Below are 56,966 nucleotides of genomic sequence, written 5' to 3' on the forward strand. Positions count from 1 at the left end.
CGGAGGTCCGCTCCGTCTCCACCGTGGCGTTCACCTGTCGCGAGCCGGGCGCGACTCCCCACTGCCGGCGCTTTGGCGCTGCGGTAGATCGAGATGCCCAGCGCGAGCAGCCAATAGCTGAGAATCGCACCCATGAGAGCGGTGGTGCCCCAGCCGTTCGCCGCGTAGAAATTCGCGGGAGAGTTGCCGAAGAACAGGGACGGCACGAAAGCCAGATTGATCCCGGCCAGGACATAGGCCGACCTGCTGGTCCAGCGCGGCAGGAGTTCCGTGCGGGAGACGGCGAATCCCAGCGCGGTCAGAAAGAACGCGAGCATGAGCCGGGAGATCGACCCGTAGAGGATGTAGGTGCCGCTGACGTCGATCGTCGGGTCGATCGGATGGTCGGCGGCGATGACGGCACCGGCCTCCAGACCACTGGAGACCAGCGTGACCGTCGTGTAGACCAGCCCCGCGGTGAAGGCCATGGAACCGGCCCACTCGTACGCGGGATTCGCCCGTTTCACCAGTTCGCGGAACGCCGTCACGAATACCAGCAGGAACGCCAGCGCGACGATCCCGATGAGCAGCCGGGAGAGAACATTCGCGTCCGGCGGCGGTCCCGAATAGATGAAGTACAGCGGCACTTCGACGATGAGAGCGGCAGCGGTGGCGATTCCCGCACCGCCCGCAAGACGCCTGGCCGACATTTCGTTCATGGTGTCCCCCGGAATGTCCGTGTGGTGGATTCGGTACACCTTGAATCCTGCCGCCGACGGCACACACGGTCCCTGGGCCTGAGGACCGGATCGGGGGTGTTCCTACCGACACCCCCGATCCGTTCCTCGGCCGGATCGCCGCCATCTGCCGGATGCGGCTGGTCAGTTCGCCGTGTCCAGGGACCAGAGCGGAGTGCTGCCGGCGACGCGGCAGGTGAGGAAGTACAGGGGTATCGGCGGTGTGTAGGGCTGCCCGGTCTCGGGGGAATGGATCAGCCGGGGATGCTCCCGGCCCGGTTTCGGGCGGGTGCTCGTCCAGGAGGGGTCGGCCACCTGGGCGCCGATCGCATAGCTGATGGACGGCGGCCAGATGACGCCGATGTGCGAACCGGCCGGCACGATCCACCACCAGCGCCGGGCGTCGGCGAAGATGCAGCCGACGCGCTGAAGGCGGTCCAGGATGCGTTCCCCGTGTTCCCGGGGCATGCCCACGGCGTCGTAGCCGAGGCTCGCGCGTAACGGCGCGGGGATCACCAGGCGTCCGGGGCGGACACGGTCGCGGGTCGGCGGCTCGGCGGGGTTCGGGGGCGGAGCCGAGCTGTGAGCCGGCGGCTCGGCGGGGGACGGGAGCGGGTCGCGGCGGCGTGATCGGTACATGTGCGGGGGGTCCCTTCGGCCGGGTGGGGGATGGGCCGGGCGGGGAGGCGGGGTCGGCCCGGCGGGCGTCAGGGCGGGACGGGCTTGTCCTCGTCCGTGGTCAGTTCGGCCCAGACGATCCGCCCGGACCGGTGCGGGGCGTCCACCGTGCCCCAGTCGCTGCTGAGCGCCGTGACGAGCAGGAGACCGCGGCCGCCCTGGTCGTCGGGGCCGGGCCGACCGGGCACGGGGAGCGTGGAACCGCGGTTCTGGTCCTCGACCTCGATCCGGAGGACTCCGTCCGCGCTCCGCAGCTCACAGACGATCCAGTCGCTCGCGGAGTGCGTGAGCGCGTTGGTCATGAGTTCGGAGGTCACGACGACAGCGTTGTCCCGGACGGCTTCGCGGACGCCCCACGCGATGAGCAGTTCGTCCACGGTTCTGCGGGCCAGACCGACCGACGCCGGGGCCGCCGGCAGGCCGAACAGGTGGCTGTGGCGCGGGTGTTGGTTCCCGGAGGCGGGCCGGCCGGGGCCTTGCGGCCCAGGGAGTCGGCCAGGGCGCCCGCCTCCGGGAGGTCGATCCAACGGCTGGGGGACAGAGGGCGGAGCCATCGCCGTACGCCTTTCGTGTGCCTCGCACCCTCGGCGGTGCCGGTATCGCGCCGACCGGCCGCGCACGAGGCACGGACGGCGACCCTGCCGGGCCAACGCAGGTCACAGCCCATTCCCCCAACTGGGCTGCGCCGTCTCACTCTTGGACGAGCTGTGACGACATGCTTACTGTGGCACCTGCCAACAACGCATCGCAACCAGCAAGTTGAAAATTGCACATGGCGAAGTGCATGCTGCTTCCGCCAGGAAGTGATCGAAAGAGTCTGTGAAGAGCGAACCCTGGCAGACTGCCGCCCGGAGCTGGAGGCGCAAGGGAGGTAGACCGTGACCGCAGAGACCGACTGGGGTGGCGTCCCCTCCGTCCTGCGCATGATCCTCGGCCGCCAGCTGGAGGAACTGCGGACCCGCGCGGGGCTCACCTACGAGGAGGCGGGCGACGCCATCGGGGTCAGCCACTCCACGATCCGCCGGATGGAGGCCGCCAAGGTGGCCCGGCTGCGCCTGGCGGACGCCGAAAAGCTGCTGCAGGTCTACGGGGTGACGGACCGTCAGGAGATCGACACCTTCCTGAAGTCGGTCCGGGAGGCCAGCAAGCGCGGCTGGTGGCACACGTACCGCGATGTCATGCCGGACTGGTTCGCCGCGTATCTGAGCCTGGAGCAGGCGGCGTTGCAGGTCCGCGCCTACGAGAACGAGTTCGTCCACGGGCTGCTGCAGACCGAGGAGTACGCGCGGGCCCTGCTCGGCGCGGGCAACCCGCACGCCCCCACCGAGGCCACCGAACGCCGGGTCGCCCTGCGCATGCGCCGCCAGGAACTCCTGACCCGCGAGGCGCCGCCGCGGGTGTGGATCGTGATGGACGAGACGGTGCTGAGGTGGCCGGTCGGGGGTGCCGCGGTGATGCGTGCCCAGGTCGACCACCTGATCGAGGTCAACCGGCTGGCCCATGTGACCCTGCAGATCATGCCGTTCGCCAACGGCCCGCACCCGGCCATGCGTGCCGGGGCGTTCCACCTCTTCCGGTTCCGGGCACCCGAACTGCCCGACGTCGTCTATCTCAACGGTCTGGTGGGCGCTGTCTATCTGGACAAGAGCGACGACGTCGTGGTGTATCGCGAGGCCCTGGACCGGCTGGGTGCCCAGGCGGCGCCCGCCCGCAAGACCGAGGCCCTCCTCGGTGCGATTCGCAAGGAGCTCTGACGTGCACCACCCCATACGCAACGGCATACCGTCCCGGAACCTGGGCGCACGCGGCTGGACCAAGCCGTGGAGCGACGACGCGGGGGGCGCCTGCGTGGAAGTGAAGAAGCTCGCCGACGGACGCGTCGCCGTACGGCAGTCGACCGACCCCGACGGCCCCGCGCTGGTTTTCACACCCCACGAAATGACAAGCTTCGTCACGGGCGTCAAGGCGGGTGACGCCGACTTCCTTCTGTGAACCCCCTTGTTTTTACTGAGCGTTCATCCCGAACCCCGAACGTCCACAACTCGCATGGGAGACACGGCGTTGCCCGACAACGGATGGCCGGCCGACCGCATCGACACCGAACACGCGCACTCCGCGCGGATCTACGACTACATCATGGGCGGGAAGGACTACTACCCCGCGGACAAGGAGGCGGGCGACGCCATGTCCCGGGAGTGGCCCGCGCTCCCGATCCACATGCGCGCCAACCGGGACTGGATGAACCGGGCCGTGCGCTGGCTCGCCGAGGAGGCGGGCGTACGCCAGTTCCTGGACGTCGGCACCGGCATCCCCACCTCGCCGAACCTGCACGAGATCGCCCAGCAGGTGGCTCCCGAGTCACGAGTGGTCTACGTCGACAACGACCCCATCGTTCTCACCCTCTCCCAGGGTCTGCTCTCCAGCACGGCCGAGGGCAGGACCTCGTACATCGAGGCCGACTTCCGTGAACCGTCCACGATCCTCGACGCACCGGAGCTGCGCGAGACCCTGGACCTCTCGCAACCGGTGGCGCTGACGGTGATCGCCATCGTGCACTTCATGCTCGACGCGGACGACGCGGTGGGCGTCGTACGGCGCCTGCTGGAGCCTCTCCCCTCGGGCAGCTACCTCGCGATGTCGATCGGCACCGCCGAGTTCGCGCCGCAGGAGGTGGGCCGCGTCGCCCGCGAGTACGCGGCCCGCGACATGCCGATGCGACTGCGCACCATCGACGAGGCCCACGAGTTCTTCGACGGTCTTGAGCTGGTCGAACCCGGCATCGTCCAGGTCCACAAGTGGCACCCGGACGGCACGGGCGAGCAGAACATACGCGACGAGGACATCGCGATGTACGGGGCGGTCGCACGCAAGCCGTGACCACACGATCGAGGGGCGGTTTCGGATTCCTCCGAAACCGCCCCTCATCTGCGACTCCATAGAGTCGGGACGACAGGATTTGAACCTGCGACCCCTTGACCCCCAGTTGCGGAGTCACCGAGCGGCGTGCGCCGGGTCGTTCTTCGAGGTCAGTGTTCAGCGTACTCGGCCGCGTAAAGGAGTCTGTGCGCTCACGTTTCCGCCGGACAGCCTCGTCGCCTCGCACACCGCCGTCCACGGATCCCCGGCTCAGGTCTTCATTCTGCGAAGTCGGTCGGCCCGGCACGTACCACCAACTCGACGGCCATGGTGGTGGCTTCGGCCCACGGGTCCGCGCGCGTGGTCCCTCCCCAACACAGTTGGCGGGGCCCTCGTCGGACGACCCATAAGGTCAGCCGCCCTGCCGTACTCCGCCGACGGAGAGCAGGCTCGACGCCCGGCAAGGACAGCCGACAGAGCAACCGCCTTTTCAGCGCCCGGCCGAAGGCTCGAGTCGCGCCGGGGACGCCACGCAGAAGGCCCTGGCCGTCACGGCCTTCGAGGGCTCGGCAGCCCCGGACTTGGGCACGTCCTCACTGGCCGTCTACGCATATTCCATAATCGGGAGTTGGGGAGTTGCACTGAACGTCTTCCTGTCCCCTGCCCCGGTCGGGCGGAGCCGAGTCACTCCGCGTTGTCGGCCTGTTGCCGCTCATTTGCCGAAGCCGGCGGTGAGTCCGCCGATGAGCTGGCGGCGGCCCAGGACGTAGAGCACGAGGATGGGCAGCGTGGAGAGGACCACTGCGGCCAGGATCGCCGGGACGTTGATGGTGAACTCGCCCTGGAAGCTCCACACGAAAAGGGGCAGTGTCCTCTTGTCCGGGCTCTGGGTGAGGATCAGCGGGAAGAGGAAGCCGTTCCAGACGTTCAGGGCGTCGTAGATGACGACCGTGATCAGAGCGGGGCGGGACAGGGGAAGTGCGAGGCTCCACAGCATGCGCCAGTGGCCGGCGCCGTCGGCGCGCATCGACTCGTACAGTTCGTCGGGGATGTCACGCAGGAAGTTGACCAGGATGATCACGGTCAGCGGGATCGCGAACGCAGCCGAGGGGAGCACGATCGCGCCCAGGGTGTCGTACATCTGCGCCTTGGCGATCAGGTAGTAGACCGGGATGATCGTCGCCTGCAGCGGGATGGCGAGGCCCAGCAGGAAGACGCTGAACGCCCAGCGCAGGGCCCGGTTGGTGCCGCGCACGATCGCGTAGGCCGCCAGGAAGGAGACGACGACGGTCAGCAGCGTCGCGCCGACCGTGACCAGCGTGCTGTTGAGGAGGTAGTGCGTGAAGCCGTTGTCGAGGACCTGCCGGTAGTTGTCCAGGGTGGGGTGTGAGGGGACGGAGAGCGGGTTGGCGTCGAAGAAGCCCTCGCGGGTGCGCAGGCTGGTGACGAGGACCCAGTAGACCGGCACGAGGACGATCACCAGCCAGAGCAGTCCGCCCGCTGCGCCGAGCGGGTTGGCGCGGCGCAGGGTGCTGAGGGGGTTGCGCCGCGGGTGTGCCGGCGGCGGTTCGTCCCCGGGCGGTGTGCCGGGGGAACCGGTGGACGGGGCGTGGGAGAGCACGGACATCACATACCTGCCTGCTGGCTGCGCATCCGGTTGAAACCGGAGAACCGGGTGAGGGCGAGGGAGACGACGAGTCCTGCCACGACGAGCACCACGGAGATGGCGCTGGCGAGGCCCATCTCGTTGCTCTGGAAGCCCGTGATGTACATGTCGAGCGGCAGGATGCGGGTGGCGTAGCCGGGGCCGCCGCCGGTGAGGACGAAGACGAGGTCGAAGTAGGTGAGCGAGCCGACGACCATCAGCGTCGAGGACGTGACGATGGTGTAGCGCATCTGGGGCAGGGTGATGTGCCAGAACTGGGTGAGGCGGCCCGCGCCGTCGATCGACGCGGCCTCGTAGAGCGAGGCGGGGATCTGCCGGGCTCCGGCCTGGTAGAGCAGGGTGTGGAAGGGCACGAACTGCCAGGTGATGACGAACACCACGGCGTAGAAGGCCAGTTGGGGGTCGCCGAGCCAGTCCTGGCCGAGGATGGGCAGGTTCAGAGCCGCGCCGAGGCCGAAGTTGGGGTCGAGGAGGTTCTTGAAGATGACGGCGATCGCGGCCGTGGAGATCAGCAGCGGGACGAAGTAGAAGACGGCGAACAGGGCGCGGTAGCGCTGTTTCCCGGCGACGAGGACGCCCAGCAGGAGGCTGATCGGGGTCTGCACGATCCAGGAGAACACCATCATCTTGACGGTGAGCCACAGGGCGTGCCGGGTGACGTCACTGGTCAGTGCCTCGCGCCAGTTGTCTGCTCCTGCCCACGCGGGGCTGCCCAAGCCGTCCCATCGGGTGAAGCTCAGGTAGATCACGATCGCCATCGGCACGAGCGCGAACAGGGCGAACAGCAGCAGGGCGGGCAGGGCCATGAGGAACGGTGGGCCGCCGGCGCCGGCACGCGCCGACGGGGCCTTGGAGGCGGTGGAGGCGCTCACTTCTGCGCCGCCTTGTCCATCTGGGTGCAGAACTGCTGCGGGCTGATCTCGCCGAGGAAGAGCTGGTCGAGGTGGGTGAGCAGGTCGTTGCCGAGTTCGGGGGTGAGTGCCTGGTCCCAGGAGAGCTGGAAGCTCTTGGCGTCGCGGGCGAGGCCGTAGACGTACGTCGTCCAGTCCGCGTTGTCGGTGGTCTTGAGCTTGGCGTCGAGGTCCTTCACCGGCGGGACGTCGCCGTTCTTGAGGAGGCTGTCGATGTAGGTGGCGTTGTAGACGCCGTCCTTGAGGTAGGCCACCGCGGTCTTCTTCTCCTTGGCGCTCGCCTGAGCCGACACCGAGAAGAAGTTGGCCGTGTTGCCGACGATGTTGCTCGCGTCGCCCTTGCCGCCCGAGACGGCCGGGAAGCCGGACCAGCCGAGGTTGCCGGCGGAGACGAACTTCGGCGAGCCGGTGGCCATCGTGCCGTAGGCCCAGCTGCCCTGGAGGATCATCGCGGCTCTGCCGGTGTAGAGCTGGGCCTCGGCCTGGCCGGTGTCGGCGGAGACGGAGGTGAAGCCCTTGGCGAAGCCGCCGGCGTCCACGAGCTGCTTGATCATCTCCGCGGCCCTGAGGACGGCCGGGTCCGACCAGGCGCCCTTCTTGCCGGCGGCGATGTTCGCGAAGGTCTCGGGTCCGCCGACGCGGTCGACGAGGTACTCCAGCCACATCAGGTCGGGCCACTTGGAGGCGCCGCCCATGGAGATCGGCGCGATGCCCTTCGCCTTGAACTTCTTCACCAGGGCGAGAAGGTCGTCCCAGGTCTTCGGCGGCTCGGCGCCCACCTTCTCGAACAGCTGCTTGTTGAAATACAGGACCACCGGCTGCACGCCGTTGACCGGGACGCCGTAGGTCTTGCCGTCGAAGGTGGTGGACTTCAGCACCGAGGGGAAGATGCGGTTCTTCCACGCGGGGTCGGCGTTCAGATCGGCGGTGAGGTCGGCGACCTTGCCCGCGTCCACATAGGTCTTCAGGCCGCCGCCGCCCCAGTTCTCGAACAGGACCGGCCCGTTTCCGGCGCCCACGGCGGTGCGCAGCTTCTGCTTGTAGGGGTCGTTCTGGAAGTACTGGTAGTTGATCTTGCTGTCGGGGTGCTCCTTGTTCCACTCCGTGGCGGAGGCCCGGAACGTCGCTTCGGAGCCCTGGGTCAGCGCCCAGGCCAGCGCGCCGTCACCGGAGCTGCCGCCGGCGGTCCGCCCGCTGCTGCCGCAGGCGGTGAGGGTCAGGGCCAGGACCGCCGAGGCGGTGACCAGGACACGGGAGGGGATTCTCGCGGGCATGGGGAGCTCCTTCGGCTCTTCAGAGGTCCGAACGCGCTGGACGGCTCGTAGGGCTCGCCAGCAGCGCGATACGCGGCTCGAAACTTTTCGAAACCTCTGCGTTTTCTGGCCGACAAATTAGGGGCCGTTCTGTGGCGGGTCAAGATGCCAGTCGAAATTAATCTGTGCTCCAGGCCTGCTCTGGACCGCTCCGAAACCTTGCGCTACCTTCCCCGTAAACCTTCGAAAGGACGAGCATGGCGAAGAGAGCCGTCGAGCGGACGACCCTGACCGGCATCGCCGAGGCAGCCGGGGTCTCGGTGGCCACCGTGTCGAAGGTGGTCAACGGCCGCAGCGACGTCTCGCCCGAAACCCGGGCCCGCGTCGAGCAGTTGCTGGTCGAACGCGACTACGTGGCCCGTGGCCCGGGGGGCGCGCAGTCGCCGGTACGGACCATCGATCTGACCTTCGACCAGCTGGTCAACCCCAACAACCTGGTGATCACCCAGGGCGTGACGCAGGCCGCGGCCGAGGCCGGCGTCGACGTCGTCATCGGCACGGCGCCCGACGACCCCCTGGGCGCCGCCTGGGCCCGGAAGGTCACGAACGCGGGGCGGGAGGGCGTCATCCTGGTGACGTCCGAGCTGACCGCCCGCCAGCGCGCGCAGTTCGCGCAGCACGGCATCCCGCTGGTGCTGATCGACCCGATGAACGTGCCCGACGACACCGTGCCCAGCATCGGCGCGACGAACTTCAGCGGCGGCATGGCCGCGACCGAACACCTGCTGAAACTCGGCCACCGCCGGATCGCGATGATCGAGGGACGGCATGACTCCGTGTGCAACACCGCCCGCCTGCACGGTTACCAGGCCGCACTCAGCGGTGCCGGCCTCACACCTGATCCCCTCCTCATCAAGCGGGGAGCCTTCCGGTTCGAACCCGCCTACCAGGCCGCCCAGGAGCTCTTCGCCCTCGACGAGCCGCCCACGGCCGTCTTCGCCGGCAATGACCTGGAGGCGTTCGGTGTCATCGAGGCCGCCCGGATCCAGGGACTGCGCGTGCCGGAGGACGTCAGCGTCGTCGGCTTCGACGACACCGCCGCCGCCAGCACCTCGGCCCCGCCCCTGACCACCGTCCGACAGCCCTTCGCCGAGATCGGCCGCGCCGCGCTGCGCACCCTGCTCCGGCTCACCGCAGGCGAACCCCTGGACAGCCACCGGGTGGAACTGGCCACCCAGCTCGTCGTCCGGTCCTCCACCGCGCCACCGCCCACCCCTTCTCCTTCCTGAATCACACGCGCCGTCCTGCGCCACCACCCCGAGGAACGCACCATGACCACACCTTGGGCCGATCCGGCCTGCCCCCGTACCGACAGGGTCGAGGCCCTGCTCGCGGAGATGACCCTGGAGGAAAAGCTGGCCCAACTCGGCAGCGCCTGGCCCGGGGTCGAGCGCGTCAGCGGCAACGTGGCCCCGATGCAGGACGTCTTCGCCCGCCACACCGACTTCGAACAGGCCAGCAAGGACGGCCTGGGCCACATCACCCGACCGTTCGGCACCAAGCCGGTCGATCCCGCCCAAGGGGCGCGTGAACTCGCCGCCCTCCAGCGCGAGTTGATGGAGAGCACCCGGCTCGGCATCCCCGCCATCGCCCACGAGGAGTGCCTGACCGGCTTCACCGCCTACCACGCGAGCGTCTTCCCCACGCCCCTCGCCTGGGCCGCCGCCTTCAACCCCGACCTCGTCGAACGCATGGCCCACGCCATCGGGACGAGCATGCGCCAGGTCGGCGTCCACCAGGGCCTCTCACCCGTTCTGGACGTCGTACGCGACTACCGCTGGGGCCGCGTCGAGGAGACCCTCGGCGAGGACCCGTACCTGGTCGCCACCAGCGGCACCGCCTACGTACGCGGCCTGGAGAGTGCGGGGATCGTCGCCACGCTCAAGCACTTCGCCGGGTACTCCGCCTCCAAGGCCGCCCGTAACCACGCCCCCGTCTCCATGGGGCCCCGCGAGTTCGCCGACGTGATCCTGCCACCGTTCGAGACCGCGATACGCGAGGGCAGTGCCCGCTCGGTGATGAACTCCTACGCCGATGTCGACGGCATGCCCGCCGGCGCCGACACCGGGCTCCTGACCCGACTCCTGCGCGAGGACTGGCAATTCGAGGGCACGGTCGTCTCCGACTACTGGTCCATCGCGTTCCTGCGCACCATGCACCGCATCGCCGCCGACTACGGCGAGGCCGGCGCCCGCGCCCTGACGGCGGGCATCGACGTCGAACTGCCCGACACCCTCTGCTACGGCGAACCCCTCGCCGAACTCGTCCGCGCCGGAACCGTCTCCGAGGACCTCGTCGACCGGGCCGTGCGCCGCGTCCTGCACCAGAAGGTCGAACTGGGGCTGCTCGACGCCGGCTTCACCCCGGAGGGCGACATCCAGGGACCGATCGACCTGGACCCGCCCGCACACCGCGCCATCGCCCGCGAACTCGCCGAGCAGAGCATCATCCTGCTCGACAATCGGGAGAGCCTCCTCCCCCTCGCCGCGGACACGGCGTCCATCGCCCTGGTCGGCCCCTGCGCCAACGACGCCAACGCGTTCTTCGGCTGCTACTCCTTCCCCAACCACGTCCTGCCCCACCACCCCGGCCACGACAACGGCATCGAGACGCTCTCCCTGCTCGACGCCCTGGCCACGGAAGTGCCCCGCGCCCTGATCACCTACGAACAGGGTTGCCCCGTCAAGGACATCGACCGTGCCGGCTTCGACGCGGCGGTGGAGGCGGCCCGGCAGGCACAGGTGTGCGTCGCCGTCGTCGGCGACCGCGCCGGACTGTTCGGCCTCGGCACCTCCGGCGAGGGCTGCGACGCCGAGGACCTCTCGCTGCCGGGCGTCCAGGGCGAACTGGTCGAGGCCCTGCTCGCCACCGGCACCCCGGTCGTGCTCCTCGCCGTCTCCGGCCGCCCGTACGCGCTCGGCGCCTACGCCGACCGTGCGGCCGCCGTCGTCCAGGCCTTCTTCCCTGGCGAGGAGGGTGGCCCGGCCCTGGCCGGCGTGCTCTCCGGGCGGACCACACCTTCGGGGAAACTACCCGTCCAGATACCGCGCACCCCGGGCGGCCAGCCCGGCACCTACCTGCACGCCCCGCTCGGCGGCAACACCGAGGGCGTCAGCAACCTCGACCCCACCCCGGCCTACCCCTTCGGACACGGACTGTCGTACACGACGTTCGCGTACGACGGGTTCGAGCTGAGCGCCCAGGAGATCCGCACGGACGGCGAGGTCGAGATCAGCTGCCTGGTGCGCAACACGGGCGAGGTCCCCGGCTCCGAGGTGGTCCAGCTCTACACGGCCGACCCCATCGCCCAGCTCCCGCGCCCGCTGACCCAGCTGACCGGCTTCGCGCGCGTCCGGCTGGCCCCCGGTGAACAACGCAGGGTCACCTTCCGCCTGCACACCGACCGCCTCGCCTACACCGGACCCGACCTGCACCGCATCGTCGAACCCGGCGAGATCACCGTCATGATCGGAGCATCCAGCACCGACATCCGCCTCACCGGCACCATCCACCTGACCGGGCCGCTCCGCGAGCCCGGCAACGATCGAGTGCTGATCACACCGGCCGACGTCGGCTGAGCGCGAGATCTCCGGCCCGGTGCCCGGGTGGTCGGCGGTAGAGCCTTCCGGCATCAGCCGTACCGGGGATCCCCCTGTTTCTCCATGGGGATCCCCGTCTGACGTGTCCCATGCCGCTGGACGACACTGCGGTGATCGCCCGGCGCCCCGCGAACTCAACATCCCTGTGCACGCCGGCCCGTAGGCGCCTCGTCCTCTTGCCGTGCCACACGGCGAAGCAGGACAGCCGGGCCCGCTGGATGTGCGCGTGGAGCAGCTCGACGGCCCGAGCGACCTGCGGGGAGACCGCCTCCTCAGCAATTGCCGGGAACTCGCCCCTTGCTGAGCATGCGTCTCACACCGCGCTTCGCCCCAGTCGCCCGGCGATTGCAGCCGCGCTTCGGGAGCACGAGATGACCGGCTCAACAGCCTCGTCCCCCGGATCAAAACGAAGATCAAGGGCGAGGCCGTCGCCCTGGACCTCGAACACAAGGAGTCACCCAGCCACTTTGCCCCACGAGGGCTGACCCTCGCCGTCGGGGGCTCGGGGAAGGCGTAGCTGGAAGCATGCTCCGAGCGTGCGTGGGGTGAGGGTGAGGGTGCCTCGGTGGCGGTGGGCGAGGTCGCGGGCGATGGCGAGGCCCAGGCCGGTGCCGCCGTGGTCGCGGGAGCGGGCGTCGTCGAGCCGGACGAAGCGTTCGAAGATGCGCTCGGCGTCCTCGGTGGGTACGCCCGGTCCGTCGTCGTGCACGGTGAGGACGATCCAGTCGTCCTCGTTTCGGATGGTGATCTGGATGCGGTGTACGGCGTGGCGGGCGGCGTTGTCGACAAGGTTGCGCAGCAGTCGTTCGTATTCGTCGGGGTTTCCGTGTACGGGTGCGGGAACGGTGCTGTCGCAGGTGAGGGTCAACGGTCGTTCGGTGAGGGGGTATTGCTCGGTCAGCTGAGAGGCGAGGGCTGTCAGGTCGACGGTTTCGGGACGGGTCGTGGGGGTGCGGGTGTCGAGGCGGGCGAGGAGCAGCAGGTCTTCGGCGAGGGCCTGAAGGCGGCGAGTCTGTCGTGCGGCGGTGGTGGCCGCGGCGGGCCAGTCGGTGCGCTCTGGGTAGGCGAGCGCGACTTCCAGGCTGGCCAGCAGTGTGGTGAGGGGGCTGCGTAGTTCGTGGGCGGCGTCCGCGACGAAGCGGCGTTGTTGGGCGGCGGCGTTGTCGAGGCGTTGGAGGGTGGTGTTGATGGTGGTGGCCAGGGCGGTGATCTCGTGTCCCGTGGCGGGGACGGTGACGCGTTCGCGGGGATGGCTCGCGGTGACCGAGGCGGTGAGGACGCGGATGGCCTCGACCGGCCGCAGCGCGATGCGGACGGCGAAGTAGGTGACGGCGGCGATCAGTACGAGGCTGACGAGCCCGGCCCGCAGCAGCAGCAGGTCGGTGGTCTTGGCCATTGCCTCGGCCGTGTGCGGGAGCACCACCACATAGACCCGCAGGTCGGCGTCGGCGGCGACGCCCAGAGCGGCGGCTTTGCCACTGCTGAGTTGATCGGCGCCGATATCGGCGAACATGACCGTGTAGGTCCTGCCGGCCATATCGGATCTGTCCCCGGTGGGGTTGTCGCGCACCGGGATACGGCGGGGAACGATGGTCAGGAGTCCGGGCTCCCTGGCCTCCGACGGGGCGGGCAGCACATGGCGGGTGCCGGGATCGAGGGCTTCCATGCCTCCGCCGTAGGCGACAGCGGCACGTCGGCCGGTCGCGACGACCTCGTACGGCACCGCGTTTCTGTGAACGGGAACCACGCCCCCGTTCAGCTGATCCACGAGAGCCCAGAGCTGTTCCTCGGCCTGTCCTTCGGTGATCTGCGTGCCCTGGTGGTAGACGTCACCGTGCATCCACCAACCGATGCCGACCAGGACGACGGCGGCGGTCGAGGCGGCGGCCAGGGCCGCGCGGGCTCGTACCGAACGCGGCCACCAGCGGCGCCGTGGCTCAGTCGCGTTCACGGTCGTCCACCAGCCGGTATCCGGTACCCCGTACGGTCTGCAGGGACTGCCGGCCGAACGCGGCGTCCACCTTTTTGCGCAGTGCGCTCACGCGCGCCTCCACCAGGTTGGGATCCAGCGCCTCGTCGGGCCACGCGTGGTAGAGCAGGTCCGATTTGGAGACCGCCTGGCCCGCCCGGCGGGCCAGCAGCTCAAGGACGGCGAACTCCCGGGGGGTGAGGTCCACCCGGGCCCCGGCCCGGCGGCAGACCCGGCCGGCGACGTCCAACGAGAGGTCGCCCACGGCAAGGACGGGTGGGGCGACCGCGGCGGCTCGTCTGACCAGGGCCCGCAGCCGTGCGACGAGCACCATGTAGGAGAAGGGTTTGGCCAGGTAGTCGTCGGCCCCCGTGTCCAGGGCCTCGGCCTGGTCCCAGTCCCCGTCCTTGGCGGTGAGTACCAGGATGGGCGTCGCGTTGCCCTCCCGGCGCAACTGGGCGCAGACCTTGTAGCCGTTGAGTCCGGGCAGCATCAAGTCCAGTACCACCAGGGCGTATTCACCGGTCCGGGCCATCCACAGCCCCTGCCGGCCGTCATGGGCGAGGTCGACGCTGTAGCCCTCGGCGGTCAGACCGGTGTGCAGGGTGTGGGCAAGGTCGACCTCGTCTTCGACCACCAGGATGCGCATGCGGTGCAGCCTCGCACAGCGTCGGCCCGCCTTCCTGATCGGCCGGTCAGGTTGGATCAGCATCCGGTCAACGAGGTCCGGGCACGCTGGCGGAGCTTCTTCGCCGCTGCTGAAAGGCCTTGTCGCCGATGTCCGTTGATGAACGTACCCCCGCCGTGGCCAGGACGGTTGCCCCTCCCGTACCGGCCCGTCGACAGTCACCGGGCCCGGCCAAATCCGTTGTCGTCGTCGCGCCCTTGGCGCTGAGCATCGCTCTGGGGCTCTGGGGTATCCGCAGGAAGAACACCATGTGGGGGGACGAGGCCGTCACCTGTCAGCTCGCGCACCGCGATCTTTCGCAGATATGGCTCACCGCCCAGCACGTCGATCTGGTCCATGCCCTCTACTACGCCGTGATGCATGAGATCTTCGGCCTCTTCGGCGGAGGGCTGCTGACGTTACGGCTGCCATCCGTGCTGGCAATGTCCCTGACGGCGAGCGGAGTCGGGCTTCTGGGGCTACGCCTGGCGGGACCCCGCGCCGGACTGCTGGCCGGGCTGGTCTTCGCGCTCCTTCCCCAGGTACAGAAGTACGCGCAGGAAGGCCGCTCCTATGCCATGGTCTGTGCCCTGGTCACCTGGGCCACCTATGCGCTCGTGGCCGGCGTCCCGCATCGCGCCCGGTGGCGGTGGGCGGTCTACGGCTCCACCATGCTGCTGGCCTGCCTGCTCCACGAGTTCGCGGTCCTCGCCCTGGTCGCACACGGCGTCACACTGGCCGTCTCCCGTGCTCCACGACCGGTACTGAGGGCGTGGAGTGCGACCGCCGCGTGCGTCGTTGCCGGGCTGTTGCCGCTGGCGATCCGCAGCGCGGGGCAGTCGGGACAGCTGTCCTGGATCGACGGACCTGTGCGGCTTCCCGGATTCCTGGCCACGGCGGTCGTGGGCGTGGCGTGTGCCCTGGCACCCCTGGGGGCCAGAGGGCCCGTGCGGCTCTCCGCGCTGGCTGTACCGCTGGTCGTGCTCCCGGGCCTTCTGCTGCTGATCGCCTCACTGGTCAAGCCCGTTTTCGTCGACCGGTATGTGCTCTACAGCAGTACCGGAATCGCCTTGCTGCTGGGTGCCTGGGTGGACTCCTTCCACCGGCGCCGGCGGTCTTCCCGCTACGTGTGGATCGCGGCGGTTGCCGTACTGGCCGCGCTCGTCCCGACGAGCATTTCGCTGAGGACGCCCCAGAGCCGGAGCAATGACGTCACCGCCATCGGCGCCGCCGTACGCAAGGACGGCCGTCCCGGCGACGGGCTGCTCTATCTCTCCGACCAGTACCGGGCCTGGACCGCGGCCGACCCCGCAGACACCCGTTTCCTGACAGATCTCGCCCTGGCACAGGACCCCGTTTCGTCGGACACGCTTGCAGGTGTCGAGCTTCCCGCCCAGGAAATAGCGGCACGCATGCTGGAATTCGACCGGATCATCGCGGTCCGCGATCCGGCGGGTGCGCACTCTCCGACCGACCCGCGGGAGGAAGCGAAAACAAGCACCCTGCGACGCCACTTCCGCGAGTACGGAACAAGCCACGTCAACGGGGCCCGAGTCACCGTCTACGTCCGAGACCACGCCCCGTCTCCAAAGGCGGACCTCGGCCCAACAGCCCGGGAGCGAACGGTGGGGCGATGAGGTGACCGCTGCTGGTGCCGGCCGACACCCGCCTCCTCACGCGGGTGGCAGCGTCGTCCTGACCGACGGATCGTTGACGCCCGCCCAGCGCCGCACCGGCCACCCGATGAGACGTCACTGGCCGGCCAAGCACGAACGGCACGGGCTGCCCGTCATCGCCCTGGCCGATGCCAGGGGCGGCTGACGCGGACGTAGAAGATCGGCGCCAGCAGCACGGCGGACCACCTGCGCATCAGCAACGGTGCGGTCGGCCAGGAGGGCCCGGCCCACTCGCCCGACAGCAAGCGACCGTGGCTCGGCCAGGCAGGCGGCTGCACCAAGTCCACCGTCAATGCCGACGGCACCCTCGCGAGCCCCACCGCCGTCCCGATCGCGGCCGACAGCGCCCAAGCAGGCAATGGTGGGCACGGCCGTCTTCTCCGCCGACGGCTCCATCGTGCACTCCGCGGTCAGCGGCCAGAACAAGGTGGTCGCCATCAACACGGCGACCGGAACCATCAAGCAGACATGGGCAGTTGGCACCGCCCCGCGCGGAATCGCCCTGGTCGGCGGCACGTTGTACGTCAGCAACGAGGGCGGCCGCCCGGCGAGGCCCGGCGACACCCCATCAACTCCTGGGGCACCGAGGTCCCGGCCAACCCCAAGACGGGCGCCAGCACCACCGGGACGGTCAGCGTCATCGACACCGCCGACAACAGCGTGTCGGTCATCGACACCCGCAAGGGCAAGGTCGTCCAGACCACCGCCACCCAGCCGTGGCCCGAGGCGTCCGTCGGCTACGAGCCGAACGCGGTGACGCTCACCGACGACGGCCGACTGCTCGTCACGCTCGGTCGCGCCAACGCGGTCACCGTCTACCGCCGCAACCCCCCACAGCAGCACGCCCGTTACGTCGGCCGGATCGGCGATCCCCTGGGCCGGGCACTGCAACACGCCTGGCAGTACGGGGTTCTGGCCGCCCGCCGGGGCGTCGTCAGCGCGCTGTCGGGAGCGGGCGTACCACCCTCTACCGGTGCTTTGCCACCCACTCCAGCGCGCTGGGGGACGCCGTCCGCCGACACCGCCTCGCCCACAACCCCGCCAGCCCACCGGCCCTGCGCAGGCCGCCCGCACCGGAACGCCGGATCTGGACCGCAAACGAGGCAGCCCGGTTCCTGCAGTACAGCCACGAAGCCGACCCCGACATGGCCGACCTGTTCGAGTTCCTCATCGGCACCGGCCTGCGCAAGGGCGAGGCCCTCGGCCTGCACTGGGACGACATCCACCTGAGCGAACGCGTCCTCTACGTACGCTGCACACTCTCCGCCATCGACAACAACCAGCCCGTCATCACCACACCCAAGACCCGCTCCAGCACAAACTGGGTGGCCATCTCACCCCGCGTCGCCGCCGCCCTCCAACACCGGGCCCGCTCAACGGCCCGCGCCCACAGCAACCCGAGTGCCCCCTTCACGGGACTGGTCTTCTGCAGGCCCGACGGACGGCCGCTGCGGCCCAGCGCTGTTCTGGCCCGGCTCCGGCAACTCTCCGAGGTAGCCGGTGTTCCCCGGGTGACCGTTCCCGACCTGCGGCACCTGGCCGCCACCCTCACCATCGCCGCCGGCGTCCCCCTCACCGTCGTCTCCAAGACTCTGCGCCACTCCACCCTGTCCACCACGGCCAACATCTACAGCCCCCTCACCCGGCAGGCAGCCCGCGAAGCCGTCGACACCATCGAGCACACCCTCACCCGGGCCGAGCAGAAGAACCACCGGCAGGCCCGGCTGAAGGCACCGCGATCACCGCGCGACCCCCACATCCAACGACTCCGCGAATCCCTCAAGCGGCTCCGCTTCCCCGCCCCGCCCGGCTCCCGAACCACCGCGAACCGGCCCGGAACCCGGCCTGCGACCACACTGCGACCACCAGCCCTCCAGGAACGCGAAAAGCCGCCCTCCCCCAAAGGAGAGAACGGCCTCCGACCTGCGTCAACGCTGGTCGGGACGACAGGATTTGAACCTGCGACCCCTTGACCCCCAGTCAAGTGCGCTACCAAGCTGCGCCACGTCCCGGTGCGCTTTCCTGCGGTGAACCGCGTGATCGCGCGAACAGCAGCCTACCCCACGCCCGGGGGTGCGCCGAAGCGGTGCCGGGCGCGGGACAATCGTCGTATGAGCGACACATCCTCGGCCGGTGCGGACGGTACGAACGACCTGCGGGACCGGGACGGTACGGGGCGGGCGCGCAACGCCCGGCCCCGGGACGGGCTCGGGCGGCCGCTGCCGTACGGCGCGGACGGTGTGGCACGGCAGCCCGAGGGCGTGGTGCGGACGCCGGAGGAGACCGTCGTCGAGGCGCAGGCGCTGCTCGACGAGGGGAAGCCGTTCCACGCGCACGAGGTGTTCGAGGACGCCTGGAAGTCGGGGCCGAACGAGGAGCGTGCCCTGTGGCGCGGGCTCGCCCAGCTCGCGGTGGGGCTCACGCACGCGGCCCGGGGGAACATCACCGGCGGCGCCCGGCTACTGCGGCGAGGGGCCGGCGGCGTGGCGGAGTGGGCGTCCCTGACCGGGCGGCGACGGCCGTACGGGATGGATCTCGCGGGGGTCGCCGCGTGGGCTCGGGGGCTCGCGGACGACGTGGAGCGGGGCGGCGGGAACGTGGACGCGCGGGCTCGGGCGCCCCGGCTGCGGGGAGCGTCGTAGCCGGTCGGTGCCGGTGCTGCGCGGGACGTCGTAGCCGGTCGGTGCAGGTGCGGTGCACGGACTGTCAGTGGCGTGGGGCAGACTCGGAGGCGTGCGAAAGATTCATGTCATCGGTATCGGCGCGGGCGACCCCGAGCAGCTGACCCTGCAAGCGGTCAGGGCGCTGCGGAGCACGGACGTGTTCTTCCTTCTCGACAAGGGCGAGGTGAAGTCCGATCTCACGGGGCTTCGCCGGGACATGCTCGACGCACACATACCGGAGGGGACGTACCGCCTGGTCGAGGCGCGCGACCCGGAGCGGGACCGGAAGGCCGGAGGTGCCGCGTACTCCCCGGCGGTCGGGGACTGGCGCAGCGCCCGCGCGGACATCTACGAGCGGCTGATCACCGAGGAGTTGGGCGAGGACGAGAGCGGCGCGTTCCTGGTGTGGGGGGATCCCTCGCTGTACGACAGCACGCTCGGCATCCTGGAGGAGATTCTGGAGCGGGGCGCGGTGGCGTTCGAGTACGACGTGGTGCCCGGCATCAGCAGTGTCTCGGCACTCGTGGCGCGGCACCGCACGGGGCTGAACCGGGTGGCCCGGCCGGTGCAGATCACCACGGGCCGGCGGCTGTCCGAGGGGTTCCCGGAGGGGGTGGACGACGTGGTCGTGATGCTCGACGCGCACCAGACCTTCCGGCAGTACGCCGACCAGGACATCGACATCTACTGGGGCGCCTACATCGGCACTCCGGACGAGATCCTCGCCTCCGGGCCGATAGCCGAGGCCGCCCCGCGTATCGAGCGGCTGCGCGCGGAGGCCCGTGAGCGCAAGGGCTGGATCATGGACACGTATCTGCTGCGCCGGCACCCGGCGGCGGAGTAGCGCGCGGGCAGCACCCGAGCGGACTCGCCCACTGTGCAGGGAGGGTCCATCGGTGTGAAGGTGACCTCGTGACAGTCGCCGAGGAAACCGCGCTGCCCTCCGCACAGCAGCCCCCTGTACTGGACTCGCGCCGCCGCAACGTCGTCTTCGTGACGATCGTGCTCGGCATGCTGCTCGCGGCCCTCGACCAGACCATCGTGGGCACGGCCCTGCCGACGATCGTGTCGGACCTGGGCGGTGCCGCGCACATGTCGTGGGTGGTCACCGCCTATCTGCTGGCGGAGACCGTGGCGACCGTGCTGGTCGGCAAGTTCGGCGACCTGTTCGGCCGCAAGGTGGTCTTCCAGGTCTCGGCGATCGTGTTCATCACGGGCTCGTTCCTGTGCGGTCTCGCCACCAACATGACGCTGCTGATCGCCTGGCGGGCCGTGCAGGGCATCGGCGCGGGCGGGCTGATGGTGACGGCGATGGCGCTGATCGCCGATGTCATCCCGCTGCGGGAACGCGGCAAGTACCAGGGCGCGATCGGCGCGGTGTTCGGCGTGGCCACGGTCATCGGACCGCTGCTGGGCGGTCTGTTCACCGACCATCTGACCTGGCGCTGGGCGTTCTACGTCAACGTGCCGATCGCGATCGTCGTCGTCATCGCGGCGGCCCGCACCATTCCGGTGGTCAAGTCGGCGGTGCGGCCCGTCATCGACTATCTGGGCATCGCGCTGGTCGCGGTCGGCGCGAGCTCCCTGATCCTGGCCACGAGTTGGGGCGGCAACGAGTACGCGTGGGGTTCGGCGACCATCATCGGCCTGTTCGTCGGCGGCGCGATCGCGCTCGGCCTGTTCTGCTGGGTGGAGACGCGGGCCGAGCAACCCATGCTGCCCATGCGGCTGTTCGGCAACCCGGTGTTCGCGGTCTGTTCGATCCTCAGCTTCATCGTCGGCTTCGCGATGCTCGGCGCGCTCACGTATCTGCCGACCTATCTCCAGTACGTCGACGGCGACTCGGCCACGATCTCCGGTGTGCGGACGCTGCCCATGGTGATCGGGCTGCTGATCGCGTCCGTCTTCAGCGGCAACGTGGTGAGCAAGACCGGCCAGTACCGGCTGTTCCCGATCATCGGCTCCGCGGTGATGGGCGTCGGGCTGTATCTGATGTCCCTCATGGGCCCGGGCACCGGTGCGTTCCTGGAATCGGTGTACATGTTCGTGCTCGGCACCGGCATCGGGCTGTGCATGCAGGTGCTGACGATCGCCGTGCAGAACACCGTCGAGTACACCGACCTGGGCACCGCGACCTCCGGCGTCACCTTCTTCCGTACGCTGGGCAGTTCCTTCGGCACCGCCGTCTTCGGCACGATCTACGCCAACACCCTGGGGCCCAGCCTCAAGGACGGGATCGTCTCCGCCACGAAGGCGAGTGCGCTGAACCCGGCCGTCATCACCAAGGCGGCGACCAGTCCCGAGGGCCTGCACAGGCTGCCGCACGCCGCCGCCGCGCCGATCATCAACGCGTACGCCGACACCATCCAGACGGTGTTCCGGTGGACGGTCCCGGTCGCGGTGATCGGTTTCGTCGTGGCCCTGTTCCTCAAGCAGGTCGAGCTGCGCGACAGCGCCCGGATGGGCTCCACAGACATGGGCGAGGGCTTCGCGTCACCGCACGGCGCGGACTCGCAACGGCTCCTCGAAGCGGCCGTCGGCAAGGTCATCGGCAGCACGGACCTCGACACCGCCCGGCGGATCATCACGGACTCCGACACCCGGCTGGACATCGCCGGCGCCTGGGCCGTGATGCAGGTGGAACTGTTCGGCCGGATGGTCGGCCACGCGAGCCTCGGCCTGATCGCCGCCCGCCGGCACTTGCCCCCGGAGGTGCTCCTCCCGGTCTTCGACCGCATGGTCGAGGAGGGCTATCTAACCCGCACCGGCTCCCTCCTCTCCCACACCCCGGCGGGAGAACGCGAGGCCGAGATCATCGGCAGGGCATGGGGCAACTGGCTGGAGGCCCGGGTCCAGCAGGACATCGGCCGCCCCTCCAACGCCGACCTGCGCGCCGCCGTCGACACCATCGCCAAGCGCCTCCTGGTGGAGGACCTGAGCTCCGGACTCCCGCAGCGCCCGGCGGAGTTGGCGGAGAGTTCCACCTCCTGAAAACCGGGTGCCGGACGAGCGGGACGGTGGTCATACTCTCGGCATGTCCCCGGCTCCCGTGCGCTTCCGCGACCCGCGAGCCACGCTCGCCGACTTCGCGTCGTCGATGCTGGTCGGGTGCCCGCGCTGCGAACGGAGCGCCCACTTCGAGTGGCGCCCGTGCACCCCGCCGGACGCCAAAGGGAAGAGGTATCCGCACGCCCGCCTGGTCTGCCGGTCCTGCGGCCTGTGCCGGATCGACACGGGTCCCTCCGACCGCCCCCGGCCGGCCCTGTGGCTGCGGACCGGGACCAGGCACGGGGAGCTGTGGGCGTACAACCTCCGGCATCTGGACCTGATCAGGCGGTTCGTCGCCGCCGACCTGCGCGAACGCGCGCCCTGGTACGACACCGGGCAGAAGATGACGCTGGTCGCCCGACTCCCCGCCTGGATGAAGAGCGCCAAGAACCGGGACGAGGTGTTGCGCGCGGTGGACCGTCTCCGGGCCACGGTCATCACCCCGGGCTGAACTCCAGCCGCCCCAGCCACTCCAACCCCCCGGCGACATCGGGCACCGCTCGCACACCCTCCGGCAACGGCGGCCGTCGTACGACCACCACCGGGACGCCCGCCTCCCGCGCGGCCGTGAGTTTGGCCGCCGTCGCCGCTCCCCCGCTGTCCTTCGTCACGAGCACGTCGATCCGGTGCTCACGGAGCAGCGCCGCCTCGTCGGCCAGGGTGAAGGGTCCGCGTGCCAGCAGCACCTCGACGTCCGGCGGCATCGGGGGCTCGGGCGACTCCACCGACCGTACGACGAAGTGCAGTTGGGACAGGTGGGCGAAGGCGGCGAGGCCGAGACGGCCGGTGGTGAGGAGGATGCGGCGGCCGAGGCCGGGCAGCATGTCGGCGGCCTCGGGCAGTGAGGCGACCGGGTGCCAGCGGTCTCCGGGGAGCGGCCGCCAGCCGGGCCTGCGCAGGACCACGACGGGCAGCCCGGTGTCCGTCGCGGCCCGTGTCGCGTTCGCGGTGATCGACTCGGCGAAGGGGTGTGTGGCGTCGACAACCGCGTCCACGCGCTGCTCCCGCAGCCACTCGGCCAGCCCTTCGGCACCGCCGAACCCGCCGACCCGTACCTCCCCGGCCAGCGCCCCCGGCCGCGACACCCGCCCGGCGAGCGAAGTCGTCACCCGGACCTCGGGACGCCGTACCGCCAGCTCGGTGGCCAGCTCGCGTGCCTCGGTGGTGCCGCCGAGGATCAGGATGTGCGGGGGCATGGCGGCGAGCCTACGAGGCCGTGCCGCGGGTTCCGGGCACCGGGTGTCGCGCCGCAGGCAGGGGGCGGTGGAACTCGGTCGTCTATGGGCACGCCCATGGGCAGGTTCCGCCGTTGTCGGGCCAGTAAGCGGCAGTTGGGCCCGGAGGGTGCGGGAATGCGCTGGTATTGCCCGGATCACCGTCAGAATCCACGCGGTTGGGGCAGAGATGGACGACACGATCACGGCGGCGCCGACGAGCGGTCCGGAAGCGGTAGAGGAAAGGTTTCGGGCTCTGCTGGAGTCGGCGCCGGACGCGATGGTCATCGTGGACGACACCGGCACCATCAAACTCGTCAACGCCCAGACCGAGTCCCTCTTCGGCTACCGACGCGAAGAACTCCTCGAACGCCCCGTCGAAATACTCATCCCCGGCCGCTTCCGCGCCCACCACGCCGTCCACCGCAACGGATACATCAGCACCCAACAAGTCCGCCCCATGGGCGCAGGCCTCGAACTCCACGGCCTCCGCAAGGACGGCAGCGAATTCCCCGTCGAAATCAGCCTCAGCCCCCTGGAGACCACCGACGGCCTCCTCGTCTCCGCCGCCGTCCGCGACGTCAGCGAACGAAAGGCCGCCGAGGAGAGGTTCCGGAGTCTGCTGGAGTCGGCGCCGGACGCGATGGTCATCGTGGACGACACCGGCACCATCAAACTCGTCAACGCCCAGACCGAGTCCCTCTTCGGCTACCGACGCGAAGAACTCCTCGAACGCCCCGTCGAAATACTCATCCCCGGCCGCTTCCGCGCCCACCACGCCGTCCACCGCAACGGATACATCAGCACCCAACAAGTCCGCCCCATGGGCGCAGGCCTCGAACTCCACGGCCTCCGCAAGGACGGCAGCGAATTCCCCGTCGAAATCAGCCTCAGCCCCCTGGAGACCACCGACGGCCTCCTCGTCTCCGCCGCCGTCCGCGACGTCAGCGAACGAAAGGCCGCCGAGGCCCGCATCAACGAACTCGCCGCGCTGGTCGAGTCCTCGCAGGACGCGATCCTCGCCAAGACCCTGGACGGTCGCGTCACCTACTGGAACGCCGCCGCGCAGCGGCTCTACGAGTACACGGCCGAGGAAGTGATCGGCCGGCACGTGTCGATGCTGGCGTCGCCGGAGCGCGAGGAGGAGATCGCCCTGCTGATGAAGCGCCTGAGCCAGGGCGAGAAGATCGAGCACTTCGAGACCCTCCGGGTAACCAGGGCCGGCACGCTGCTCGACGTGGACGTCACGCTGTGGCCCACCCGCGACACCCGGGGCAGGGTGGTCGGTGCGTGTGCCATCGTCCGCGACATCAGTGACCGCAAACGTGCCGAGGCCGAGCTGAAGATCCTGTACGAGCAGCAGCGGCACATCGCCCTCACCCTGCAGCGCAGTCTGATGGGCACTCCGCCGGCCATTCCCGGTCTGGCCGCCGCCAGCCGCTACCTGCCCGCCACCCAGGGGGCGGGGGTGGGCGGCGACTGGTTCGACATCATCCCGCTCGGGGCGGGCCGGGTCGGCGTCCTCATCGGTGACGTCATGGGCCGTGGCCTCGAAGCGGCCGCCGTGATGGGGCAGTTGCGCTCCGCGGCCCACGCTCTGGCCAAGACCGGGATGCAGCCCCGTCAGCTCATGCAGGCACTGGACGCGGTCGTGGCCGACCTCGACCTGCCCGACCAACTGGTCACCTGCTGCTACGTCGTGATCGCGCCGGACGCGGGTTCCGTGACCACCTGCTCGGCAGGCCATCTACCCACCCTGGTCGCGGGCACCGACGGCCGCGCCCACCGACTGGACGCCCCGGTGAACGCGCCGCTCGGCGTGGGCGACGTCCTCTACCAGCAGTCCAGCACGGAGATCCCGCCCGGCGCGACACTGGTTCTGTACACCGACGGTCTGGTGGAGACTCCCGGCAGCGACATCGAGTACCAGATCGACGAGCTGGCCGAGGTCCTCGGCGCCGCCTTCACCGCCACCCCCGAGCTGGAGTCCGCCACCGACCGCGTGCTGACGGCCATGCTGCCCGACGCCGAGGGTCACAATGACGACGTCACCCTGCTGCTGGCCCGACTTCCCGGTGCGCCCCTGAAGACCGTCGGGCTGGAGCTGCCGGCCACGGCCCGCGCCGCGACCGAGGGCCGCTCCTTCGTCGTCGACACCCTCACCGCCTGGAACTGCGCCCACCGGGCGGACGACGCGCGACTCCTGGTCTCCGAGATTCTCACCAACGCGTTCCGGCATGCGCAGGGGCCTCTCGGCCTCCAACTGCGCCGTACCGCCGACGAGCTCGCCGTCGAGATCAGCGACTGCAGCCCGCACCTGCCGCAGCCACGGCCGGCGGCGGAGGACGACGAGTCCGGCCGGGGCCTCATCCTGGTCGACGCCCTCGCCGACGGCTGGGGTGTCCGCCCCACCGACCAGGGCAAGACGACCTGGTTCACCCTCCGGCTGTGACGCGCCCGCCGTCAGCGCAGGAGCAGTTGGAGTCCGCCGATGATCGTCGCCGCGATCACCAGTTGCTCGAACAGTCGCTGGTTGATGCGGTTCACGGCCCATCTGCCGATCAGCGCGCCCGGCACGACGAAGGCCGCGAGTGCCGCGTCGAGCAGCAGCGAGTGGCCGTCGATCAGGCCGAGGCCGACGCTGAAGGGCACCTTGGTCACGTTGACGATCAGGAAGAAGAAGGCCGAGGTGCCGAGGAAACCGAGCTTCCGGAACCCCGCGGAGAGCAGATACATCGACATGACCGGGCCGCCCGCGTTGGCGACCATCGTGGTGAAACCGCCGAGCACCCCGTAGGAGCGGGCCTTCACCCGCCCGGACCTGGTGGCCACCGAGTCCGGTTCGTCGTCGGCCTCCGTCTTGCGGCGGCGCCAGAGGGTGACCCCGGCCATGAGCAGCAGGATCGCGCCGATCGACGTCCGTACGACCGCGTCGTCGGCCCACACCAGGAACAGGGTCCCGATCACGACTCCCGCCGCGACCGCCGGGAACAGTCGCCACAGGGTGGGCCAGTGGGCGTGCCGACGGTAGGTGAGGACGGCGAGCACGTCCCCGACGATCAGGATCGGGAGCAGTACGCCGGTGGAGGCGCGGGCGGGCAGGACGGCCGCGAAGATCGCCAGGCTGACCGTGTTGGCCCCGCTCACGGCGGTCTTGGAGAAGCCGACGAGCAGGGCCGCGGCGGCGAGTGCGGCGAATTCCCAGCCGGATATGTGCCAGAGCGTCATCGTGTTCATGCGAGGACCGATCGTATGTCCTTACATCTGCCCGCGTAAGGAGTGTCTCGCCAGGTGGCCCCTGCCACTGCCGCGCACCGGCGGATCATGGCGTCCGCCCGGCGGTGCTAGTTTCTGGCTGTGGCCGACACCCGTGAGCATGTCCTCCCCGGTACCCGGAGCACGATCACCGCACGCGAGTGGCCGCACGAGCGCCCGCGGTGCGTCGCCCTCGTCGCGCACGGCTACGGCGAACACATCGGCCGGTACGCCGGGTTGGCCGCCGTACTGGTGGCGCACGGCGCCGCCGTCCTCGGGCCCGACCACCAGGGTCACGGTGAGTCGGGCGGCGAGCGGGTGCTGATCGAGGACTTCGAGGACGTGGTCACGGACCTGCACTCCGTCGCCGACCTGGCCCGCGCCACCTACCCGGGCGTCCGCCTCGTCCTGATCGGCCACTCCATGGGCGGCCTGATCGCGTCCCGGTTCGCACAGCGCCACGGCGACGAGCTCTCCGCGCTGGTGCTGTCCGGGCCGGTGATCGGTGCCTGGGAGCTGCCGGGCCGGCTGCTCGCCCTCGACGAGATCCCGGACGTCCCGATCAACCCGGCCGCGCTCTCCCGTGACCCGGAGGTCGGTGCGGCCTACGCCGCGGATCCGCTGGTGTGGCACGGTCCAATGAAGCGGCCGACGCTGGAGGCATTCGCCCGCACCCTGAGGACCGTCGCCGACGCGGGCGACATCGGCCGACTGCCGCTGCTGTGGCTGCACGGCGGCGACGACCGGCTCGTACCGCTGCCCGGCAGTCGCGTGGGCGTCGAGCGGCTGAGCGGTGGGGAGTTGACCGAGCACGTCTATCCGGGCGCCCGGCACGAGGTGTTCCACGAGACGAACCGGGCCGAGGTCTTCGCGGACCTGATCCGTTTCCTGGACGGCCTGTCGATCGGCCGCACCGGGTCGGCATGACCGTGCCAAACTCCTCGGACACCCCGTCGGGTGTCGTCGTGAACCAGAGTCGAGCAGAGGAGCCTCGCGTGACCGGGACAGAACCAGCCGGCCGGCGGATCGACACGTCGAAGCCGCATCCGGCCCGGGTGTACGACTGGTTCCTCGGCGGCAAGGACAACTACCCGGTCGACGAGGAACTGGGCCGTCACATCACGGCACTTGACCCGGGCGCCCCGCGCACCGCGCGGGCCAACCGCTGGTTCATGCAGCGGGCGACGCGACTGCTGGTCCGGCAGTCGGGCATCCGGCAGTTCCTGGATGTCGGCACCGGCATACCGACCGCGCCCAACCTCCACCAAATCGCCCAGTCCACCGCGCCGGACGCGCGGATCGTGTACGTCGACAACGACCCGATCGTCCTCGCCCACGCGGCGGCGCTGCTGCGCGGCACGCCCGAGGGTGCGACGGAGTACCTCCAGGCCGACGCCCGCGAACCGCTCACGATCCTCGAACAGGCCGCCCGCGTCCTGGACTTCGACCGCCCCGTCGCCCTCTCGCTCATCGCCCTGCTGCACTTCGTCGCGGACAAGGACGGCGCCCACGAACTGGTCGACACCCTGATCGGCGCGCTGGCGCCGGGGAGTTGTCTGGTGCTGTCCGCGATGACCGCCGACTTCGAGCGGGAGAAGGTGGAACGAGGCATCGCCGCCTACGCGGCGGGCGGGGTGACCCTGGTGGCCCGCTCACACGCCGAAGTGAGCGGTTTCTTCAAGGGACTTGAGCCGCTCGAACCGGGGATCGTGTCCGTGGCCGACTGGCATCCGGAACTCGCGGAGGGCGAGACACCGCTCGGCGAGGGACCGATCTCGCTGTACGGAGGGATCGGTTTCAAGGTCTGACGAAGCGCCAGGAGGCAGGACCCCGGGCGGCTTGACGAAGCACCCGGAAGCCGGGCCCCGGCACATCACTGAACGGTCAGGCGGAGGCGGACACGTCCACATCCACGTCCACGGCCGCCTCCGCGTGCGTGACGAAGGCATCGACCAACCGGTTGAAAAGCGCGGCGAGTTGCCGCAGATCCTCCGAGGACCAGTCCGCCAGCGCCATCTCCATGCCCCAGCGGCTCATGTCCCGGATGCGGTTGACGGCGGCCAGTCCGCTGTCGGTGAGCTGGATGCGCTGGGCACGGCCGTCGTCGGGGTCCGGGACGCGGACCACATGGCCGAGTTGCTCCAACTGCCGTAGCTGGCGGGTGACATGGGAGGCCTCCACCGACATCCGGACCGCCAGGACCCCGGGGCGCAGCGGCTCGCTCTCGGCGATGTGGCGCAGGATCGCCACGGCGGCCCGGTCCAGGGGCAGCCCGACCAGCGCCATCAGACGCTCGTGCTGCCGGGCCCGCCCGGCCAGATGGGTGATCCGGGTCAGGACCCGCTCGATCTCGGCTACGTCCGCCGGGACGGACGCTGTTACGGGTGGCGGTGTGGACATGCGTCCACCGTAACAGGTACTTGCCTGAGTTAAGCAAGACCAAAGACGGTTGCTTGACTTAAGTAACGCATTTATGGTTGCCTAACTCAAGCAAGTCCAGAGCTGGGGTCACCGAAGCGGAGGTGTCCCCGTCGCGTCGTACGCCGTGGGGACGGAGTATGGCGCCGTCACCGGTCCCGGCGGTCGGAGCACTCCCCCCGTCCGCCGCCGGGGCCGGTGACACCCCTCACGCACATGGAAGGCGAGCCCCCATGGCCACGATGAAGTCCGTCCAGACCGGTACCGTAGACAAGATCGACGTGGTGGACGTCGAGCGTCCGGTACCCGGACCCAAGGACGCCCTCATGAAGATCCGTGCCTGTGGGATCTGCGGTACCGACACCTTCTTCCTGCACATCGGCGGCGGCCCGTTCGGCGCGGGCGGCGCCATGGTGCCGGTCCCCCTCGGGCACGAGCCGGCCGGCGAGATCGTCGAGGTCGGTGCCGAGGTCGACGGTCTGAAGGCCGGGGACCGGGTGGTCGTCAACCCGCAGGGCTCGCCCTCCGGGATCATCGGCTGCGGCGGCAAGCACGGCGCCATGAGCGACTACCTCCTGCTGGAGGAGTGCGAGGTCGGCAAGAGCGTCACCGTGTTCCCCGACACCGTGCCCTTCGACGTCGCGGCCCTCAACGAGCCGATGGCGGTGGCCCGGCACGCCGTCAACCGTTCCGAGGCGAAGCCCGGCGACAAGGTCGTCATCTTCGGCGCCGGGCCGATCGGCCTGGGCGCGGCGATCTGGCTGAAGCTCCGTGGGGTCGAGCACGTCGTCGTCGCCGACGTCATCGCCTCCCGTCTGGAGACCGCGCTCGCGGTCGGCGCCGACGCGGTCATCAACTCCGCCGAGGAGGACGTGACTTCACGCCTGACCGAACTGCACGGGCAGGCCGCCAACGCGCTCGGCCAGCCGCGCGCCGGCACCGACATCTACATCGACGCCGCCGGTGTCGCCGCCGTCGTCAACACCACCGTCGACTCCGCGAAGTGGGGCGCCAAGCTGGTCATGGTCGCCGTACAGAAGAAGGGCGCCGACATCGACCTCGGCGGGATGCTGCGCAGCGAGCTGACGCTGATCGCCTCGCAGGGCTACCCCACCGAGATCTTCGAGGTCACCCAGGAGATCGTCGAGCACCACGAGCGGTTCGCGAAGCTGATCAGTCACCGGGTGCCCTTCGGCGAGGTCGAGCACGCCTTCGAGCTCGCGCTGACGCCGGGCGCGGCGGAGAAGATCGTCGTCACCTTCGACGAGTAGACGAGCAGCGGACGGCGCGCCGGCCCCACCGCCCCCGACGGCCACCGGCGCCCGCCCGGCCGCCTCGGACAGGACCCCCACACCATGATCCACCGCCTGCAGCGGGTGCTGCGCTGCCGTCCACGCACCGTCGACCTGGTCCTCGCCGCCGCGCTCCTCGCCTGCGCCTTCCCCGGCAGCATGCTGACGATCCCGGGCCGCGACCTCGAAGTCCCTTGGTGGCCCGGCGTGTTGGTCTCGGGTCTCTCCTCGCTCGCCCTGCTGTGGCGGCGCACCCTGCCGCGCACCACCGTGGTGGTCACCCTCTGCTGCGCCATGGCGGTGGCCGCGCTCGGCTATGTCGTCACGGTCCTGGTGATCGGGCCGCTCATGGTCGCGCTGTACACGCTGGCCCGGCGCTCCGAGCGGACCACCGCGAACCTCTTCACCGCTTCCGGCATCACCCTGCTGGTGGGCACGGCCGTGCTCGTGGGCCCGGGCAGCGAACCGCTGATCCTGAAACTGCTCGGCCCGGCCTTCTGGCTGCTGCTGCCCACCTCGCTGGGCACCACGACCCGGCTCCGCGCGGCCTATCTGGAGGCGGTGCAGGCCCGCGCCGAGCACGCCGAACGCACCCGCGAGCAGGAGGCCCGGCACCGTGTCACCGAGGAACGGATGCGGATCGCCCGCGATCTGCACGACGTCGTCGCCCATCACCTGGTCCTGGCCAACCTCCAGGCCGGCACCGTCGTACGGCTGATGCGCAGCCGCCCCGAGGAGGCCGAGCGGATCGCCGCCGAGCTCGCGGGCACCACACTGTCGGCCGTCCGCGAACTCAAGGCCACCGTGGGCCTGTTGCGGCACGCGGACGACTCGGAGACGCCCTCGGGGCCCGCGCCTGGGCTGGCCCGACTCGCCGAGTTGGCCGCCTCGTTCGAGCCCGCGGGGCTCGTCGTCGGCGTCAGCACGGAGGGCAGGCCGCAGCCACTGTCCGCCGGTACGGATCTCACGGCGTACCGCATCGTGCAGGAGGCGCTCACCAACGTCACCAAGCACGCGGGCACCGGCTCGGCCGAGGTGCGGCTCAGCTACTCGCACGACCGGCTGGGTATCACCGTCACCGACCACGGGGGTACGGCACCGCCCTCCTCCCCCGCCGGCGGAGGCGGGTACGGCGTCATCGGCATGCGGGAGCGCGCGCTCTCCGCCGGTGGCCGACTCCGGGCGGGTCACCGGCCCGAGGGCGGCTTCGAGGTCGTCACCGAACTGCCGTTGCTCCCCCGTTCACCGGCCCACACCGAAAATGTACTTGCGTAACTCAATCAATCTCATTATGGTTGAGTGAGTCAAGCAAGTCCGCTTGTCCCTGATCGTCGCAGCTCGTTCCCGATGGAGGCTCCGCCATGTCCGACGCCCTTGCCCGACCCGCCGAGGCGGGTTCCTCCGCTCCGCCGAGGTCGAACGCCGTCGTCGCGGTGCTGGCCTTCGCGGGAATCGTCGTCTCGCTGATGCAGACGCTGGTCATCCCGATCATCCCGGAGCTGCCGAAGTACCTGAACGCCTCCGCGTCGAACACCGCGTGGGCGGTCACCGCCACCCTGCTGGCCGCCGCCGTGGCCACCCCGGTCGTGGGCCGGCTCGGCGACATGTTCGGCAAGCGCCGGATGCTGCTGACCAGCATCGTGCTGCTGGTGTCCGGCTCGATCGTGTGCGCCCTGGCCGACTCGCTGGTCCCGATGGTGATCGGCCGCGCGCTCCAGGGGCTGGCCGCGGCGGTCGTGCCGCTCGGCATCAGCATCATGCGGGACGTGCTGCCCAGCGACCGGCTGGCCGGATCCACCGCGCTGATGAGCGCCTCGCTCGGCGTCGGCGGCGCCCTGGGTCTGCCCTCGGCCGCCTTCATCGCGGACCACTACAACTGGCACTCCCTCTTCTGGATCTCCGCGGTCCTCGGTGTCCTGTCCTTCCTGTTGGTGCTGGTCCTGGTGCCCGAGTCCAGGGTCCGTACCGGGGGCCGCTTCGACCTGGTCGGCTCGCTCGGCCTGTCCGCCGGACTGGTCTCGCTGCTGCTGGCGATCTCCAAGGGTTCCGACTGGGGCTGGACCAGCGCGACCACCCTGGTCCTCGGTGCCGCCGCCGTCGTGATCCTGCTCTCCTGGGGCTGGTACGAGCTGCGCAGCCTGCAGCCGCTGGTCGACCTGCGGACGACCGCCAAGCCGCAGGTGCTGTTCACCAACCTGGCCTCGATCGCCCTCGGCTTCTCGATGTTCGCGATGTCCCTGGTCCTCCCCCAGCTGCTCCAGCTGCCCACGCAGACCGGCTACGGCCTGGGCAAGTCGATGCTGACGGTCGGCCTGGTGCTCGCCCCGCAGGGCCTGGTCATGATGGCCATGTCCGCGGTGTCGGCGGGCGTCACCAAGGCCAAGGGCCCCAAGGTCACCCTGATGATCGGCGCACTGATCGTGGCCTCCGGCTACGCCCTGAACATCCTGCTGATGTCCGAGGTCTGGCACCTCATCCTGGTGTCCTGCATCATCGGCGCCGGTGTCGGCTTCACCTACGGCGCCCTGCCCGCCCTGATCATGGGCGCGGTCGACCCGTCCCAGACCGGTGCCGCCAACAGCCTCAACACCCTGATGCGGTCCCTGGGCACGAGCTTCGCCAGCGCCATAGCCGGAGTGATCCTGGCCCAGATGACCACCGACTTCGGCGGCTACGCCCTTCCGTCGGAGAACGGCTTCAAGGTGGTCATGGCGATCGGTGCGGGCGCCGCGCTGCTGGCCTTCTTCCTCGCGAGCCTGATCCCCAAGGCCCGTGCCGCCGTCGAGGCACCGGCCGACGAGGCACCGACCCCGGCTCCGGAGGTCTCCGAGGCCAAGGCCTGAGGCATTCTGGTTCATCGAGCACACGGCGGTCGCCGCTCCGCGCCCAGCGGAACGGCGACCGCCCTCGGCTTGCCCGCGCACCCCGTCGTTCCCCAGCGAGGAGTCCACGATGACGATCCCCAACTCCCGTGACAAGGCTGCCGATTCGGCCGCCGCGCCCGTGGTGCGGCTCGCCGCCGGTGCGGTGCGCGGACGACTGGAGGACGGGCTCGCCGTCTTCCGTGGGATCCCGTTCGCCGAACCACCCGTCGGAGAGGCCCGCTTCCAGGCACCGCGCCCGGTGCGCGCCTGGGACGGCGTGCGCGACGCCCTCGACTTCGGGCCGCCGCCCCCGCAGGAGTCCGGCATCCAGGGCCGCCAGGGCGTTGTCACGGGACCGACGGGCGACGACTGGCTGACCGTCAACGTCTGGACGCCCGCACCCGATCCGGCGGCCCGCCGCCCGGTCATGGTGTGGATCTACGGCGGTGCCTACAAGCTGGGGCACGCGGGCAGCCCCGGCTACGACGCCCAGCACATCGCGCGCGACGGCGACGTCGTGGTCGTGACCCTCAACTACCGTGTCGGCATCGAGGGGTTCGCGCGGATCGAGGGGGCGCCCGCGAACCGGGGGCTGCTCGACCAGGTCGCCGCACTGGAGTGGGTGCGGGACAACATCACGGCGTTCGGCGGCGATCCGCAGCAGGTCACGGTCTTCGGCGAGTCGGCCGGTGGCGGGTCGGTGGCCTCGCTGCTGGTCATGCCGAGCGCGTCCGGACTGTTCCGGCGGGCGATCACGCAGAGCGTACCCGGCACCTTCTTCTCCGACCCGCTGGCCAAGGACATCGCCGCCGCGCTCGCCACCGAGGCGGGACTGCGCCCCACGGCCGCCGACCTGGCGACCGTGGATCCACGCCAACTACCCTCGGTGGGCGAGGCGTTGGGCCCCAAGATGCCGCAGTACGAGGACCGCTGGGGTTCGGTCGTCCACACGGTGACGCCGTTCTCGCCCGTCGTGGACGGCGAGGTGCTGCCCGTCACGCCCTGGGAGGGGCTGGCGGCCGGCGCGGCTCGGGACGTGGAGCTGATGGTCGGTCACAACCGGGAGGAGTATCGGCTGTTCGTCGTACTCTCCGGGCAGGCCGGGAAGCTCGGCCAGGCGGACGCGAGGACGGCGCTGCGGCGGTTCGGTCCCGGGCCGGACGCCGAATCGGCGTATCGCGACGCCTTCCCGGACTACTCGCCCGAGGAGTTGTACGAACGCGTCCAGACCGACTGGCTGTTCGCCATCCCCTCGCTGCACCTGGCCGAGGCACAGCTCGCCGGCGGCGGTCGCGCGCACGTCTACGAACTCACCTGGCCCGCCCCGGGGTTGGGCGGTGCGCTGGGCGCCTGCCACGGTCTGGACATCCCGCTGCTGTTCGGCACCTTCACCGCAGACCTGGGTAATCTGCTGTTCGCCGACGTCGAGCCCTCCCCCGAGGCCCTGGCGCTGTCGTCCCGATTCCGGTCGTCCTGGGCGGAGTTCGCGCGGACGGGCGACCCGGGCTGGCCCGCCTACGACACCGAGCGGCGGTCGGTGCAGATCCTCGACGCCGACCCCGTGGTCACCTCCTACCCCGAGGAGACCTCACGGCGACTGTGGGAGGGGTACACCTTCCGCGCGCTGCCACTGACCGCGTAGCCGGGGCCACCTGCCGTCACGAGTTCTCCCCCTTACCGGCGAGCAACCGCTCCAGCCGGTCGAAGCGTTCGTGCAGGGCGCGGGCGGTCTCCTCGCCCAACTCCTCGGCGCCGTGGGCGAGATGATGACGGCGGTGCTGTTCGCGGCCGACGAACCAGGTGGCCAGGGCCGCGGTGACCAGGCCGTAGGTGGTGATGCCGACGACCATCACCACCGAGCCGACGACGCGGCCCCACAGCGTGACCGGAAAGAAGTCGCCGTACCCCACCGTCGTCGCCGTCTCGATCGCCCACCACAGGGCCCTCGGGTAGGTCGTCAGGTTGGCGCCGCGGGCTCCGTGTTCGGCGGCGACCACGGCCCACGAGCCGACGAGCATCACCGCGCCGAGGAGCACCGTCGCCGCGCCCGCCGCCTTCAGATGGAGGGAGCGGCCCTCCCGGCCGAGCAGCAACTCGACCGCCCTGGTGAGGAATCCGGGCAGCATGGTCACTCCTTCGCGTCTCGGTGCCGGGGCCTGGGGCCAGTGTCGGGGCAGGCGCGGGTGCGGGCATGCCGGGCGGGGCGTTCGAGTTGCCGTACGACGTGCGGTGTTGTGCGCTGGAGAGCACTGCTGCCTGCTCCGACCGCCCGCCCCACCCGAGGGAGGACCGTGCCATGACGGCGGAACCCCGAGCCGTTCCGGAGACCTTCGCGTTCACCTGCGGTGACTGCGGCCACTTCTGGGAGGCGACCTTCCAGGTCATGTTCTTCACCGACCCGACCGACGCCTCCGGTCTGACCACGCAGGAGTACGTCGACGAGGAGGGCAGGGCCATGAGGTCGCCGCTCGCCGACGCGGTCTGCCCGAAGTGCGGCGGGCGCACGGTGCATGTGCTGGAGGCCGGGCTCGCCGAACGGGCTCGCCGCGCGGAGCACGAACCCCCACAGCCGCATGAGCACCATCTGCACCTCCCGCACCGGCATCACGGGCCGCCGGACGGCGCACCCTGACACCGCACCTGTCACCCGAACAGCCCCCTGCGCTGGAGGGCCGGGCGGCCCGATGGTGCCCTGAGGGGGACCGCCACTCCCCTGGAGGCCCCGCCATGCACCGTCGCCCGTCCTCCCGCCCCGTCCGTGTCCTCGCCGCAGCCCTGGCGGCGGGCACGCTGCTGACCTGCGCGGCCTGCTCCGGCGGCAGCGGTGGTGGTGGTGCGGGCGGTGACAGCGCCTCGGACATCGCCGCCTCCCCGCTCGCCGCGAAGTCACCGCTCGCCTCTCCCCGCACAGAGAAGTCCGCCGCCCCCGCCCTCACCGCGGCGGGAGCCAGGGCCGCGCTGATCACCGAGGCCGACCTGGAGGACAACTGGACGCAGGTCAAGGACGCCGCCACCTGGGGCGACAAGCTCGTCATCGGCACGGTGGACGTCGGCGCCCTCCTCACGGCGAAGACGAACGCCGCCGACTGCCAGAAGCTGCTCGACGCGCTCTACGGCGACGATCTCCTCGGCAAGCCCTCCGGCGCGTCCGCGCTCACCGGGTTCGAGCAGAGCGAGTCCCGGCTGCTGTACCAGGTCGCCGCCTACGACCGGGCCAAGCTCGGCGCCTCCCTGAACTGGCTGAAGACGCTGCCGGTGAAGTGCGACCAGTTCACCGCGACCGACTCCAAGGGCGGCCGGCGCACGGTCCAGGTCATCGAGGACCCGGTGCCTTCCGTGGGCGACGCCCGGCAGGGTCTCCAGGTGACCGTCACCAGCACGGGCGCCGCCCAACCCACCACGCTCACCCTCCAGTTGGCGGTCGTCCGGGTCGGCACCGACGCGATCACCGTCACGTCGGGCGGCCTCGGCGGCACGGAGTCGGGTACGACCAAGGCGGCTGTGGAGCAGGGCACCTCACGTCTGAAGGACGTCCTGGCCGGGAAGACACCGCCCGCCCAACCCGGCAACGTCGACTGACGGTTCGCCGCCCCCGAAGAACAAGTGCCCGATCGTCGCGAACCCTTGGGCCCGGTGATCAACTCGCGGCACAATGGCGGGGACGGCAACGCGGGCGACAAGGAGCCAGGACGTGAGTGACAGCGACACCCCGGCAGAGGGACCGACCCGGCTCAACACCGGTGTGGCGCACAACGCGCGCGTGTGGAACTACTGGATCGGCGGCAAGGACAACTACGAGATCGACCAGCGGGTCGGCGAGCACGTGGCCGGCATGTTCCCGGTCATCCGTGAAGTGGCCCGCGCCGACCGGGACTTCCTCGGCCGGGCGGTGCGGTTCCTGGCCGGCGAGCGCGGAGTACGGCAGTTCCTCGACATCGGCACCGGACTGCCGACGGTCGACAACACGCACGAGATCGCCCAGCGCGTCGCACCGGACGCGCGGATCGTGTACGTCGACAACGACCCGCTGGTGCTGATCCACGCCCGCACGCTGCTCACGAGCACCCCCGAGGGCGCCACCGACTACATCGACGCGGACGCGCACGACCCGGAGGCGATCGTCCAACGCGCCGCCGCCACACTGGACTTCGAGCGTCCCGTCGCGGTGATGATGCTGGGCATCCTGAACTTCGTCCTCGACACGGAGGCGGCCCGGGAGGTCGTGCGCAACATCATGGCCGCGGTCCCCTCGGGCAGCTTCCTGGTCCTCACGCACCCCACCTTCGACGCTGATCTCGGCGGCGAGGGCAACGTCCCGGCGATGGAGTTCTGGAACGAGAACGCCACTCCCCCGATCACCGCCCGCAGCCGCGCCGACGTCGCCGCCTTCTTCGAGGGCCTCGACCTCCTCGACCCCGGTCTGGTGCCCTGTTCGCAGTGGCGCCCGGACTCCGACTCCCCGGCCGTGGTACCGCAGTTCGGAGCGGTGGCCGTGAAACCCTGACGGAGCAGCCGACCGCACAGGACGCGACCGTGGAGGACGTATGACCACCTTTGCCGACCCGTTGCCCGGCGGACGCCCCGGCGAGGTCGAGCGCGCCACCGCACTGGCCACGGAGCTGACCGGACGGGGGGTGCACGGGATCGTCCTGGCCTACGTCGACACCGCGGGCGTGGGCCGGGTGAAGACGGTCCCGACCGCGAGGCTCGCCTCGGCCGCGGCCTGGGGCGTCGGCATGTCCCCGGTTTTCGACACCTTCCTGGCGAACGACTCCATCGTCACCACCGACGTGCTCGGCTCACCCGACGGCGACCTGCGTCTGTACCCCGACCTCGACCAGCTGGCCGTCCTGGCCGGTCAGCCCGGCTGGGCCTGGGCGCCGGTCGACCGGATCACCCAGGAGGGCGAGCAACACCCCGGCTGCAGCCGTACGTTCCTGCGCCGCGTCGTCACGGACGCGGAGCGGCGGCACGGGCTCACCTTCCGGGCGGGCATCGAGATCGAGTGGGCGCTCGGCCTGGACTCGGCACCCGCCGGCGAGTTCGTCCCCGCCACGACCGGCCCGGCCTACAGCGCCACCCGGCAGGTCGAACTGAGCGACTACGGCGCCGAGTTGCTGGCAGCGCTGGCGGCACAGGGCGTGGAGGTGGACCAGTTCCACCCCGAGTACGCCGCCGGGCAGTTCGAGCTGTCGGTCGGCGCGCTCGACCCGGTCGCGGCGGCCGACCGCAGTGTCCTCGTACGCCAGACCATCCGCGCGGTCTCCGGGCGGCACGGCCTGCGGGCCACGTTCACGCCGGCCGTCCTCGCCCAGGGCGTCGGCAACGGCGGGCACATCCACCTCTCGGCCTGGCGCGACGGCGCGAACCTGCACACCGGTGGCGACCGGCGTTACGGCATGACGGCCGAGGCCGAGTCGTTCGCGGCCGGTGTCCTCGCCCGCCTCCCGGCCCTCACCGCCGTGACCGCGCCGAGCCCGGCCAGCTACTTCCGCCTCCAACCCTCCCAGTGGGCAGGGGTGTTCACCGCCTGGGGCCGCGAGACCCGCGAGGCCGCGGTACGTGTCGTCACCGGTACGGCCGGGCTGCGCGCCCAGGCGGCGAACCTGGAGGTGAAGCCGGTCGACCTGGCCGCCAACCCCTATCTCGCCCTCGGCTGCCTGATCACCGCGGGACTCGACGGCCTCACCTCCTCGGCCGCCCTGCCCGAGGAGACCACCGGAGACCCCGTACATCTCGGCACGACCGAGGCAACGGCTCGCGGTGTACGACGGCTTCCGACCTCGCTGGCCGAGTCGGTCGCCGAGTTCCGCGGGGACGAGCTGCTGCGGGCCGCACTTGGACCGGTCCTGGCCGACGCGGTGATCGCCGTACGACAGGGCGAGATCGCGGCCGTGGCCGAGCTGGACGACGAGCGGATCGCTGCGGCCTACCGCTGGAAGTACTGACGATGGGCACTGGACCGGTCCACGAGGCGCTCGCAGCGCTGGAGTTGGTGGACCACCACTGCCACGGAGTCGTCACCGGGGACCTCGACCGGACGGCCTTCGAGTCGCTGCTCACCGAGGGGGGCGTCTGGCCCGGCAGCGGGATCTCGGCGTTCGACAGCCCGGTCGGGATCGCCGTACGCCGTTACTGCGCGCCCCTGTTGGACCTGGAGCGGCACGCGCCCGCCGACGAGTACCTCGCCCGGCGCGCCGAGTTGGGCGCGGGCGAGGTCAACCGGCGCTTCCTCGCCGCGGCCGGGACCGGGGTGTTCTGCGTCGACACGGGGTTCGCCCCGCACGCCGTCACGACGCCCGCCGAACTCGCCGGGGTGGCGGGCGCGGTCGCCCATGAGGTGGTACGGCTCGAAACCGTCGCGGAGGGGGTGGCCGCCCGGGGTGTCGAGCCGGACGGGTACGCGGACGCTTTTCGGGCCGCCGCCCTGGACGCGGTACGGCGGCCGGGGGTGGTGGGGGTGAAGTCGGTGGCCGCGTACCGGACCGGGTTCGATCTCGACCCGGCCCGGCCCGCGGAGGCGGAGGTGACCCGGGCGGCCCGCGGCTGGCTGGCCCGCGGCGGACGGCTCGAAGACCCGGTGCTGATGCGGGAGTTGCTGTGGACCGCGGTCGATCTGGGGCTCCCCCTCCAGCTCCACACGGGCTTCGGCGACAACGACATCCGGCTGCACCGCACGGACCCGGCCCTGCTGACGGACTGGCTGCACCTGATCTCCGGCACGATCCCGGTGCTGCTCCTGCACTGCTGGCCGTACCAGCGCCAGGCCGGCTACCTGGCGGCCGTCTTCGAGCGGGTGTACCTGGATGTGGGACTCACCCTGCATCATGTAGGTCCGGTCCGGGCTCGGGCGGTACTGGCGGAAGCGCTGGAGGTCACACCCTTCCGCAAACTGCTGTACAGCTCCGACGCCTATGGCCCGGCCGAGTTCTACGGGCTCGGCGCGCTGGCGTTCCGCCGGGGTCTGGGGGATCTGCTCCAGGACCGGGTGGACGCCGACGAACTGGGCCTGTCCGACGCGCTGCGACTGGCGCGCTGGGCGGGAGCGGACAACGCCCGCCGGGTCTACCGGCTATCCGACGGACACTGAAAGTATGATCAAGCAATGTCTGACATGACCGATACCACGCCCGGTTGGCTGTCCGCCGACGACCTCGAACAGGCACGCGCCCGCATGCCGATCCTGTACGTCGAGGCGGTGCCCGTCCGCGTCGACGACAGCGGCGAGGTGACCAGCATCGGCCTGCTGCTGCGCATCGGCCCCGACGGCACGGTCAACCGCACCCTCGTCTCCGGCCGCGTGCTGCACCACGAGCGGGTCCGCGACGCCCTGCTGCGTCACCTGGAGAAGGACCTCGGCCCGGTCGCGCTGCCCCGCATCCCGACCTCGCTGCAGCCGTTCACGGTCGCCGAGTACTTCCCGACGCACGGGGTCACCCCGTACCACGACCCCCGTCAGCACGCGGTGTCCCTCGCCTACGTCGTGCCGGTCACAGGTGACTGCCGGCCCCGGCAGGACGCTCTCGACCTGGTGTGGTTCAGCCCGGAGGAGGCCGCCTCGGAGGCGCTGCGCAGCGAGATGCCGGGCGGCCACGGGGTGTTGCTCAAGCAGGCGCTGGCGCACGTGGGCTGCGTGTCCTGACCGGGGCCGTCGCCGTGGCTCAGGCGGTGTCGCCCGGGCTGCGCTGACTGCTGCCGGGTTCGCCGTTGTCGCGCCGCCACTCGACGACCAGCTCGTCCTTGGTGCCGAAGCGGACCAGATGCCGGCCCACCACGTCTTCCAGCCGATCGAGGAACTCGGGCTCCGCCTCCACCGCGAGCAGCAACGCCCCCTCGGTGGCGGTCAGCGATCCTGTGCCGTCCTGGAAGACGAGTCGCCCCTCCCCGGTCTCCTCGTCCCAACTGGTCTCGCTGCGCCGGCCCAGGTGGGAGGCGAGTTGCTTGGCGTAGCGCTGCGGTCGGTCGGTGACGACGCGTGCTTCGGACCGGGACATGACGACTCCAGGGTGACGGGGGTGCGCAACGACTCGATGGTGCCGGACACTTGGGCCGACCGCACGGACACGACACCCGGCACGATCCGAAACGTATGGATGCCGTCCCGGTCGCCATCCCCCACCGGGCGCGGCTGCTTCCCTCCGCCCCCTCGTGTCTCCGTCAGGCCGAGTCCCGCTCGATGACCCGCCCCGGCGCCCGGGTGAGCCCGCCCGTGTCGAGCCCGAGCGCGACGCGTGCGGCGAGCCGGCCGTGGGCCTCGGCGTCGATGTGGACGGTGGTGAGCGCGGGGGTGACCAGGGCGCCGTACTCGGTGTCGTCGTAGCCGATGACGGCCGTGTCGGAGGGGACGCTCAGCCCCAGGCCGTGCAGGGCGGTCAGGGTGCGCAGGGCGATGTCGTCGTCGAAGGCGGCGATCGCGGTCACCTGGTCGTGCGCGGCGAGGAACGCCCTGACGGCCGCGGTTCCGGCGTCCCTCGGCCGGGGTACGGCGAACGGGATCAGCGGGGGCAGTCCGAGCCGGTCCGTGGTCGCGCGGGCGAAGCGCAGGCGCACTTCGGTCAGTGGTGTGTCGTCGCCGGGCAGGGCCATCGCCATACGGGTGTGGCCGCGGCCCGCCAAGTACCGGATCTGCAGGGCCGCATGGGCGGCGAAGCCGTTCTTCCAGTCCTCCTCGTCGGGCTCGTGGCCGCTCAAGTAGGCCTCGGCGAACCGGAGTACGGCCCGGGGCGCGATGGTGTCCAGGACCTGCTGGGTCGAGTGCGGCGCCGAGTGGCCGTGCCGTACGAGCAACACATGGTCGTGCGCGGCGAGTTCGTCGTCCAGGCCGCGGACGTAGCTGCGCGAGTAGTTGCCCTCCAGGCCCCAGTCGATGTTCAGCACGACGATCCGCGACGAGCCCTCGCGCAGGGCCCGTGCGATGCCGTGCGGGACATAGCCGAGGTCTCGGGCCGCGCCCTTCACCCGCTCACGGGTCGCCGCCGAGATGGTCTGGTGGGGATCGTCGTTCAGGACGAAACTGACGGTGGCCCGCGACACCCCGCTCGCCGCGGCGACATCGTTCAGCGTCACCCGCCGCGCGCCGCCCATCACCACTCCCCGCTGCCGAAACCTCGTATGTGCGCACCCTAATCCAGCGCGCCCCGGTTCGTTCCGGGCGATCTCCGCACGGCTCTCACCAACGCCGGCGCCCCTCTGCCAGCGTCCGCCAAATCGATCCAGTCCGCGAGTGAACGACGCCGGTCCGGCAGTGCGCGGTGAGGAGAGGAGCCGTATGGCAAGCCCCAGTCTTCAGGACGGCATCGACGAGGCGGGGTCGGCGGTCAGGCCAAGCAGTACATCCCCGTGACGCACAACGGCGACATCGTCACCGAGGGCATCCTGGCCCGCGAGGGGCGGACAAGTACACCCTCAGCGGCATCCTCACCGCACAGCACTAGGTGCAGTACCACGGCGAAAAGGGCGGCTACGACGTCGGCTACGTCACCGATCCGTCGTCGGCGTACCGCAAGGGCGCCGGCCCGAGGCTCTTCCGCTACCAGATCCAGGGGCCGTCGGCCGCCGACCTGGTCGAGCGCGCCTTCGGCGGACCGCTGCCGGAGACCAAGTTCTTCCACTCCTCCCCCGTCACGCCGACGGCGTGATCACCCAGTTCGGTTTCGACAGCGCCCCCGTGCTCGCATGGGTCGAGGCGGTGCGTGAGCGGGGTATCGGCCTCCCGATCCGCATCGGCGTGCCCGGACCGGCGGGGGTGCGGCGGCTGCTGTCGTACGCCGGTCGCTTCGGTGTCGGGACCAGCGCGGGGATCGCGGGGAAGTACGGGTTCTCGGTCACCAACCTCATGGGGGTGGCGGGCGCCCGCGCCCGGGTGTTCGCCCCAGACGACCGACACCTCGGTGCCCGGCTCGGCGTGCTCCCGGTCGATGAGCGCCCCCCGCCTCGGACCGGGGGCCACGACGTAGCGATCGCCCTCTCCTGTACGTCAGTTCCTGCCCTTGGTGACGACCCACTTGCGGCCCACCCAGTTGCCGACCGTCTCGTAGCCGGAGCGGAAGGAGCCGAGCCAGTTGAGCTTCAGCCCGGCCTCGGCGGTGGACTTGACGGGGGTGTAGCTGCTCGCGTCGGTGGCCGGGCCGCCGGCGGTGTTCTCGGCGTAGTACGGGAAGGGGTAGACGGGGCGGGAAGCGGTGGTGTCGCCGCCGCTGTCGACCGACTTGGTCGTCAGGCTCGCCGGGGCCTCGCCCTTGGTGACCCAGTCGGTGATCGCGGTCAGCGCGTCGAAGGTGTTCGGACCCTGGCCGCCGCCGCAGTGCGCGACGCCGGGGAGCAGGAACAACCGGGCGAAGGACGCGGTGGCCGCCTCGCCGCCGACGGCCTTCTCGACTGCCTTGTAGTAGGCCATCGTTCCCACGGCCGGGATGTGCTGGTCGCCGAGGCCGTGCCAGAGGATGAGCTTGCCGCCCGCCTTCTTGAATGCGGTGAGGTCGGGGTCGGTCGCGTCGTACATGCCCTCGTTGGACCGCATCACCTTGTCGTAGTAGGCGGCCGTGAACTTGATGTCCTTGTAGGTCAGGGCCGGTTGGGGGCTGTCGAAGATCTGGTAGCGCAGGGTCTCCCGGACGAAGCCGATGTCGCCGCTGGCACCGGTCGCGGTGGCCGGGATGATGATGCCGGCCCAGTTCAGCTCGGAGCCGCGCAACTGGTAGCCCGGGTAAAGGAGTTGGCCGTGGCTGTCGGTCGGTCCCGCGTAGATGCGGCGCAGGGTGGTGACCTGGTCGGCGGTCAGGCAGTACGTGTCGGACGTCGAGGTCCGGCCGGCCCCGCACTGGATCGTGCCGGGGTCCCAGGTGCAGCTGAGCGGGTCGGCGATGATGCCGTCGGCGGGGGCGCCGCAGCCCTTGAGGACGGCCTTGTGCAGGTCGGCGAGGTCGGTGTTGGTGATCGTCGCCGGGCCACCGTCGAGGTACACGGACTGGGCGGTCCAGGCGTGGGAGAAGGTGTTCAGCGCGGTGAAGTTGTTGGCCGGGGCGCCGGCGATGATGCCGTCGAAGTCGGTCGGGTAGCGCTGCGCCTCGGTGAGGGCCTGGTGGCCGCCCTGGGAGCAGCCGTCGAAGTAGGAGTGGGCGGCCGCCCGGCCGTAGTACTGCTTGATGATCGCCTTGGCCGCCTGGACGAGTTCGTGGTCGGACTTGTAGCCGAAGTCGGCGCTCAGGGTGGGGTCGGTGGAGAAGAGGCCGCCGCCCTGGTAGTGGCCCTCGTCGCTGGAGGCGACGGCGAAGGCGCCGGTGGTCAGCGGGACGCAGCCGGCCGAGGCGGGAGCGCTGGTCACGTTGGTGCTGCCGCAGAGGCCGCCGCAGCCGAGCTGGAGGTAGTCGGCCTGCCAGCCGGTCTCCGGGAGCTTGATCTCGAAGTGGAGTTGCGGGGCGATGACGCCCTTGACGTCACAAGCCGCCCAGTTGCCAAGGGTGTTGGCGCTCGCGGCGAGTTCGGTGGCCGAGCCGATCTCGAAGGGCACCCCGGGGACGGCGGCGGCCAGGCCGAGTTGGGCGACGCCGGAGCAGGACATGGCCGGTGCGATGCCCGAGGTCGTGGCGCCCACCGGGACGGCTTTCGCCGAGGCAGAGTCGGCAGCCTGCGCGCCACCGGTCACGCTGTTGGCCAGCACCACGCTCGCGCCGGTCACCAGCGCCACGGCTGCCGCGAGGGTGGCCAGGAAGGTCGCCGAGTTCCACCGACACCATCTGAACAGCTTGGGCATGCCGAGGACTCCGTTCGCTCGCCGGATGGGGGGTCGTGCGGGGGCACGGCGAGGAACGTAGCTCTCCCCTAATCCGCAGGCAATAGCGTCGACTCTATTGTTGACGATTTTGTCGAAGAGATGGGCTTGATATCGCCGACCAGGGCGGGAGTCGACGCCCGCCGCAACATCAGTTTTCTTTCTGCGCAACTCATTGATTGTACCGACCGTTGGGTCTAATTTATCGCCTCACTGGACCTTCGCTCCGCTCACTGACCGGAAGGCCGCCGATGTCCTCCCAGACCCAGCTCACTCCCCCACGGGACGACGAGAGATCGCCCTCGACGACCCGCAACGTCCTCGTCGTCGTCGCTCTCGTATGGACCGTCCAACTGGTCGCGCTGATCGCCGCGTTGTCCGGCATCGCGCAGGCCGACATCGCGATCCACTTCAGGACCACCGAGATCGCGTGGTTCACCCTGATGACCCTGCTGACCGGCACGTTCTTCCTGCCGTTCGCGGTCAAGGCCGCGGCCGTCTTCGGAAAGAAGCGCGTCCTGCTCGTCGCCACGGGGCTCGGCTTCGCGGGCGACCTGATCGCCGCCGTCGCCACCGACTACCGCACCCTGCTGATCGGCCGCGGCATCGCGGGCATCTACGCCGCCAGCGCGCCGCTCGCCTACGCCATCACCCGCGACGTCTTCCCCCGCAAGTGGGTCGGGCTCGCCAGCGGGATCCTGGCCGGCGGTGTCGGTCTCGTCGCCTTCGGTGGACCGTTCCTGTCCGGCTGGCTGCTGGACGACTACGGCTTCCGGGGGGTCCTGTGGTTCATGGCCATCAGCACCGCCGTCAGCTTCCTGCTGGTCGCGGCCTTCGTGCCGGAGAGCCCGATCCGCGCGGCGGCCGGGAAGATGGACTGGGCCGGCGGCATCCTGCTGGGCGGCGGGGTCACGGCGCTCATCTACGCCGTCGGCCAGGGCACGCACTGGGGCTGGGGCAGCGGCAAGTTCATCGCCTGGGTCGTCGGGGCGGCGATCGCCCTGGTCGTCTTCGTCCTCGTGGAGCGCAAGGTCGCCGAACCCCTCTTCCCGCTCTCCATGACCCGCCGCCGCCCGGTGTGGACGGTCCTGCTGGCCACGTCCATCGCGGCCGGCTCGCTCAGCGCCGTCGGGGTGGTCATCCAGCTGCTGATCCTGATGCCGAAGATCCCCACCATCTCCGAGGGCCTGGGCTGGTCGGGCACGCACAACGCCATCGTCACCAGCCCGATCAGCGCCATGATCATCATCGGGGCCGTCGGCACCGGTCTGCTCTCCCGCCGGGTGGACGCCCGCATCCTGCTGGGCACCGGCGCCGCGCTCGCGGTCCTCGGCTACGGCATCGGCACCCATCTGCACCACAACGCCCCGCAGATCATCGAGATGGGCGTGATCGCGGGACTGGGCACGGGCATCGTGATGGCGATCGTGCCCATCATGATCATCCACGTGGTCACCCCCGAGGAACAGGCGCTGGCCAACGGCGTCCAGACCCTCGGCCAGGGCGTCGCCCAGATCGTCGTCTCCCAGCTGGCCTTCGTCGTGATGGCGCAGCACGGGGCGGTCCTCAAGGGGACCCAGTTCTATCTCGACGCCGGGTTCACCAACGGGCTCTGGCTGGTGGTCGGTTGTGTCGCCGCCGGCGCGGTGCTCGTCGCCCTGATCCCCAAGGGCAAGCGCCTCGACGAGGTGGAGGTCGGCCAGGCGGCCTGAAGTCAGCGCGCCGCGAAGGCCGTTCTCCCGGTGACGGGCGAACGGCCTTCGGTGTAACGCCGGTTCAGGCTCCCTGGATGTATTCGGCCGCCGCGTCCAGCAGCCAGTCCGTCAGATACCCGGCGAAGGACGACCGCACCAACACCCAGAATCCGGCCCCGGGTTCGTCCCGGGCGACCAGCACGACCTGGGTGCGGGCCAGGGTGGTCTGGGCGCAGCGTCCGGCACCGAAGGCACGCGGGTGCAGGTCCAGAGGGCAGCCGTGGGCGAGCAGGTCGCGGGCCCGGGCGCCCGAGACGAGCAGGGTGGTGCGCTGGGCGGACACATCGGTGACGGCCACATGCTCGTCACCGCTCGCTGCCCTGATCCGGCTCTCAACATCCCGCTGCGTGTCCGGCGGTCCCACCACCAGCCACTCGTCGGGCCCGAGCCACAGCGCCCTCAACTCCCCCGCCCGCACCACTGTGTTGGGCTCCAGGGGCAGGGACAGACCAAGAGCGAGGCCTACGGAGTCCGCCGCCGCGCCCTTCGCGTCGAGCCGGACGTTCACCTGGGCCAGGAAGGGCAGTTCGGCCAGCCGGACCGCGCCGCCGGAGGAGCGGGTCGCGGCGGCCAGCCGGCCCGCGGCACCCGCGAGGGGGCTGCGGCGCGGCACGGAGAGGGCGGTGTCAGCCATCGCGGCGGGCTCCTTCGGGGTCGTAGAGGACGGGGCTCGCGACCGTGACCGGGATCAGGCGGTCGCCCACCGGGGCGTAAAGGCGTTCGCCGATGCGGTCCCGGCCGCCCTTGATCAGGGCGAGGGCGAAGGTGCGGCCGAGGGCGGCGCTGCGGTAGCTGGAGGTGACGTGGCCGAGCATCGGGACGGGCGGGGCCGGGAGCACGCTGTCGGCGATGAGTTGGGTGCCCTCGGGGAGGAAGGCGGCGGGGTCGTCCGGGAGGAGGCCGACCAGGTGCTTGCGGTCGGGGCGGACGGCGTCGGCGCGGGCGTAGGAGCGCTTGCCGATGAAGTCGGGCTTCTTCTTCGACACCGCCCAACTCATGCCCAGATCCTGGGGAGTCACCGTGCCGTCGGTGTCCTGGCCGATGATCGGGTAGCCCTTCTCGGCGCGCAGGACGTGCATGGTCTCGGTGCCGTAGGGGGTGATGTCGAAGGGGGCACCGGCCTCGTAGAGGGCCTCCCACAGGGCGAGGGCCTCCCACGGTGACACGTTGATCTCGTAGGCGAGTTCGCCGGAGAAGCTGATCCGGCACACCCTTGCCTCGATGCCGGCGACGGTGGTGTCCCGCCAGGCCATGAAGGGGAAGTCGTCGTTGCCGACGGCCAGTTGGGGCGCGAGCGAGCCGAGCACCTCGCGGGAGCGGGGGCCGACCAGGGCGACGGTGGCCCACTGTTCGGTCACCGAGGCGCAGTGGACGCGGAGTTCGGGCCACTCGGTCTGATGCCACTCCTCCATCCAGTCCAGTACGGCGGCCGCGTTGCCCGTGGTCGTGGTGACCAGGTAGCGGTCCGGTGCGAGGCGGATGGCGGTGCCGTCGTCGAAGACCATGCCGTCCGGACGGCACATGACGCCGTAACGGATCATGCCGACCTTCAGGTTGCTCATCATGTTGGTGTAGAGCCGGTCGAGGAAGACGGGGGCGTCCGGGCCCTGTACGTCGATCTTGCCGAGGGTGGAGCCGTCCATGAACGCGACGCCCTCGCGGGCCGCCGCGCACTCGCGCAGCACGGCCGTCTCCATGTCCTCGCCGTCCTGCGGGTAGTACCAAGGGCGCTTCCACTGGCCGACGTTCTCGAACTCGGCGCCCTGCATGACGTGCCAGTCGTGCAGCGCGGTCGTACGGATCGGGTCGTGCAGCGCGCCCCGGTCGCGGCCGGCGAGGGTGGCGAAGGAGACGGGGGTGTAGGGCGGGCGGAATGTCGTCGTGCCGAGCGACGACACGTCCACGCCGAGGAGTTCGGCGACCACGCCGCTCGCCAGGATGCCGGAGGTCTTGCCCTGGTCGTTGGCCGTGCCGGCCGTCGTGTAGCGCTTGGTGTGTTCGACCGAGTTGAGGCCGGCACCGGTGGCTCGGGTCAAGTCGCCCACGGTGACGTCGCGTTGGAGGTCCACGAAGCGGGGGCCCTCGGTGGCGGAGGGGACGAGGAAGACCTGCATGGCGGGGGTGGTGTCGGGTTCGCTGGGCACCTGGGGCAGGTTCGGCGCCTCGGCGGTGTAGCCCTCGGCCTCGATCGCGCGGGTGCCCGCGGCTGCGCCCTGTGCGAGGGCTTCGGCCAGGCCGAGGGCGCCGTTCGCGCTGCCCGCGACCTCGACCGCCTGACGGCAGGTGTCGGGGACGAACGAGCCGAGGGTGTCGTCGTAGCGGAGTTTGCCGCCGGCCTGGCTGAAGAGGTGGGCGACCGGGTTCCAGCCGCCGGAGACCAGGAGAAGGTCGGTCGCGAAGTGCCGTGTCGTGCCTGTCACTTCGGCGTACGGGGCCACCGTCACGGCGGTGACTCGCGGGGCGCCCTCGGTGCCGACGACCGCGTGTCCGGCCAATACCTCGATGCCGGCCTCGCGGGCTCGGCGGGCCCACTCCTCCGGCGCGGACGTGCGGGTGTCGACGATCGCCGCGATGTGGACGCCGGCCCTCGCCAGGTCCAACGCGGCCGCGTAGGCACTGTCGTTGGTGGTGAAGACGACGGCCTGGCGGCCGGGCAGGACGCCGTGGCGGTTGACGTAGGCGCGGGCCGAGGCGGCGAGCATCACTCCGGGGCGGTCGTTGTCCGCGAAGGCGAGTGAGCGTTCGTGGGCGCCCGTCGCGAGGACTACTCGGCGGGCTCGGATGCGCCAGACGCGTTCGCGGGAGACATGGGTGGGGGCCGCTGCGCCGAGGTGGTTCGTGCGGCGTTCCACGGCGAGGAGGTGGTTGTCGTCGTAGTGGCCGAAGACAGTGGTGCGGGGCAGTACACGTACGTCGGGGGCGGTGGCGAGTTCCTCGCTCAACTCCGTCACCCAGTTGAGCAGTTGGGCCGTGTCGAGGAGGCTGCCGCCGAGTTCGGGGCGGTCGTCGGCGAGGATGACCCGGGCTCCGCTGCGGGCGGCGGCCGCGGCGGCCGCGAGGCCGGCCGGGCCCGCGCCGACCACGAGCAGGTCGCAGTGGGCGTGGACGGCGTCGTAGCGGGCCGGGTCCGGGGTGGTGGCGAGGCGGCCCTGGCCGGGGAGGCTGGTCGCGACGAGGCCGTCGTAGAGCTCGATCGTTGTCGCGGGGAGCATCGGCTCTGGGAAAGGGGCCTCGATCTGGATGACGGCGTTGGGTTCTTCGACCCCGGCTGTGAAAATGCCGCGGGGGCGGCCGAGTTTGATGCTGGTGCCGGTCTGGATGATGCCGTTGGCGAGGAGGGCGGAGGCGAGGGTGTCGCCCTCGTAGCCCGTGTATTCGGTGCCGTCGAAGGTGAAGGTGAGGGGGGTGGCTCGGTGGATTCGGCCGTGGGTGGGGTGGCGGAACGGACCGGATTCGCCCCCGCCGCCCCTACCCGTCCCGTTCCCAGAGGGCTCTGCCCCCTGGACCCCCGTCGGCCCTGAAGGGGCCTCGTCCTCAAACGCCGGACGGGCTGACTGTGTGGGCCCACGCCGAGAAGTGGACGCCGGACGGGCTGAGTTTGCCTGGCGTGGCTCGTTCGTGTCCGGGGGTTGCTCGCCCGACCTGTACACCCTCAGGATCTCGTTCGTCGACGTGTCCCGTACCGCGTTGAACCAGCGGCGGCAGCCCGCCGCGTGGCTCCAGCGTTCCGCGAACGGGCCCTTGGGGTTGGCGCGGAAGAAGAGGTAGCGGGCCCACTCCTCGTCGGTCAGGCCGGCCGGGTTCTCCGGGTAGGCCACGTGGGCCTGGCCGCCGTAGTGGAACTCGGCTTCGTCGCGGGGCCCGCACCAGGGGCAGGGGATCAGCAGCATGGTTCGGGCTCCCTAGTGGGCCACCGCGGCGGCGCCGTGCTCGTCGACGAGCGCGCCGGTGGTGAAACGGTCGAGCGAGAAGGGGGCGTTGAGGGGGTGGGGGGTGTCGTGGGCGATGGTGTGCGCGTAGACCCAGCCGACGCCCGGGGTGGCCTTGAAGCCTCCGGTGCCCCAACCGCAGTTCAGGTAGAGGTTGTCGACCGGGGTGAGGCCCACGATGGGCGAGGCGTCGGGGGTGACGTCCACGATGCCGCCCCAGGTGCGCAGGACGTGCGCTCGGGCGAAGACCGGGAAGAGTTCGAGGGCCGCGGCCATCTGCTCCTCGATGATGTGGAACGCGCCACGCTGCGTGTAGGAGTTGTACGAGTCGATGCCCGCGCCCATCACCAACTCGCCCTTGTGCGCCTGGCTCACGTACACGTGGACCGCGTTGGACATGACGACCGTGGGGTGGACCGGCTCCAGCAGTTCCGACACCAGTGCCTGCAACGGGTGGCTCTGGAGCGGGAGTTGGAGGCCCGCCATGGCCGCGAGGACGGAGGTGTGGCCGGCCGAGCAGAGGGCCACCTTGCCCGCCGCCATCGGGCCGAGTGTGGTCTGCACGCCCACCACCCGGCCACCCTCGATGTCGAGTCCCGTGACCTCGCAGTTCTGGATGATGTCGATGCCTGCGGCGTCTGCCGATCGGGCCAGGCCCCACGCCACGTGGTCGTGCTTGGCGATGCCCGCGCGTGGTTGATAGGTGGCTCCCATCACCGGATAGCGCACGTCCGGCGAGATGTTGACGATCGGACAGACCTCCTTGACCTGCCGTTCGTCGAGCCACTCCGCGTCCACGCCGTTCAGGCGGTTCGCCTCGACGCGGCGCACGCTGTCGCGGACGTCCTGGAGGCTGTGCGCGAGGTTGAGCACGCCTCGCTGGGAGAAGAGGATCGGGTAGTCGAGTTCCTCTTCCAGCCCTTCCCACAACTTCAGCGCGTGCTCGTAGATGCCCGCGCTCTCGTCCCAGAGGTAGTTGGAGCGGATGATCGTGGTGTTGCGGGCCATGTTGCCGCCCGCCAGCCAGCCCTTCTCCAGGACCGCCACATTCGTGATGCCGTGGTTCTTCGCCAAGTAGTGGGCGGTGGCGAGGCCGTGGCCTCCGCCGCCGACCACGATGACGTCGTACGAGCGTTTCGGCTCGGGCGTGCGCCAGAGCCGGTCGGGGTGTTCGGGGAGGTCGGCGCCCGGGGTGCGCGGGGTCATCGGGGGTCGTCCTCCTCGGACAGGTGCGGGTAGAGCGGGTGCTTCGCGGCGAGGGCTTCCGTGCGGGTGCGCAACTCGCCGATGTCCGGGCTCGGTTGGAGGGCGAGCGCTATGACGTCGGAAACCTCGGCGAAGTCCTCCTCCGTGAAGCCGCGCGTGGCCAGTGCCGGGGTGCCTATGCGCAATCCCGACGTGACCATGGGCGGGCGTGGGTCGAAGGGGACGGCGTTGCGGTTGACGGTGATGCCGATCTCGTGGAGGAGGTCCTCCGCCTGCCTGCCGTCCAGCTCCGAGTCACGCAGGTCGACCAGGACCAGGTGGACGTCCGTGCCTCCGGTGAGGACCTTCGCCCCGGTGTCCGCCACGTCCGGCCGCGTGAGGCGTTCGGCGAGGATGCGGGAGCCGGCGAGTGTGCGGGCCTGGCGTTCGGCGAACTCGGGTGAGGCCGCGACCTTGAACGAGACCGCCTTCGCGGCGATGACATGTTCCAGGGGGCCGCCCTGCATACCGGGGAACACCGCCGAGTTGATCTTCTTGGCGAGGTCGGCCTCGTTGGTGAGGATGACTCCGCCGCGCGGGCCGCCCAGCGTCTTGTGCGTGGTCGTCGTGGTCACGTGGGCGTGCGGGACCGGGTTCGGGTGCAGGCCCGCGGCGACCAGGCCCGCGAAGTGCGCCATGTCGACCATCAGCAGGGCGCCCACCTCGTCGGCGATCCGCCGGAAGGCCGCGAAGTCCAACTGGCGTGGATACGCCGACCAGCCCGCGATGATCATCTTGGGGCCGTGTTCCTTGGCGAGGCGCTCCACCTCGTCCATGTCGACCAGGTTGTCGGTCTCGGAGACGTGGTACGGCACCACGTTGAGCATCTTGCCGCTGTAGTTGAGGCGCATGCCGTGGGTGAGGTGGCCGCCGTGTGCGAGGTCGAGGCCGAGGATGGTGTCGCCGGGCTTCAACAGGGCGAAGAACACTGCCGTGTTGGCTTGTGCGCCCGAGTGCGGCTGGACGTTGGCGAAGCCCGCGCCGAAGAGGGACTTGATCCGCTCGATCGCCAACCGCTCGGTGACGTCGACGTGTTCGCAGCCGCCGTAGTAGCGGCGGCCGGGGTAGCCCTCCGCGTACTTGTTGGTGAGGACCGAGCCCTGCGCCTCCAGTACGGCGGAGGGCGCGAAGTTCTCGGAGGCGATCATCTCCAACGTGGACTGCTGGCGGTGGAGTTCGGCGCGGAGCGCGGCGTGGACCTCGGGGTCCAGTTCGGCGAGGGGCGTGTTCAGGGCGTTCATTCGGCGTTGGTGTCCTTCCGGCTAACCGCGGAGGCGGGACATCGTCGGGTCGAACAACGGCTCCTGCGCTACGACCGCCTCGACGCGCTCGTCGAAGTAGCCGATGTGCACCTGGGTGCCGGGGGTGGCGAGTTCGGACGGCAGCCAGGCGTAGGCGATGCCCTTGCCGATCGTGTAGCCGTAGGCGGCGCTGGTGACGTAGCCGACGGCGCGCTCGCCGTCGTAGACCGGCTCCTTGCCCATGACGACGGAACCGGGGTCGTCGATGGTGAGGCAGGTCAACTGCCTTTGTACGTCGGCTTTTCGGCGTTCCAGGGCCGCCTTGCCGATGAAGTCGACCTTGTCGAGTTTGACGGCGAAGCCGACGCCGGCCTCGTAGGGGTCGTGCTCGTAGGTCATGTCGGTGCCGAAGGAGCGGTAGCCCTTCTCCAGGCGGAGGCTGTTGAAGGCGCCGCGTCCCGCGATGACACCGCCGAGGGGCTGGGCCGCCTGCCACAGGGTGTCCCAGAGTTTCTGGCCCTGGTCGGCGGTGGTGTAGAGCTCCCAGCCGAGTTCGCCGACGTAGGAGAGGCGCATGGCGGTGACCGGGACCGTTCCAATGTAGGCCCGCTTGGCGCGGAAGTATTTGAGGCCCTCGTTCGTGAAGTCCTCGTCCGTCAGAGGCTGGAGGACCTTGCGGGCCAGTGGGCCCCACAGGCCGATGCAGCAGGTGCCGGGGGTGATGTCTCGGACCTGGACCGTTCCATCGGAGGGGAGGTGGCGGGTGAACCAGTCGAGGTCGAGGTTGCCGTTGGCGCCGACCTGGAAGAGGTCGCGGGACAGCCGGGCGACGGTGATGTCGCTGCGGATGCCGCCGTCCTCGTCCAGGAGGAGGGTGTACGTCACCGAGCCGACCGACTTGGCGACCTTGCCGGTGACCAGGCCCTCCAGGAAGTCGGCGGAGCCGGGGCCGGTCACTTCGAGGCGTTTGAGGGCCGTCATGTCGTACATCGCGACCGTCTCGCGGGTGGCCTGCGCCTCTGCGCCGACGATGGGCGACCAGTACTGGGCCGCCCAGTCGTTCGGGGTCGGGATCGAACGGCCTTCCACCAGGCCGGAGTTGGCCTCGTACCACTGAGGGCGCTCCCAGCCGTTGGCCTCCAGGAAGAACGCGCCGTGTTCCTGCTGGCGGGTGTGGAAGGGGCTGGTACGGATCGGGCGCGGCTTACCGGACGGCTGGAGGGGGTGGAGGATGTCGTAGACCTCGACGAAGTTCTGGCAGTCGCGGGCCAGGACGTACTCCGGGGCCAGCTGGTGCTGCTCGAAGCGGTTGACGTCGCACTCGTGGAGGTCGAAGGACGAGCAGTAACCGTCGACCAGCCACTCGGCCATCGCTCGGCCGACGCCCGCCGAGTGCGTGACCCAGACCGCCTCGGCGACCCAGAAGCCCTTGACCTCCGGGGACTCGCCGAGGAGGGGGAAGTTGTCGGTGGTGAAGGAGAAGAGGCCGTTGATGCCCTCCTCGACCTTCGCGTCCTGCGTCGCGGGGAGCAGGGACTGGGTCTCGGTCCAGGCGGGCGCGAAGTCGTCCTCGGTGAACTTGAGGACGGACGGCATGTCGGCGGCCTCGTCGACGGAGAGGATGTCGTCGGCCGAGATCGGCATGGGGCGGTGGCCGTAGTAGCCGATGCCGATGGCGTCGAAGCGGTCACGGTAGTAGAGGTCGGCGTCCTGGTGGCGCAGGATCGGCCGGACGGCCTCCTCGGTCTGGCCGGCGAGGGCGGGCACTGGACCGGTCCAGGCGAGCTGGTGGCCCAGCGGGGTCAGCGGGAGGTTCATGCCGACCATACGGGCGATCTTCGGGCCCCAGATGCCGGCGCAGCACACGACGATGTCGGCGGGGATCTCGCCCTGGTCGGTGAGGACGCCCGTGACACGGCCGTCGGCCCGCTGGACGTCCAGGACCTCGTGGCGGGCCAGGAAGGTCACTCCGCGGTCCGTGGCCCGGCGTATCTGCGCCTCGACGGCCAGAACGGCTTTCGCGAGGCCGTCGGTGGGGACCAGGAGGCCGCCGAGGACCTTGTCGGGGTTGAGGAGCGGGTGGTGCTCGACGCACTCCTCGGGGGTGAGCAGACGGGCCTCGATGCCCCAGGCGGTGATCCAGCCGTGGCGGCGGTGGAGTTCGGCGACGCGCTCGGGGGTGGTGGCGACTTCGAGGCCGCCGACCTGGAGGAAACAAGGCTTGCCGTCGACGTCGAGGGAGCAGAACTTCTCGACGGTGTAGCGGGCCAACTCGGTCATGGTCTTGGAGGAGTTGGTCTGGAAGACCAGTCCTGGCGCGTGCGAGGAGGAGCCGCCGGTGGCGGGCAGCGGGCCCTGGTCGACCACGGTCACTTCGGTCCAGCCTCGCGCGGAGATCTCGTCCGCGAGCGCCGCCCCCACGACGCCCGCTCCGATGATGACCACTCGGGGTCCCGCCATCGCCGCACCTCCGGCTAGAAAGCAATCCGGTTGCTGTCTGCGCAACATGCTTCAGGTTGCGCAACTCAATGTGCCCGGCGCGAGGAGCGGGTGTCAAGGGGTCCGGGACGCCGGGCGACGCCCCTGATCACCGGCCGGAACACGGCGATGCCCGGTGGGCGGTACGCGTCCGCGCGCACCGCCCACCGGGCATGGTCAACCGGCTTTCCGCTACCGCTACTTGAGCCAGGCGGCCACCTTGTCCTGGTTGGCGTCGACCCACTTCTTCGCCGCCGCGTCGTCGGACAGCTTGTCCTGCGCTATGTACTTGGCGACGGTGTTCTGGTCCTCGTTCGTCCAGTTGAAGTTCTTCACCAGGTTGTAGGCGGGACTGCCCGACTTGGCGAACTTCGCGCTGACGATCTTGTCGAGGTTGTAGACCGGGTAGTCGCAGGCGATCTTCGACGCGACCGCGTCACAGCCCGTCGTGTACGCGGGCAGCGACACCTTCTTGAGCGCGACCTCGGAGAGGAACCACTGCGGCTCGTAGAAGTAGCCGATGACCCACTGCTTGTTCTTCTCCGCGGTGCGGAAGGCCTGGATGAGCGCGGTCTCACTGCCCGCGTACACCACCTTGAAGTCCAGCTTCAGGTTCTTCACCAGCGCGGCGTCGTTGGTGACGTACGACGGGTCGCCGTCGAGGAGTTGGCCCTTGCCGCCCGACTCGGAGGTCTTGAACTTGGACGCGTACTTGTTGAGGTTCTTGTAGTTCAGGATGTCCGGGTGGGCCTTCGCGAGCCACGGCGGCACGTACCAGCCGATGATGCCTTTGTTGCCGGTCTGGCCGGCCTCGACGGCGGTCTTCTGGCCGGTGATGTACTTCTTCTTGAGGTCGTCGTGGCCCCAGTTCTCCAGGACCGCGTCGACCTCGCCGGTCCCGAAGCCCTGCCAGGCGATCTCCTCTTTCAGGTCCTTCTTGTTGACCGTACAGCCGAGTTTCTGCTGCGCGACGTACGCGACGACCGCCGCGTCCGCCTCGTAGCCCACCCACGGGTTGACCGCGAGGTTGAAGGTCCCGCACTTGGCCGAGCCGCCCGAGCTGCTGCCCGAGCCGGAGCCGGAGGACGTGTCGCCGACCTTCGCCCCGCCGCAGGCGGTGAGGGAGAGGCCGAGAACGGCCAGGCCGGCCGCGCCGGTTCGCCAGTGTCTTGCCATGGTGTCGTGCTCCTTTAAGCGCTGGTTCGGCGCGCGGCCGCCTGAGTGATCCGGTCGAACATGACTCCGAGCAGGACAATGGCCAGCCCCGCCGCCAACCCCTTGCCGTACAGCTCGCTCTGGGAGAATCCGGCCACGACGTCGTAGCCGAGGGCGCCGGCTCCCACCAGGCCGCCCACAACAACCATCGACAGCACATAGATCAGGCCCTGGTTGGTCGCGAGGGTCAGGGCGCTGCGTGCCATCGGGAGTTGAACCTTGGTGATGATCTGCCAGGTGTTGCACCCGGCCGCGGTGGCCGCCTCGACGGTGGTCTCGGGCACGGCCCGCACCCCGTCGGCGGTGATCTTGATGGCCACCGGTACGGCGTACACGACGGCGGCGACGATCGCGGTGAAGCGCGTCGCGCCGAACAGCGCCAGGAACGGCACCAGATAGACGAACGGCGGCATGACCTGCGCCGCGTCCAGCGTGGGCCGCAGCACCCGGTCCACCATCGTGCTGCGCCCCATCCACACGCCGAAGGCGATGCCGAACAGCATCACGATCACGGTCGCCACGACGGTCG

Annotated in this window: 48 protein-coding genes, 1 tRNA gene and 1 pseudogene (1 of these 50 running past the window's edge); 27 read left to right on the top strand and 23 right to left on the bottom strand. The window is 70.3% G+C overall.

The window, feature by feature from the left end; all coding sequences use genetic code 11:
- The 3 genes from ACWDEW_RS21280 to ACWDEW_RS21290 form a co-directional block, all read right to left on the bottom strand.
- Positions 1–698, bottom strand: a 698-nt coding sequence (locus ACWDEW_RS21280; protein WP_450514692.1) for a hypothetical protein, incomplete at its 3' end; no start/stop codon positions are given.
- Positions 699–860: 162 nt separating this feature from the next.
- A complete protein-coding gene (locus ACWDEW_RS21285; RefSeq protein ID WP_450514527.1) occupies positions 861–1,355 on the bottom strand; it encodes a hypothetical protein in 495 nt (164 codons plus the stop codon).
- A gap of 68 nt (positions 1,356–1,423) precedes the next feature.
- Positions 1,424–1,771, bottom strand: a complete 348-nt coding sequence (locus ACWDEW_RS21290) for an ATP-binding protein (RefSeq protein WP_450514528.1) — start codon at positions 1,769–1,771, stop codon at positions 1,424–1,426.
- A gap of 501 nt (positions 1,772–2,272) precedes the next feature.
- On the opposite strand from ACWDEW_RS21290, the gene ACWDEW_RS21295 reads away from it, so the two are divergent.
- The 3 genes from ACWDEW_RS21295 (at position 2,273) to ACWDEW_RS21305 (ending at position 4,271) form a co-directional block, all read left to right on the top strand.
- A complete protein-coding gene (locus tag ACWDEW_RS21295; protein ID WP_450514529.1) occupies positions 2,273–3,148 on the top strand; it encodes a helix-turn-helix domain-containing protein in 876 nt (291 codons plus the stop codon).
- A gap of 1 nt (position 3,149) precedes the next feature.
- The gene (locus ACWDEW_RS21300) at positions 3,150–3,386 is read left to right on the top strand and encodes a DUF397 domain-containing protein (RefSeq protein WP_019070847.1); all 237 of its coding nucleotides are present in this window, start codon (positions 3,150–3,152) and stop codon (positions 3,384–3,386) included.
- Positions 3,387–3,455: 69 nt separating this feature from the next.
- Entirely contained in the window at positions 3,456–4,271 is an 816-nt protein-coding gene (locus tag ACWDEW_RS21305) for an SAM-dependent methyltransferase (protein WP_450514530.1), read from the top strand.
- Between the two features lie 691 nt (positions 4,272–4,962).
- On the opposite strand, the gene ACWDEW_RS21310 is transcribed toward ACWDEW_RS21305, so the two are convergent.
- The 3 genes from ACWDEW_RS21310 to ACWDEW_RS21320 all read right to left on the bottom strand — a co-directional run bounded on the left by ACWDEW_RS21310 (position 4,963) and on the right by ACWDEW_RS21320 (position 8,101).
- Positions 4,963–5,877, bottom strand: coding sequence for a carbohydrate ABC transporter permease (locus ACWDEW_RS21310; protein WP_450514531.1), 915 nt, complete (start codon positions 5,875–5,877; stop codon positions 4,963–4,965).
- Positions 5,877–6,722: a carbohydrate ABC transporter permease gene (locus ACWDEW_RS21315; protein ID WP_450514693.1), complete on the bottom strand. Its 846-nt coding sequence runs from the start codon at positions 6,720–6,722 to the stop codon at positions 5,877–5,879. The genes ACWDEW_RS21310 and ACWDEW_RS21315 overlap by 1 nt, the downstream gene beginning before the upstream one ends.
- A gap of 62 nt (positions 6,723–6,784) precedes the next feature.
- Positions 6,785–8,101, bottom strand: coding sequence for an ABC transporter substrate-binding protein (locus ACWDEW_RS21320; protein WP_450514532.1), 1,317 nt, complete (start codon positions 8,099–8,101; stop codon positions 6,785–6,787).
- Positions 8,102–8,337: 236 nt separating this feature from the next.
- Between ACWDEW_RS21320 and ACWDEW_RS21325 the strand changes: the two genes are divergently transcribed.
- Both ACWDEW_RS21325 and ACWDEW_RS21330 read left to right on the top strand, forming a co-directional pair.
- Positions 8,338–9,369 carry a LacI family DNA-binding transcriptional regulator gene (locus ACWDEW_RS21325; RefSeq protein WP_450514533.1) on the top strand — a complete coding sequence of 344 codons (1,032 nt, stop codon included), beginning with the start codon at positions 8,338–8,340 and terminating at the stop codon, positions 9,367–9,369.
- 42 nt (positions 9,370–9,411) lie between these two features.
- Complete coding sequence (locus ACWDEW_RS21330; RefSeq protein WP_450514534.1) at positions 9,412–11,718, top strand: beta-xylosidase/alpha-l-arabinosidase; 2,307 nt, start codon at positions 9,412–9,414, stop codon at positions 11,716–11,718.
- 475 nt (positions 11,719–12,193) lie between these two features.
- Here ACWDEW_RS21330 and ACWDEW_RS21335 read toward each other — a convergent pair whose 3' ends face one another.
- Together ACWDEW_RS21335 and ACWDEW_RS21340 are read right to left on the bottom strand one after the other, a co-directional pair.
- Entirely contained in the window at positions 12,194–13,690 is a 1,497-nt protein-coding gene (locus tag ACWDEW_RS21335) for a sensor histidine kinase (protein ID WP_450514535.1), read from the bottom strand.
- On the bottom strand, positions 13,677–14,357 hold the full coding sequence (locus ACWDEW_RS21340) for a response regulator transcription factor (protein WP_450514536.1): 681 nt from the start codon (positions 14,355–14,357) through the stop codon (positions 13,677–13,679). Before ACWDEW_RS21340 ends, ACWDEW_RS21335 begins: the two co-directional genes overlap by 14 nt.
- A 287-nt stretch (positions 14,358–14,644) precedes the next feature.
- Between ACWDEW_RS21340 and ACWDEW_RS21345 the strand changes: the two genes are divergently transcribed.
- The 3 genes and pseudogenes from ACWDEW_RS21345 to ACWDEW_RS21355 all read left to right on the top strand — a co-directional run bounded on the left by ACWDEW_RS21345 (position 14,645) and on the right by ACWDEW_RS21355 (position 18,024).
- A complete protein-coding gene (locus ACWDEW_RS21345; protein WP_450514537.1) occupies positions 14,645–16,012 on the top strand; it encodes a glycosyltransferase family 39 protein in 1,368 nt (455 codons plus the stop codon).
- 195 nt (positions 16,013–16,207) lie between these two features.
- Positions 16,208–16,909: pseudogene (locus ACWDEW_RS21350) on the top strand (YncE family protein); the annotation flags it as partial.
- Positions 16,910–17,196: 287 nt separating this feature from the next.
- Complete coding sequence (locus ACWDEW_RS21355; RefSeq protein ID WP_450514538.1) at positions 17,197–18,024, top strand: tyrosine-type recombinase/integrase; 828 nt, start codon at positions 17,197–17,199, stop codon at positions 18,022–18,024.
- Here ACWDEW_RS21355 and ACWDEW_RS21360 read toward each other — a convergent pair.
- Positions 17,987–18,063 (bottom strand) — tRNA-Pro (locus tag ACWDEW_RS21360). The genes ACWDEW_RS21355 and ACWDEW_RS21360 overlap by 38 nt on opposite strands.
- 99 nt (positions 18,064–18,162) lie before the next feature.
- Between ACWDEW_RS21360 and ACWDEW_RS21365 the strand changes: the two genes are divergently transcribed.
- The 4 genes from ACWDEW_RS21365 to ACWDEW_RS21380 all read left to right on the top strand — a co-directional run bounded on the left by ACWDEW_RS21365 (position 18,163) and on the right by ACWDEW_RS21380 (position 22,213).
- On the top strand, positions 18,163–18,693 hold the full coding sequence (locus ACWDEW_RS21365; RefSeq protein ID WP_450514539.1) for a DUF309 domain-containing protein: 531 nt from the start codon (positions 18,163–18,165) through the stop codon (positions 18,691–18,693).
- Positions 18,694–18,784: 91 nt separating this feature from the next.
- Positions 18,785–19,558, top strand: coding sequence for a precorrin-6A synthase (deacetylating) (gene cobF / locus ACWDEW_RS21370; protein ID WP_019070850.1), 774 nt, complete (start codon positions 18,785–18,787; stop codon positions 19,556–19,558).
- A gap of 68 nt (positions 19,559–19,626) precedes the next feature.
- Positions 19,627–21,705 carry an MDR family MFS transporter gene (locus tag ACWDEW_RS21375; RefSeq protein ID WP_450514540.1) on the top strand — a complete coding sequence of 693 codons (2,079 nt, stop codon included), beginning with the start codon at positions 19,627–19,629 and terminating at the stop codon, positions 21,703–21,705.
- Positions 21,706–21,748: 43 nt separating this feature from the next.
- Positions 21,749–22,213 (top strand): hypothetical protein, encoded by a 465-nt coding sequence (locus ACWDEW_RS21380; protein WP_450514541.1) that lies wholly within the window; start codon positions 21,749–21,751, stop codon positions 22,211–22,213.
- On the opposite strand, the gene ACWDEW_RS21385 is transcribed toward ACWDEW_RS21380, so the two are convergent.
- Complete coding sequence (locus ACWDEW_RS21385) at positions 22,200–22,958, bottom strand: cobalt-precorrin-6A reductase (RefSeq protein ID WP_450514542.1); 759 nt, start codon at positions 22,956–22,958, stop codon at positions 22,200–22,202. The genes ACWDEW_RS21380 and ACWDEW_RS21385 overlap by 14 nt on opposite strands.
- Positions 22,959–23,166: 208 nt before the next feature.
- On the opposite strand from ACWDEW_RS21385, the gene ACWDEW_RS21390 reads away from it, so the two are divergent.
- Positions 23,167–25,428 carry a SpoIIE family protein phosphatase gene (locus tag ACWDEW_RS21390; RefSeq protein WP_450514543.1) on the top strand — a complete coding sequence of 754 codons (2,262 nt, stop codon included), beginning with the start codon at positions 23,167–23,169 and terminating at the stop codon, positions 25,426–25,428.
- An 11-nt stretch (positions 25,429–25,439) separates the two neighbouring features.
- Here the strand turns inward: ACWDEW_RS21390 and ACWDEW_RS21395 are convergent, their stop codons facing one another.
- Entirely contained in the window at positions 25,440–26,213 is a 774-nt protein-coding gene (locus ACWDEW_RS21395; protein ID WP_450514544.1) for a sulfite exporter TauE/SafE family protein, read from the bottom strand.
- 120 nt (positions 26,214–26,333) lie between these two features.
- Here ACWDEW_RS21395 and ACWDEW_RS21400 point away from each other — a divergent pair, with 120 nt between their 5' ends.
- Together ACWDEW_RS21400 and ACWDEW_RS21405 are read left to right on the top strand one after the other, a co-directional pair.
- A complete protein-coding gene (locus ACWDEW_RS21400) occupies positions 26,334–27,158 on the top strand; it encodes an alpha/beta hydrolase (protein WP_450514545.1) in 825 nt (274 codons plus the stop codon).
- A 68-nt stretch (positions 27,159–27,226) separates the two neighbouring features.
- Positions 27,227–28,039 (top strand): SAM-dependent methyltransferase, encoded by an 813-nt coding sequence (locus ACWDEW_RS21405; protein WP_450514546.1) that lies wholly within the window; start codon positions 27,227–27,229, stop codon positions 28,037–28,039.
- A 76-nt stretch (positions 28,040–28,115) separates the two neighbouring features.
- Here ACWDEW_RS21405 and ACWDEW_RS21410 read toward each other — a convergent pair whose 3' ends face one another.
- The gene (locus ACWDEW_RS21410) at positions 28,116–28,631 is read right to left on the bottom strand and encodes a MarR family winged helix-turn-helix transcriptional regulator (RefSeq protein ID WP_450514547.1); all 516 of its coding nucleotides are present in this window, start codon (positions 28,629–28,631) and stop codon (positions 28,116–28,118) included.
- A gap of 251 nt (positions 28,632–28,882) precedes the next feature.
- On the opposite strand from ACWDEW_RS21410, the gene ACWDEW_RS21415 reads away from it, so the two are divergent.
- The 4 genes from ACWDEW_RS21415 to ACWDEW_RS21430 all read left to right on the top strand — a co-directional run bounded on the left by ACWDEW_RS21415 (position 28,883) and on the right by ACWDEW_RS21430 (position 34,447).
- On the top strand, positions 28,883–29,920 hold the full coding sequence (locus ACWDEW_RS21415; protein ID WP_450514548.1) for a zinc-dependent alcohol dehydrogenase: 1,038 nt from the start codon (positions 28,883–28,885) through the stop codon (positions 29,918–29,920).
- Positions 29,921–30,004: 84 nt separating this feature from the next.
- Positions 30,005–31,216, top strand: coding sequence for a sensor histidine kinase (locus ACWDEW_RS21420; RefSeq protein WP_450514549.1), 1,212 nt, complete (start codon positions 30,005–30,007; stop codon positions 31,214–31,216).
- Between the two features lie 86 nt (positions 31,217–31,302).
- A complete protein-coding gene (locus tag ACWDEW_RS21425) occupies positions 31,303–32,784 on the top strand; it encodes an MFS transporter (protein WP_450514550.1) in 1,482 nt (493 codons plus the stop codon).
- 109 nt (positions 32,785–32,893) lie between these two features.
- Positions 32,894–34,447 (top strand): carboxylesterase/lipase family protein, encoded by a 1,554-nt coding sequence (locus ACWDEW_RS21430; RefSeq protein WP_450514551.1) that lies wholly within the window; start codon positions 32,894–32,896, stop codon positions 34,445–34,447.
- Between the two features lie 16 nt (positions 34,448–34,463).
- On the opposite strand, the gene ACWDEW_RS21435 is transcribed toward ACWDEW_RS21430, so the two are convergent.
- Positions 34,464–34,931, bottom strand: coding sequence for an ion channel (locus tag ACWDEW_RS21435; protein WP_450514552.1), 468 nt, complete (start codon positions 34,929–34,931; stop codon positions 34,464–34,466).
- 170 nt (positions 34,932–35,101) lie between these two features.
- Here ACWDEW_RS21435 and ACWDEW_RS21440 point away from each other — a divergent pair, with 170 nt between their 5' ends.
- The 6 genes from ACWDEW_RS21440 (at position 35,102) to ACWDEW_RS21465 (ending at position 40,447) form a co-directional block, all read left to right on the top strand.
- A complete protein-coding gene (locus ACWDEW_RS21440; protein WP_450514553.1) occupies positions 35,102–35,437 on the top strand; it encodes a hypothetical protein in 336 nt (111 codons plus the stop codon).
- 95 nt (positions 35,438–35,532) lie between these two features.
- The gene (locus ACWDEW_RS21445) at positions 35,533–36,384 is read left to right on the top strand and encodes a hypothetical protein (protein ID WP_450514554.1); all 852 of its coding nucleotides are present in this window, start codon (positions 35,533–35,535) and stop codon (positions 36,382–36,384) included.
- A 112-nt stretch (positions 36,385–36,496) separates the two neighbouring features.
- Positions 36,497–37,309 carry an SAM-dependent methyltransferase gene (locus tag ACWDEW_RS21450; RefSeq protein ID WP_450514555.1) on the top strand — a complete coding sequence of 271 codons (813 nt, stop codon included), beginning with the start codon at positions 36,497–36,499 and terminating at the stop codon, positions 37,307–37,309.
- Between the two features lie 40 nt (positions 37,310–37,349).
- Positions 37,350–38,753 (top strand): glutamine synthetase, encoded by a 1,404-nt coding sequence (locus ACWDEW_RS21455; RefSeq protein ID WP_450514556.1) that lies wholly within the window; start codon positions 37,350–37,352, stop codon positions 38,751–38,753.
- 2 nt (positions 38,754–38,755) lie between these two features.
- Positions 38,756–39,895, top strand: coding sequence for an amidohydrolase family protein (locus ACWDEW_RS21460; protein WP_450514557.1), 1,140 nt, complete (start codon positions 38,756–38,758; stop codon positions 39,893–39,895).
- Between the two features lie 24 nt (positions 39,896–39,919).
- Entirely contained in the window at positions 39,920–40,447 is a 528-nt protein-coding gene (locus tag ACWDEW_RS21465; protein WP_019070873.1) for an NUDIX hydrolase family protein, read from the top strand.
- Positions 40,448–40,466: 19 nt separating this feature from the next.
- On the opposite strand, the gene ACWDEW_RS21470 is transcribed toward ACWDEW_RS21465, so the two are convergent.
- The gene (locus ACWDEW_RS21470; RefSeq protein WP_200711347.1) at positions 40,467–40,799 is read right to left on the bottom strand and encodes a DUF2218 domain-containing protein; all 333 of its coding nucleotides are present in this window, start codon (positions 40,797–40,799) and stop codon (positions 40,467–40,469) included.
- A gap of 163 nt (positions 40,800–40,962) precedes the next feature.
- The gene (locus ACWDEW_RS21475) at positions 40,963–41,889 is read right to left on the bottom strand and encodes a LacI family DNA-binding transcriptional regulator (protein ID WP_450514558.1); all 927 of its coding nucleotides are present in this window, start codon (positions 41,887–41,889) and stop codon (positions 40,963–40,965) included.
- A gap of 350 nt (positions 41,890–42,239) precedes the next feature.
- Between ACWDEW_RS21475 and ACWDEW_RS21480 the strand changes: the two genes are divergently transcribed.
- A complete protein-coding gene (locus tag ACWDEW_RS21480; RefSeq protein WP_450514559.1) occupies positions 42,240–42,443 on the top strand; it encodes a hypothetical protein in 204 nt (67 codons plus the stop codon).
- Positions 42,444–42,781: 338 nt separating this feature from the next.
- Here ACWDEW_RS21480 and ACWDEW_RS21485 read toward each other — a convergent pair whose 3' ends face one another.
- The gene (locus ACWDEW_RS21485) at positions 42,782–44,557 is read right to left on the bottom strand and encodes a tannase/feruloyl esterase family alpha/beta hydrolase (protein ID WP_450514560.1); all 1,776 of its coding nucleotides are present in this window, start codon (positions 44,555–44,557) and stop codon (positions 42,782–42,784) included.
- 269 nt (positions 44,558–44,826) lie between these two features.
- On the opposite strand from ACWDEW_RS21485, the gene ACWDEW_RS21490 reads away from it, so the two are divergent.
- The gene (locus tag ACWDEW_RS21490; RefSeq protein ID WP_450514561.1) at positions 44,827–46,287 is read left to right on the top strand and encodes an MFS transporter; all 1,461 of its coding nucleotides are present in this window, start codon (positions 44,827–44,829) and stop codon (positions 46,285–46,287) included.
- A 64-nt stretch (positions 46,288–46,351) separates the two neighbouring features.
- On the opposite strand, the gene ACWDEW_RS21495 is transcribed toward ACWDEW_RS21490, so the two are convergent.
- From ACWDEW_RS21495 to ACWDEW_RS21525, 7 genes are all read right to left on the bottom strand, one after another.
- The gene (locus ACWDEW_RS21495) at positions 46,352–46,963 is read right to left on the bottom strand and encodes a sarcosine oxidase subunit gamma (RefSeq protein WP_450514562.1); all 612 of its coding nucleotides are present in this window, start codon (positions 46,961–46,963) and stop codon (positions 46,352–46,354) included.
- The gene (locus tag ACWDEW_RS21500; protein ID WP_450514563.1) at positions 46,956–50,219 is read right to left on the bottom strand and encodes a sarcosine oxidase subunit alpha family protein; all 3,264 of its coding nucleotides are present in this window, start codon (positions 50,217–50,219) and stop codon (positions 46,956–46,958) included. The genes ACWDEW_RS21495 and ACWDEW_RS21500 overlap by 8 nt, the downstream gene beginning before the upstream one ends.
- A 12-nt stretch (positions 50,220–50,231) precedes the next feature.
- Positions 50,232–51,464 (bottom strand): sarcosine oxidase subunit beta family protein, encoded by a 1,233-nt coding sequence (locus tag ACWDEW_RS21505; RefSeq protein WP_450514564.1) that lies wholly within the window; start codon positions 51,462–51,464, stop codon positions 50,232–50,234.
- Entirely contained in the window at positions 51,461–52,744 is a 1,284-nt protein-coding gene (glyA, locus tag ACWDEW_RS21510; protein WP_450514565.1) for a serine hydroxymethyltransferase, read from the bottom strand. The genes ACWDEW_RS21505 and glyA overlap by 4 nt, the downstream gene beginning before the upstream one ends.
- Positions 52,745–52,765: 21 nt before the next feature.
- The gene (locus ACWDEW_RS21515) at positions 52,766–55,204 is read right to left on the bottom strand and encodes a GcvT family protein (RefSeq protein WP_450514566.1); all 2,439 of its coding nucleotides are present in this window, start codon (positions 55,202–55,204) and stop codon (positions 52,766–52,768) included.
- A gap of 216 nt (positions 55,205–55,420) precedes the next feature.
- Positions 55,421–56,398: an ABC transporter substrate-binding protein gene (locus tag ACWDEW_RS21520; protein ID WP_450514567.1), complete on the bottom strand. Its 978-nt coding sequence runs from the start codon at positions 56,396–56,398 to the stop codon at positions 55,421–55,423.
- Positions 56,399–56,412: 14 nt separating this feature from the next.
- Positions 56,413–56,966, bottom strand: partial view of an ABC transporter permease gene (locus ACWDEW_RS21525; RefSeq protein WP_450514568.1) — the 3' portion only. Its footprint extends 1,453 nt past the window's final position; 554 of the gene's 2,007 nt are visible here — the last part of the coding sequence; the start codon falls outside the window, past its right edge — the gene reads right to left on this strand; it ends in the stop codon at positions 56,413–56,415.

The sequence above is a fragment of the Streptomyces sp. NPDC001100 genome, assembly GCF_053598575.1.

Excerpts from the sequence above, each read along its gene's own strand:
- ACWDEW_RS21345 (WP_450514537.1), top strand. The coding sequence starts at position 14,645 with ATGTGGGGGGACGAGGCCGTCACCTGTCAGCTCGCGCACCGCGATCTT.
- ACWDEW_RS21485 (WP_450514560.1), bottom strand. The coding sequence starts at position 44,557 with ATGCCCAAGCTGTTCAGATGGTGTCGGTGGAACTCGGCGACCTTCCTG.
- ACWDEW_RS21410 (WP_450514547.1), bottom strand. The coding sequence starts at position 28,631 with ATGTCCACACCGCCACCCGTAACAGCGTCCGTCCCGGCGGACGTAGCC.
- ACWDEW_RS21365 (WP_450514539.1), top strand. The coding sequence starts at position 18,163 with ATGAGCGACACATCCTCGGCCGGTGCGGACGGTACGAACGACCTGCGG.
- ACWDEW_RS21380 (WP_450514541.1), top strand. The coding sequence starts at position 21,749 with ATGTCCCCGGCTCCCGTGCGCTTCCGCGACCCGCGAGCCACGCTCGCC.
- ACWDEW_RS21460 (WP_450514557.1), top strand. The coding sequence starts at position 38,756 with ATGGGCACTGGACCGGTCCACGAGGCGCTCGCAGCGCTGGAGTTGGTG.
- ACWDEW_RS21425 (WP_450514550.1), top strand. The coding sequence starts at position 31,303 with ATGTCCGACGCCCTTGCCCGACCCGCCGAGGCGGGTTCCTCCGCTCCG.
- ACWDEW_RS21465 (WP_019070873.1), top strand. The coding sequence starts at position 39,920 with ATGACCGATACCACGCCCGGTTGGCTGTCCGCCGACGACCTCGAACAG.
- ACWDEW_RS21415 (WP_450514548.1), top strand. The coding sequence starts at position 28,883 with ATGGCCACGATGAAGTCCGTCCAGACCGGTACCGTAGACAAGATCGAC.
- ACWDEW_RS21520 (WP_450514567.1), bottom strand. The coding sequence starts at position 56,398 with ATGGCAAGACACTGGCGAACCGGCGCGGCCGGCCTGGCCGTTCTCGGC.
- ACWDEW_RS21395 (WP_450514544.1), bottom strand. The coding sequence starts at position 26,213 with ATGAACACGATGACGCTCTGGCACATATCCGGCTGGGAATTCGCCGCA.
- ACWDEW_RS21310 (WP_450514531.1), bottom strand. The coding sequence starts at position 5,877 with ATGTCCGTGCTCTCCCACGCCCCGTCCACCGGTTCCCCCGGCACACCG.
- glyA (WP_450514565.1), bottom strand. The coding sequence starts at position 52,744 with ATGAACGCCCTGAACACGCCCCTCGCCGAACTGGACCCCGAGGTCCAC.
- ACWDEW_RS21515 (WP_450514566.1), bottom strand. The coding sequence starts at position 55,204 with ATGGCGGGACCCCGAGTGGTCATCATCGGAGCGGGCGTCGTGGGGGCG.
- ACWDEW_RS21420 (WP_450514549.1), top strand. The coding sequence starts at position 30,005 with ATGATCCACCGCCTGCAGCGGGTGCTGCGCTGCCGTCCACGCACCGTC.
- ACWDEW_RS21390 (WP_450514543.1), top strand. The coding sequence starts at position 23,167 with ATGGACGACACGATCACGGCGGCGCCGACGAGCGGTCCGGAAGCGGTA.
- ACWDEW_RS21325 (WP_450514533.1), top strand. The coding sequence starts at position 8,338 with ATGGCGAAGAGAGCCGTCGAGCGGACGACCCTGACCGGCATCGCCGAG.
- ACWDEW_RS21315 (WP_450514693.1), bottom strand. The coding sequence starts at position 6,722 with ATGGCCCTGCCCGCCCTGCTGCTGTTCGCCCTGTTCGCGCTCGTGCCG.
- ACWDEW_RS21285 (WP_450514527.1), bottom strand. The coding sequence starts at position 1,355 with ATGTACCGATCACGCCGCCGCGACCCGCTCCCGTCCCCCGCCGAGCCG.
- ACWDEW_RS21495 (WP_450514562.1), bottom strand. The coding sequence starts at position 46,963 with ATGGCTGACACCGCCCTCTCCGTGCCGCGCCGCAGCCCCCTCGCGGGT.
- ACWDEW_RS21435 (WP_450514552.1), bottom strand. The coding sequence starts at position 34,931 with ATGCTGCCCGGATTCCTCACCAGGGCGGTCGAGTTGCTGCTCGGCCGG.
- ACWDEW_RS21500 (WP_450514563.1), bottom strand. The coding sequence starts at position 50,219 with ATGCTGCTGATCCCCTGCCCCTGGTGCGGGCCCCGCGACGAAGCCGAG.
- ACWDEW_RS21330 (WP_450514534.1), top strand. The coding sequence starts at position 9,412 with ATGACCACACCTTGGGCCGATCCGGCCTGCCCCCGTACCGACAGGGTC.
- ACWDEW_RS21505 (WP_450514564.1), bottom strand. The coding sequence starts at position 51,464 with ATGACCCCGCGCACCCCGGGCGCCGACCTCCCCGAACACCCCGACCGG.
- ACWDEW_RS21440 (WP_450514553.1), top strand. The coding sequence starts at position 35,102 with ATGACGGCGGAACCCCGAGCCGTTCCGGAGACCTTCGCGTTCACCTGC.
- ACWDEW_RS21340 (WP_450514536.1), bottom strand. The coding sequence starts at position 14,357 with ATGCGCATCCTGGTGGTCGAAGACGAGGTCGACCTTGCCCACACCCTG.
- ACWDEW_RS21320 (WP_450514532.1), bottom strand. The coding sequence starts at position 8,101 with ATGCCCGCGAGAATCCCCTCCCGTGTCCTGGTCACCGCCTCGGCGGTC.
- ACWDEW_RS21430 (WP_450514551.1), top strand. The coding sequence starts at position 32,894 with ATGACGATCCCCAACTCCCGTGACAAGGCTGCCGATTCGGCCGCCGCG.
- ACWDEW_RS21445 (WP_450514554.1), top strand. The coding sequence starts at position 35,533 with ATGCACCGTCGCCCGTCCTCCCGCCCCGTCCGTGTCCTCGCCGCAGCC.
- ACWDEW_RS21470 (WP_200711347.1), bottom strand. The coding sequence starts at position 40,799 with ATGTCCCGGTCCGAAGCACGCGTCGTCACCGACCGACCGCAGCGCTAC.
- ACWDEW_RS21475 (WP_450514558.1), bottom strand. The coding sequence starts at position 41,889 with ATGGGCGGCGCGCGGCGGGTGACGCTGAACGATGTCGCCGCGGCGAGC.
- ACWDEW_RS21385 (WP_450514542.1), bottom strand. The coding sequence starts at position 22,958 with ATGCCCCCGCACATCCTGATCCTCGGCGGCACCACCGAGGCACGCGAG.
- ACWDEW_RS21355 (WP_450514538.1), top strand. The coding sequence starts at position 17,197 with ATGGCCGACCTGTTCGAGTTCCTCATCGGCACCGGCCTGCGCAAGGGC.
- ACWDEW_RS21455 (WP_450514556.1), top strand. The coding sequence starts at position 37,350 with ATGACCACCTTTGCCGACCCGTTGCCCGGCGGACGCCCCGGCGAGGTC.
- ACWDEW_RS21490 (WP_450514561.1), top strand. The coding sequence starts at position 44,827 with ATGTCCTCCCAGACCCAGCTCACTCCCCCACGGGACGACGAGAGATCG.